50 protein-coding genes and 2 pseudogenes (1 of these 52 running past the window's edge) are annotated in these 57,671 nt (G+C 45.3%); 23 read left to right on the top strand and 29 right to left on the bottom strand.

All coding sequences use genetic code 11. The features are described 5' to 3' along the window. The 7 genes from RID09_RS04880 to RID09_RS04850 all read left to right on the top strand — a co-directional run. Positions 1-464: the final stretch of a glycosyl transferase gene (locus tag RID09_RS04880; protein ID WP_446334828.1), read on the top strand. The gene continues 643 nt to the left of window position 1, outside the view; the window shows 464 of its 1,107 coding nt (coding positions 644-1,107); its start codon lies beyond the left edge, outside the window; the stop codon is at positions 462-464. Next, positions 461-1,276, top strand: a complete 816-nt coding sequence (locus RID09_RS04875; protein WP_446334827.1) for a hypothetical protein — start codon at positions 461-463, stop codon at positions 1,274-1,276. Before RID09_RS04880 ends, RID09_RS04875 begins: the two co-directional genes overlap by 4 nt. Before the next feature lie 11 nt (positions 1,277-1,287). Beyond that, positions 1,288-1,872: a hypothetical protein gene (locus RID09_RS04870; RefSeq protein WP_446334826.1), complete on the top strand. Its 585-nt coding sequence runs from the start codon at positions 1,288-1,290 to the stop codon at positions 1,870-1,872. 46 nt (positions 1,873-1,918) lie between these two features. Next, positions 1,919-2,335: a secondary thiamine-phosphate synthase enzyme YjbQ gene (locus tag RID09_RS04865; protein ID WP_446334825.1), complete on the top strand. Its 417-nt coding sequence runs from the start codon at positions 1,919-1,921 to the stop codon at positions 2,333-2,335. 584 nt (positions 2,336-2,919) lie between these two features. After that, a complete protein-coding gene (locus RID09_RS04860) occupies positions 2,920-3,501 on the top strand; it encodes a hypothetical protein (protein ID WP_446334824.1) in 582 nt (193 codons plus the stop codon). A 206-nt stretch (positions 3,502-3,707) separates the two neighbouring features. Then, positions 3,708-5,573, top strand: coding sequence for a PhoX family protein (locus tag RID09_RS04855; protein WP_446334823.1), 1,866 nt, complete (start codon positions 3,708-3,710; stop codon positions 5,571-5,573). A gap of 226 nt (positions 5,574-5,799) precedes the next feature. Then, positions 5,800-7,077 carry a molybdopterin molybdotransferase MoeA gene (locus RID09_RS04850; protein ID WP_446334822.1) on the top strand — a complete coding sequence of 426 codons (1,278 nt, stop codon included), beginning with the start codon at positions 5,800-5,802 and terminating at the stop codon, positions 7,075-7,077. 193 nt (positions 7,078-7,270) lie between these two features. On the opposite strand, the gene RID09_RS04845 is transcribed toward RID09_RS04850, so the two are convergent. The 7 genes from RID09_RS04845 to RID09_RS04815 all read right to left on the bottom strand — a co-directional run bounded on the left by RID09_RS04845 (position 7,271) and on the right by RID09_RS04815 (position 13,288). After that, the gene (locus RID09_RS04845; RefSeq protein ID WP_446334821.1) at positions 7,271-7,891 is read right to left on the bottom strand and encodes an HPF/RaiA family ribosome-associated protein; all 621 of its coding nucleotides are present in this window, start codon (positions 7,889-7,891) and stop codon (positions 7,271-7,273) included. A gap of 430 nt (positions 7,892-8,321) precedes the next feature. Beyond that, positions 8,322-8,648, bottom strand: coding sequence for a hypothetical protein (locus RID09_RS04840; protein ID WP_446334820.1), 327 nt, complete (start codon positions 8,646-8,648; stop codon positions 8,322-8,324). Positions 8,649-9,071: 423 nt separating this feature from the next. Beyond that, on the bottom strand, positions 9,072-9,383 hold the full coding sequence (locus tag RID09_RS04835) for a DUF4926 domain-containing protein (RefSeq protein ID WP_446334819.1): 312 nt from the start codon (positions 9,381-9,383) through the stop codon (positions 9,072-9,074). Continuing rightward, the gene (locus RID09_RS04830; RefSeq protein WP_446334818.1) at positions 9,380-9,727 is read right to left on the bottom strand and encodes a DUF6883 domain-containing protein; all 348 of its coding nucleotides are present in this window, start codon (positions 9,725-9,727) and stop codon (positions 9,380-9,382) included. The genes RID09_RS04835 and RID09_RS04830 overlap by 4 nt, the downstream gene beginning before the upstream one ends. Continuing rightward, positions 9,724-10,758 carry a tRNA dihydrouridine(20/20a) synthase DusA gene (gene dusA / locus RID09_RS04825; RefSeq protein ID WP_446334817.1) on the bottom strand — a complete coding sequence of 345 codons (1,035 nt, stop codon included), beginning with the start codon at positions 10,756-10,758 and terminating at the stop codon, positions 9,724-9,726. Before dusA ends, RID09_RS04830 begins: the two co-directional genes overlap by 4 nt. A 275-nt stretch (positions 10,759-11,033) precedes the next feature. Then, positions 11,034-11,858, bottom strand: coding sequence for an SDR family oxidoreductase (locus tag RID09_RS04820; protein ID WP_446334816.1), 825 nt, complete (start codon positions 11,856-11,858; stop codon positions 11,034-11,036). Positions 11,859-12,271: 413 nt separating this feature from the next. Further along, a complete protein-coding gene (locus tag RID09_RS04815) occupies positions 12,272-13,288 on the bottom strand; it encodes a LysR substrate-binding domain-containing protein (protein ID WP_446334815.1) in 1,017 nt (338 codons plus the stop codon). Between the two features lie 238 nt (positions 13,289-13,526). On the opposite strand from RID09_RS04815, the gene RID09_RS04810 reads away from it, so the two are divergent. The 4 genes from RID09_RS04810 to RID09_RS04795 all read left to right on the top strand — a co-directional run bounded on the left by RID09_RS04810 (position 13,527) and on the right by RID09_RS04795 (position 18,850). After that, the gene (locus tag RID09_RS04810) at positions 13,527-14,204 is read left to right on the top strand and encodes an NnrU family protein (RefSeq protein ID WP_446334814.1); all 678 of its coding nucleotides are present in this window, start codon (positions 13,527-13,529) and stop codon (positions 14,202-14,204) included. Between the two features lie 88 nt (positions 14,205-14,292). Continuing rightward, the gene (gene trxA, locus RID09_RS04805) at positions 14,293-14,694 is read left to right on the top strand and encodes a thioredoxin (RefSeq protein ID WP_446334813.1); all 402 of its coding nucleotides are present in this window, start codon (positions 14,293-14,295) and stop codon (positions 14,692-14,694) included. A gap of 296 nt (positions 14,695-14,990) precedes the next feature. Next, entirely contained in the window at positions 14,991-17,045 is a 2,055-nt protein-coding gene (locus tag RID09_RS04800) for an NAD(P)H-quinone oxidoreductase subunit 5 (protein ID WP_446334812.1), read from the top strand. A 200-nt stretch (positions 17,046-17,245) separates the two neighbouring features. Further along, a complete protein-coding gene (locus tag RID09_RS04795; protein WP_446334923.1) occupies positions 17,246-18,850 on the top strand; it encodes an NAD(P)H-quinone oxidoreductase subunit 4 in 1,605 nt (534 codons plus the stop codon). Positions 18,851-19,026: 176 nt separating this feature from the next. Here the strand turns inward: RID09_RS04795 and RID09_RS04790 are convergent, their stop codons facing one another. Further along, the gene (locus RID09_RS04790) at positions 19,027-19,890 is read right to left on the bottom strand and encodes an Rpn family recombination-promoting nuclease/putative transposase (RefSeq protein WP_446334811.1); all 864 of its coding nucleotides are present in this window, start codon (positions 19,888-19,890) and stop codon (positions 19,027-19,029) included. A gap of 178 nt (positions 19,891-20,068) precedes the next feature. After that, positions 20,069-21,616 (bottom strand): alpha/beta hydrolase, encoded by a 1,548-nt coding sequence (locus tag RID09_RS04785; RefSeq protein WP_446334810.1) that lies wholly within the window; start codon positions 21,614-21,616, stop codon positions 20,069-20,071. A gap of 327 nt (positions 21,617-21,943) precedes the next feature. Between RID09_RS04785 and RID09_RS04780 the strand changes: the two genes are divergently transcribed. Then, positions 21,944-22,195, top strand: coding sequence for a hypothetical protein (locus RID09_RS04780; protein WP_446334809.1), 252 nt, complete (start codon positions 21,944-21,946; stop codon positions 22,193-22,195). Between the two features lie 158 nt (positions 22,196-22,353). On the opposite strand, the gene RID09_RS04775 is transcribed toward RID09_RS04780, so the two are convergent. The 6 genes from RID09_RS04775 to acnB all read right to left on the bottom strand — a co-directional run bounded on the left by RID09_RS04775 (position 22,354) and on the right by acnB (position 28,953). Continuing rightward, positions 22,354-23,550, bottom strand: coding sequence for a macro domain-containing protein (locus tag RID09_RS04775; protein ID WP_446334808.1), 1,197 nt, complete (start codon positions 23,548-23,550; stop codon positions 22,354-22,356). A gap of 9 nt (positions 23,551-23,559) precedes the next feature. Next, positions 23,560-24,198 (bottom strand): DUF4433 domain-containing protein, encoded by a 639-nt coding sequence (locus tag RID09_RS04770; protein WP_446334807.1) that lies wholly within the window; start codon positions 24,196-24,198, stop codon positions 23,560-23,562. A 389-nt stretch (positions 24,199-24,587) separates the two neighbouring features. Continuing rightward, positions 24,588-25,043, bottom strand: coding sequence for a nucleic acid-binding protein (locus RID09_RS04765; protein ID WP_446334806.1), 456 nt, complete (start codon positions 25,041-25,043; stop codon positions 24,588-24,590). An 8-nt stretch (positions 25,044-25,051) separates the two neighbouring features. Continuing rightward, a complete protein-coding gene (locus RID09_RS04760) occupies positions 25,052-25,435 on the bottom strand; it encodes a hypothetical protein (RefSeq protein WP_446334805.1) in 384 nt (127 codons plus the stop codon). Between the two features lie 50 nt (positions 25,436-25,485). Next, a complete protein-coding gene (locus RID09_RS04755; RefSeq protein WP_446334804.1) occupies positions 25,486-26,133 on the bottom strand; it encodes a Uma2 family endonuclease in 648 nt (215 codons plus the stop codon). A gap of 213 nt (positions 26,134-26,346) precedes the next feature. Continuing rightward, positions 26,347-28,953 carry a bifunctional aconitate hydratase 2/2-methylisocitrate dehydratase gene (gene acnB, locus RID09_RS04750; protein ID WP_446334803.1) on the bottom strand — a complete coding sequence of 869 codons (2,607 nt, stop codon included), beginning with the start codon at positions 28,951-28,953 and terminating at the stop codon, positions 26,347-26,349. A gap of 136 nt (positions 28,954-29,089) precedes the next feature. Between acnB and RID09_RS04745 the strand changes: the two genes are divergently transcribed. Further along, complete coding sequence (locus tag RID09_RS04745) at positions 29,090-29,230, top strand: hypothetical protein (RefSeq protein WP_446334802.1); 141 nt, start codon at positions 29,090-29,092, stop codon at positions 29,228-29,230. A gap of 412 nt (positions 29,231-29,642) precedes the next feature. Here the strand turns inward: RID09_RS04745 and RID09_RS04740 are convergent, their stop codons facing one another. Continuing rightward, complete coding sequence (locus tag RID09_RS04740) at positions 29,643-31,628, bottom strand: NACHT domain-containing protein (protein WP_446334801.1); 1,986 nt, start codon at positions 31,626-31,628, stop codon at positions 29,643-29,645. A gap of 105 nt (positions 31,629-31,733) precedes the next feature. Between RID09_RS04740 and RID09_RS04735 the strand changes: the two genes are divergently transcribed. Next, positions 31,734-31,913, top strand: coding sequence for a hypothetical protein (locus tag RID09_RS04735; RefSeq protein ID WP_446334800.1), 180 nt, complete (start codon positions 31,734-31,736; stop codon positions 31,911-31,913). Between the two features lie 442 nt (positions 31,914-32,355). On the opposite strand, the gene RID09_RS04730 is transcribed toward RID09_RS04735, so the two are convergent. Beyond that, positions 32,356-33,972: a helix-turn-helix domain-containing protein gene (locus tag RID09_RS04730; protein WP_446334799.1), complete on the bottom strand. Its 1,617-nt coding sequence runs from the start codon at positions 33,970-33,972 to the stop codon at positions 32,356-32,358. Positions 33,973-34,326: 354 nt separating this feature from the next. Between RID09_RS04730 and RID09_RS04725 the strand changes: the two genes are divergently transcribed. Then, positions 34,327-34,449, top strand: a complete 123-nt coding sequence (locus RID09_RS04725; protein ID WP_446334798.1) for a hypothetical protein — start codon at positions 34,327-34,329, stop codon at positions 34,447-34,449. A 485-nt stretch (positions 34,450-34,934) separates the two neighbouring features. Here the strand turns inward: RID09_RS04725 and RID09_RS04720 are convergent, their stop codons facing one another. After that, on the bottom strand, positions 34,935-35,060 hold the full coding sequence (locus RID09_RS04720; RefSeq protein WP_446334797.1) for a hypothetical protein: 126 nt from the start codon (positions 35,058-35,060) through the stop codon (positions 34,935-34,937). 366 nt (positions 35,061-35,426) lie between these two features. Here RID09_RS04720 and RID09_RS04715 point away from each other — a divergent pair, with 366 nt between their 5' ends. Next, positions 35,427-38,441: a PAS domain S-box protein gene (locus RID09_RS04715; RefSeq protein WP_446334796.1), complete on the top strand. Its 3,015-nt coding sequence runs from the start codon at positions 35,427-35,429 to the stop codon at positions 38,439-38,441. Between the two features lie 338 nt (positions 38,442-38,779). Beyond that, positions 38,780-40,012 (top strand): hypothetical protein, encoded by a 1,233-nt coding sequence (locus tag RID09_RS04710; RefSeq protein WP_446334795.1) that lies wholly within the window; start codon positions 38,780-38,782, stop codon positions 40,010-40,012. A gap of 139 nt (positions 40,013-40,151) precedes the next feature. Here the strand turns inward: RID09_RS04710 and lpxD are convergent, their stop codons facing one another. The 4 genes and pseudogenes from lpxD to RID09_RS04690 form a co-directional block, all read right to left on the bottom strand. After that, the gene (gene lpxD / locus RID09_RS04705; protein WP_446334794.1) at positions 40,152-41,192 is read right to left on the bottom strand and encodes a UDP-3-O-(3-hydroxymyristoyl)glucosamine N-acyltransferase; all 1,041 of its coding nucleotides are present in this window, start codon (positions 41,190-41,192) and stop codon (positions 40,152-40,154) included. A gap of 68 nt (positions 41,193-41,260) precedes the next feature. Further along, positions 41,261-41,647 (bottom strand): hypothetical protein, encoded by a 387-nt coding sequence (locus RID09_RS04700; RefSeq protein WP_446334793.1) that lies wholly within the window; start codon positions 41,645-41,647, stop codon positions 41,261-41,263. A 298-nt stretch (positions 41,648-41,945) separates the two neighbouring features. Further along, positions 41,946-43,169: an NAD(P)/FAD-dependent oxidoreductase gene (locus tag RID09_RS04695; RefSeq protein WP_446334792.1), complete on the bottom strand. Its 1,224-nt coding sequence runs from the start codon at positions 43,167-43,169 to the stop codon at positions 41,946-41,948. A gap of 26 nt (positions 43,170-43,195) precedes the next feature. Beyond that, positions 43,196-43,303, bottom strand: a pseudogene (locus RID09_RS04690) (rubredoxin); the annotation flags it as partial. 135 nt (positions 43,304-43,438) lie between these two features. On the opposite strand from RID09_RS04690, the gene RID09_RS04685 reads away from it, so the two are divergent. Further along, on the top strand, positions 43,439-43,702 hold the full coding sequence (locus tag RID09_RS04685) for a hypothetical protein (RefSeq protein WP_446334791.1): 264 nt from the start codon (positions 43,439-43,441) through the stop codon (positions 43,700-43,702). Between the two features lie 263 nt (positions 43,703-43,965). Here the strand turns inward: RID09_RS04685 and RID09_RS04680 are convergent, their stop codons facing one another. The 3 genes from RID09_RS04680 to RID09_RS04670 all read right to left on the bottom strand — a co-directional run bounded on the left by RID09_RS04680 (position 43,966) and on the right by RID09_RS04670 (position 46,674). Next, a complete protein-coding gene (locus RID09_RS04680) occupies positions 43,966-45,807 on the bottom strand; it encodes an ABC transporter ATP-binding protein (protein WP_446334790.1) in 1,842 nt (613 codons plus the stop codon). 277 nt (positions 45,808-46,084) lie between these two features. Next, positions 46,085-46,363 carry a response regulator gene (locus RID09_RS04675; RefSeq protein ID WP_446334789.1) on the bottom strand — a complete coding sequence of 93 codons (279 nt, stop codon included), beginning with the start codon at positions 46,361-46,363 and terminating at the stop codon, positions 46,085-46,087. Between the two features lie 35 nt (positions 46,364-46,398). Further along, entirely contained in the window at positions 46,399-46,674 is a 276-nt protein-coding gene (locus RID09_RS04670; RefSeq protein ID WP_446334788.1) for a DUF7219 family protein, read from the bottom strand. A gap of 228 nt (positions 46,675-46,902) precedes the next feature. Between RID09_RS04670 and RID09_RS04665 the strand changes: the two genes are divergently transcribed. Beyond that, on the top strand, positions 46,903-47,688 hold the full coding sequence (locus RID09_RS04665; RefSeq protein WP_446334787.1) for an endonuclease/exonuclease/phosphatase family protein: 786 nt from the start codon (positions 46,903-46,905) through the stop codon (positions 47,686-47,688). Positions 47,689-47,737: 49 nt separating this feature from the next. On the opposite strand, the gene RID09_RS04660 is transcribed toward RID09_RS04665, so the two are convergent. From RID09_RS04660 to RID09_RS04650, 3 genes are all read right to left on the bottom strand, one after another. Then, positions 47,738-49,318 carry a hypothetical protein gene (locus RID09_RS04660; RefSeq protein WP_446334786.1) on the bottom strand — a complete coding sequence of 527 codons (1,581 nt, stop codon included), beginning with the start codon at positions 49,316-49,318 and terminating at the stop codon, positions 47,738-47,740. 203 nt (positions 49,319-49,521) lie between these two features. Further along, a complete protein-coding gene (locus tag RID09_RS04655; RefSeq protein WP_446334785.1) occupies positions 49,522-49,923 on the bottom strand; it encodes a hypothetical protein in 402 nt (133 codons plus the stop codon). 109 nt (positions 49,924-50,032) lie between these two features. Then, positions 50,033-51,178: a hypothetical protein gene (locus tag RID09_RS04650; protein WP_446334784.1), complete on the bottom strand. Its 1,146-nt coding sequence runs from the start codon at positions 51,176-51,178 to the stop codon at positions 50,033-50,035. 186 nt (positions 51,179-51,364) lie between these two features. Here RID09_RS04650 and RID09_RS04645 point away from each other — a divergent pair, with 186 nt between their 5' ends. The 4 genes and pseudogenes from RID09_RS04645 (at position 51,365) to RID09_RS04630 (ending at position 54,906) form a co-directional block, all read left to right on the top strand. Further along, positions 51,365-51,880 (top strand): Mov34/MPN/PAD-1 family protein, encoded by a 516-nt coding sequence (locus RID09_RS04645; protein WP_446334783.1) that lies wholly within the window; start codon positions 51,365-51,367, stop codon positions 51,878-51,880. Between the two features lie 5 nt (positions 51,881-51,885). Further along, a pseudogene (locus tag RID09_RS04640) lies at positions 51,886-52,035 on the top strand (zinc ribbon domain-containing protein); the annotation flags it as partial. A 276-nt stretch (positions 52,036-52,311) separates the two neighbouring features. Beyond that, positions 52,312-53,484: a molybdopterin-synthase adenylyltransferase MoeB gene (moeB, locus tag RID09_RS04635; RefSeq protein ID WP_446334782.1), complete on the top strand. Its 1,173-nt coding sequence runs from the start codon at positions 52,312-52,314 to the stop codon at positions 53,482-53,484. Between the two features lie 474 nt (positions 53,485-53,958). Next, positions 53,959-54,906, top strand: a complete 948-nt coding sequence (locus tag RID09_RS04630) for a diguanylate cyclase (protein ID WP_446334781.1) — start codon at positions 53,959-53,961, stop codon at positions 54,904-54,906. A gap of 90 nt (positions 54,907-54,996) precedes the next feature. Here RID09_RS04630 and RID09_RS04625 read toward each other — a convergent pair whose 3' ends face one another. Next, the gene (locus RID09_RS04625; protein ID WP_446334780.1) at positions 54,997-57,330 is read right to left on the bottom strand and encodes an adenylate/guanylate cyclase domain-containing protein; all 2,334 of its coding nucleotides are present in this window, start codon (positions 57,328-57,330) and stop codon (positions 54,997-54,999) included. Positions 57,331-57,671 lie beyond the last annotated feature (341 nt).

Raw genomic sequence — 57,671 nt, 5'->3', positions numbered from 1 at the left:
TTGGCGGACTCGGTTTACAAGCAATTCCCTACAATACACTGTCCCAGTTTCCCGACTGGCAATTCATCACCTTTGACGCCAATGCCCCCGATTTACCCAATTTACTGAAACTTTTGGGTCGAGACTATCGCCCTGTGGATATTATGCCCTTGTGCGGACGAGTGGTGTCTAAGCCGGGATACAGCACCTTTGCGGAAGCGCTACGCCTAGACATTCCCATTGTCTCTCTCACCCGCGAAGATTTTGCCGAATCCTCCTTCCTACTGGAAGGTATTCAAAATTATGCGTACCATCAAATTGTGACCCCCAAAGAATTTTTCCCCGGTAGCTGGGACTTTTTGCACCAATCCCCAAATCCTCCCAAACAATCCCAGCCTATCGCCAAAGATGGGGCTGACGCGATCGCTCAAGCTGTTGTCCATTATTTGCAAACTCACTCATCAAAGTTCTCTAACCTGACATGATAGCTACTGTGAATTCTCTGCTAGACAAAACCGCACCTACCCCGAAAACCTCAGATACACCGGAAACGCCGAAAACAACCAATACTCCAGAACTGACTGAAACGTCAGAGAAGCCGAAAACGCCAGAGACTGCAGAGAAGGGGAAGACAGCTAAAACGTCCAAGACAACGGAAACCTCAAAGAACCCGAAAAGTTCAGAAACCACCGAAACTCTCAAACCGACTCAAACCCCCAAAACGACTGAAACGAATAAGGCAAAGACAACCAAGACGACGAAAGCCACCAAGACAACCAAACCCTCAGACCCCAACAAAGAGAGTTCCACATCGTCTACCCTGGAATTAGCGGCTCATGATGTACGCTTGGTCATTGATCAGCAACGGGAGCAAAGCCAAACCCTAACCACTAAGTTAAATATCCTATTTGTTACCAACGGCGCCCTGTTCACTAGCTTAACCATATCACGGTTGTTATTTTTTCCTAATGGGTTTAGCCTTGCCGAGCTTCTAGGATTTCTGATAAATTTCACTCTGCTGATCAACGCCTTCTTACCGCGCCAGTTAGCCGTTAGCCCCAATTTGGGCGATAAAAAATTTCTGGAACGTTATCTTGTCCTGTCACCGGAGGAATATCAACTGCGAATGATTGTTAACCTGGTAGAGACCTATAATGCAAACAAGCAGCGATTGGAGGATGTCTCATCATCCTTACAATATTCTGCCTATGTGACCTGGGGGTTAGCCTTGGTTGTTACCTTGCATGTTCTAGGGATTTACTTTGTGCCGTTGATTGACCTGAGTAGTTTTGGCTAGGTCTTGCGATTATGACTTCTCAACACGTTCACAACAACTCTTCTGGGAAACAGTTAAACTTACCAGAACCCGACCCAGACAACATCACGGTGTTGACGCGCAACCTGCCCAACAAGCCAATTCTACCGTGGAATCGTTATGATTCTCCTTGGCGTGATCCTGAGGTGGAACAGGCGGATGAGTCTGAGGTATTAGATACCGATGATGTATCGGATACCGATGACATCGCCGAACAGGTTATGGCTGACACTCTAGAGGAATTAGCAGATGACGTTGAAGATAAAGCGGGTGAGACACAATTTCTAGAAGTTGTTACCGAGTGCGTCGAAAAAACACAAACCAGGGAACTTAACGAAGAATGCGGTGAAACAGAAGCGTTAGAAAAGGTGGAATCCGTCGAGGTAAAACCTGAAGCACCCGACATTAACCCAGAAGCAGAATCTGATGAAGTGGAAAACGTAGATGAGGATGATCCTTTAGTCGCACACTTATCGGAGAAATTGGGAATTGGCGATCGCGAAGACGATGAGGAGGATACCGAAGAATTACCAGAAGATGAAGAACACGAAGAACACGAACTCAAGCAACTGGGTTAGCCTTCTAGCCAACAATTGAGAACCTCTGTCCTAATTCAATGAATCGATGACCCATTATCAACAGAAATTTACAATCAAGACAACGGGAAAATCCTTCACCAGAATCACCTCAAACGTCAAAGACATCGTTGAGGAGTCAGGCATTGGCACCGGACTTTGTACCGTATTTTTGCGCCACACTTCAGCCAGTCTGGTGATTCAAGAAAATGCTGACCCCGATGTTCTAACTGATTTATCGAATTTCTTTGCCAAATTAGTGCCAGAAGATGGCAGCTACATCCACGATACCGAAGGACCCGATGATATGCCCGCCCATATCCGGACAGCTTTAACCAAAACCTCAGAACAGATTCCTATTGGCAATGGTAGATTGATGTTAGGAACATGGCAAGGAATTTATATTTGGGAGCATCGCCAGCAGAGACACAATCGGGAGGTTGTGGTTCATATTTCTGGAGATTAATTCTGGAATGGTCTAAGTTTTTTCCCTTTTGCAACTAGCTGTTGCGACATCACAGTAAAGAACAGACCAAAATAAACCAAATCTCTGAATTCGTAATGGCGCAGCGTTATTTTGGGGTTTTAACTATTGATGACTATTACACTGTAAGACTTTGGCTTAATTTATAAGATTTTATTATCACCATAAGTACGGGAGAGCCCAGACAGCACAACCTCGGCAACATCAACAAAGGCTGATACACCGACTCCACCGCCTGGGGCAAGCCCGGAAAAATCGGGACAAGATGCAGCCCCCGAATCAGCCGTCCAACCTGATGCAGGTTCAGTTCAATCTCAAGGGACTCTTAAAATTCTTAACGATTAGATTACCTGGTTTTAAGTTAGGACAGATAAAGTCTCTATTTAGAGTAATCTGACATCTCCTGTAAGATGTCGGTTTGAACGGTAGGTGCATTTACTTATTCCGCTAGGGATGCATTTGCATCAAACTGAGTCAACTTCTTCTAAGGAAAAAGCAAGCTGTTCAGCCTTCAAATGACTGATTCAGATTCGCGGTCAAGTTCCAGGCGTAAAGCCTTTGTAACTATGTACATCAACTCGTTGAGACAATCACGGCAACCAGAAGTGGTAAGAGTCGCTTTGACAGAGTGGATTGGCAAAGGTTTGACCCGCCATTTTTTGATAGTGGTGGCGGCGGCGTTCCTTTGCTTTGTTGGTGATAGTTATCGACCGGTACAGGCAGAGGCGGAAAGCATCGTTGTTGATATGTCTGTCTATGGTCAAGTTGAGTATGAAGACTTTTTCGGGCGAGCAAAGGCGATGGCTAGCGACGAAATTAGTCGTCAATTTAGTCAAAACCCCACTCTTTCAGAGATTCAGGTAGTGGTTGTCGGCGATCGCGACGGCGAAATTGTTCCCATTCTCAGGATTACTGTTTCTCGTACTCAGTGGCAAGAAACTCCCCGTGTGAGTTTCTTTTCTGATTACTATAGTGCCTCCTACGCGCTACTCCAGCGTTATGAAAGGCAGCCGACAGAAATAGTGGCAAGAACTCCAGTTAGGGCGACTATAGGGACTCAACGTCCGAACTCACAAATTGATCAAGCCTTTGATGAAGGTCGTCTGCCTGGAACAGTGGCACAGGAGTATTTAGATGAATTGGATTAGGGATTGTGATGTTTGGCAAGTTAGGTGTGACCGTTCACTGACACAAAATATCTTAACCTTTCCCGACTGAGAAATATAGCATCCTGCCAGGGAAAAGCTTCCGGTTTAAAACGGGGTTGACTTGACGTGACTGAGTTCGAGTATAGAGCGGTTTTCAGTTCACAAGCGTTACCCACAACAGCGTCAATATTAACAGGAGAGTGCAATTGATTCACGACAACAGAAGCAGCAATAAGTCAGGCAATCGTCCGTTTCAAGACGTACTCCAAGCCAGAATGTCTCGGCGAAACGTACTCGCTCGTGGTGCAGCGCTGTCAGCCACTGGCTTCTTAGCCGCACTGGTAGGCGATCGCTTGTTAGATCGAGGTGCGGCGGCGACGGCTGAAGGGTCTACCGCGATCGCCAAAGCTCCAGGCAGCCGTTTGATCAACTTCAAACCTGTTCCTGCTGTTAAGGGTACAGGACCCATACCCACCATTTCAGCGGATTACCAGTTTGACGTGCTGATTCCCTGGGGAACCTCGATTCAGCCCGGTGATCCAGAATATAATGGTGACCCGAATACACGCCCGACGGCTGCCGAGCAGGCGCAACAAGTTGGAATTGGTCACGATGGCATGTGGCTCTTCCCGATTGGAGATAGTAATGACCGGGGGATGCTGGCGATTAACCACGAGTTTGGTAAAAACTTCCATGTCCTCGGCAAGGAAGCACCGGACAGTCTTGAAGATGTGCGCCTCTCTCAGCATGCTCACGGCGTATCCATAGTTGAGATTCAAAAGATTAACGGCAAGTGGCAAAGGGTTGGCAGCTCGAATGCTCGTCGCATCCATGTAAATACACCTGTAACGTTCAGTGGACCCGTTGCCGATCATTCACTGTTGCAAACACCAGCAGGCAATTCCCCAAAAGGTACAGTGAACAACTGCGCCAATGGTCACACTCCCTGGGGGACTTACCTGACTTGTGAGGAGAACTTTAACGGTTACTTCGGCGCTACCGATAGCTGGACACCTACGGAAGCACAAGAGCGCTATGGCTTCAGTGCCGCAGGCTTTGGCTATGATTGGCACAACTTTGACCCGCGCTTTAACCTCTCGAACGCCAGTTACACCAACGAAGAGAATCGCTTTGGCTGGGTGGTCGAGATTGATCCGATGGATGCTTCTGTGACACCCGTTAAGCGGACTGCATTAGGTCGGTTGAAGCACGAAAACGCCGAGCTTGTCGTCGGACAAGGCGGTCGTGCCGTGGTTTACATGGGCGATGACGAACGCTTTGACTATATTTACAAGTTTGTTTCACAAAGCAACTGGCGGTCGATGCGGGCACGGGGTATCAGCCCCTTAGACCGAGGGACGCTCTATGTCGCCAAGTTTAATGATGATGGCACAGGCGAGTGGCTGGAACTCACGATTAAAAATCCAGCCCTTGCGGCTCGGTTTACGGATCAAGCTGAGGTGTTAACCTTTGCCCGTCTCGCCGCTGACACCCTGGGTGCCACACCGATGGATCGTCCGGAGTGGATTGCTGCTGCTCCCAATGGGGATATCTATTGCACCCTCACGAACAACAGCCGCCGTCAAGTTCCTGATGCCCCTAACCCTCTGGCATCCAATCCCTTTGGTCACATCATCAAGTGGCGAGACAGCAACAACCATGTTGGCACCACCTTCACCTGGGACATCTTTGTTCTCGCTGTCGATACCCATGATACCGACAAAAGCGCCTTTGGTAGTCCGGATGGTCTCTGGTCTGATCCCGATGGCAGGCTGTTTATTGAGACTGATGGTACTCAACCTGAAATCAACGGCGTGAGACCGAATGACCAACTGCTGGTTGCTGACACAAACACGAGTGAGATTTGTCGCCTCTTCACTGGGGTAACAGGCTGTGAAGTGACGGGTTTGACCAGAACCCCTGATCGTCGAACGCTGTTTGTCAACCTTCAGCATCCGGGTAATGGCAATCCAGCTTTGACAAACTTTCCGGCACCCCAAGGTAGCGGCAAAATACCCCGTGATCTAACGGTTGTGATTACTCGCAAGGATGGCGGCATCGTTGGTTCCTAAGTTGGTGTAATGTTTGGGTTTTTGTCAACTCCTGCTTGGCTTAAAGCGATCGCAGACAGACGTTGTTCAATGTATTCTGTCGCCCACTGTTGAGGCGAAAATAAAGAAAAAAATCCCCTCCCAGCATAGTTCTGAGAGGGGTTTCATGGTTTTGAATACAAGGATAAAAGTAATCAGTTCACAGTAAAATCGAACATTAATCCCGCTTCTGATTTCCTTTAAACCCATGCTACCCGTTAACCAAGCCGAATCGATTATCTTAGATCTCGTTCAACCCTTAGACTCCCAGTTAGACAGCGAAATTATAGACCTATCCGCCGCCACAGGTCGCATTTTGGCTGCTCCTGTAACCAGTCAATTGGATTTTCCCCACTGGGATAATTCTGCCATGGATGGTTATGCGGTGCGCTATGCTGATGTGCACTCGGCTAGTGAACAGCAACCGATACGTTTAGAACTCGTCGAAGATATTCCCGCCGGATATCAACCGCAAAAAACTATTGCAGCCGGACAATCTGCGCGTATCTTCACCGGTGCATGTATGCCACAGGGCGCCGATACAGTGGTGATGCAGGAACATACATTGCGTGAGGATAACCATGTTTTAATCTTACAAGCACCGAAACCTCAAGGCTTCGTGCGTCATCAGGCATCATTTTACCGTGCTGGAGAACCCCTTTTAGCCACAGGAATTCAACTGGGTGCGCCAGAAATTGCTGTCCTAGCCGCCGCCCAATGTACGGAACTCACCGTCTATCGCCGTCCCAAAGTCGCGATTCTCTCCACGGGGAATGAACTGGTTACCCCGTACCAACCCTTGCAACCGGGTCAAATTGTCGATTCCAATCAATACGCCCTAGCCGCTTGGGTTACTCTTTGTGGCGGAATTCCTAAGGTACAGGGGATTGTCCGCGATAAACCAGACGCCCTGAAGCAAGCCATTGCTCAAGCGATTCCCGCCGCTGATATGGTTCTGTCTACAGGTGGCGTTTCTGTGGGGGATTATGACTATGTAGATGAAATTTTAGCCCAACTGGGTGCTGAGATTCACATCCGTTCGGTTGCGGTTAAACCTGGTAAACCCTTAACCGTGGCGATGTTCCCGCCTCATCAGGGGAATAAAAAAGGCTCATCGCATCCAGTATTATATTTTGGTCTACCCGGAAATCCAGTATCTGCCTTAGTCAGTTGTTGGCGATTTGTGCAACCTGCGATGAGAAAGCGTTCTGGTTTGCCAATGCAACGATGGAAGCCGAGGTTTATCAACGCCATCTCTCGTAATGAACTCAAATCTGATGGGCGTCGAGAATCCTATTTGTGGGGTCAGCTTCAATTAGTTGAGGGAAACTATGAATTCAATCTGGCGGGTGGGAGTCACAGTTCGGGTAATTTAATTAATTTAGCCCAAACCACAGGTCTGGCTATGATACCCGTTGGTCAAACTTTGATTCTAGAAGGAGAAACGGTGCAAGTTTTGTCGGTGGGCTTTGAATTCTCTCGTTGAGATTGATGAGGAAACATCCTTTAAGATGGGGCGGTTGTAGACGCGGAGCGGCTTCCCGTAGGGTAACCGCAGCTACACAAACAAAACCCGCCTTCGCGGGTTTACCGTTGCAAGTCTGGAACACATCGGTCAGGGCGGGTTTAGTCGCATCTGTTGTGATAATCGTGAAACCCGCCCCTACACAAGTGCTAATCTATTGGCTCCAACCGAGGGGCTGTTCAATTTCCAATTCATCAACTTTGGAAATACGCTCACCCGGCTTGTTCACAATCTGCACAGTACTGGCTTGCAGTCCCTGTTCGCCTTCCTCGGCAAAAAAGTGGACGCCTGTACCGATTCCTAAGCGGTCAAAGTCATCATGGAGGACACTATTACGGTGGAAATAGACTTCCTGACCCTCCAGGCTTTTAAGAAAGCCGTACCCTTCTTCTGGAAATAACTTAGTAACTATTGCCGTCATTTCCTGAGTAGGATGAGACTTGACTTTATTCTGTTGCCGTTCGGTGAGTTCGATAAGCTGGCGGCGTGCCGACTCAAAGGCGTTACGCACTACGGTTTCTACAGGCTGATACTGGTTTCCTTGTCCGGGATTTTCGACCACAGCAAGTTCGTGACCTGGTGGTACTGTCATATCAATTCGTACCCGATAGGGGGAACCGCTATTGGGGTTTTTGTGTGCCTGTTCAATCGCAATGCGGCAACTATTAAGGTGGTCGCAAACCTGCTCCAACTTACCGACTTTTTCCCGCACTAATGCCTCTAACGCTTCGGTTTTTGGCACATCCCGGTAGGAAATCTCTAATGGAATTTGCATAAACTATCAGTCCTCAATTCAGCTATTTATAATTACATTACGCACGGACTTATACTATCAATCGATCGCGAAAAGCGTGCAAGGTGACGCGCAATCCCTGGAAGGCTCTCTGTTTGTCCTCCCAACCTAGTTCTGCGGCTACATCATTGACCTAAGTATTTGTTTTTTGAACGGTGGTGTCAAATGCTGGTAATCCTGTCGCAGACATATAATATCCTCCTGTTATGTTATTTTCATCCGGTGCGAGAGGTCTCTATTGCTGTGAACCTCTGCAACACCACTGTAATCAGGTTAACAAGGCGATCGGGTTCAAGCTTTCTATCGAATTATATAGATTTGAGATAGAAGTCTCGAATTATTTTTGCTAAATAATTTCGGCTTCATTTGCCTCTCCCATAAGATTGATTTCAGTTTATAATCTAGACGGGGTTTAAATAGCAATCCACCGACTACCGCCAGGTCTGTCCTCTTTTGGTGGAGTAGGTTCGTATTCCACCCTGACCAAATCCTTCCTTGTCTGCACAACAGCCAAACTATCGCTCTTGTGGGTTCCTGCTGGCACCCGTTCATCAGGAGAACCTGGATTTAGCGGCGGTTCCTCTAACTGTTTTTTTTGTGTCAATAATGAATTTTGTCTTGCTTTATGGGAAAATATTGACATCAGGAAATGTTGATGACTTTGAATGTAGATTACAGGGTGACTCAATACGGTTGCCAAAATAATTAGGTTTAGTATTATATAAGCCTGAGTATTCATAGATAACGTCCCTGGCGCAACTCTAATCGCTTCTGTTAAGTTCAGAATAGTTTGCAGAACTTTCCTTAAGCAAACTGAGCGATGTAGAGGCTGGACGTTTTTGAGCATCCCGAATAACCTGTTAGGGGAAGGTGTCAGACTTGGGGGATTCCCCTAACTTTTTGAGTTCCCCCCTTTTGTCACGGCGATTAAAATCGCTGTTACACTGACCCTTGCGTCCGCTTGACAAGGAGTAGGTTATAAAGGGGATGGTTAACCCGGATTTGGTATGAGTGGAAATCCTTATTTTTGAGTAGCCAAGCCAATACAGTTTAACTTTTTGATTTTGCCAAGATTCAGTGCAATGAATCTGTTACTCGGTGGAATACTAAAACTTTAGGATAACATGAATATTTTGGAGAATTTACTCAATTTATCCCGTAACTACCGCTGACACAAAAAGTGAGCAAAATCTAACACTTCCTGTCGGCGTTCCTCAGACAGGCGATTTACGATCGCCGCCACTTGTTCTGCTACTGATAGCCAGGTTTTAGTCTTTGCTTTCCATACCACAATAAATTGCTCAGGTGACAGTGTACACAATGCGATGGATTCACCATCCGGATTGGTAAATTCTACCTCATAAGCCTTATCGGAGTAACATTCTACAATCGCCCCTTGCATACCAGAGGAAAGATTGTGTTCAGGCAAATTTACCAGTAACTTAATTCCATCAAATAACTCGGGTTCAATCATGGGCTTTTCCTCACGTAAAGCGTTACTAATCTCGCTGAATCACTATTAGGTTCTACAATCCAGCCTGTCCGAACAATCTCTTGCTGACCTTCTGTTCCAAGAATTAAAATATCTACACTATAGCGCTGACCATGTTGATCATTGCGACCCAGTATGACCTCGGCATCAAGTGCTTGATGGGAGATTTGCTCTAACAGTGAATTGTAGTTATCTTTACTAAATCCTAAACGATTTTGAAATACTATCGCTTTGTCTTTGCCTACGGGATTATCTGGATTCAGAGCGTACTCTGTTAGCTTACGCGGATCAATAGCCAGACGATTAACAATCTCTTTCAGTTTCATCTAACACTCAGGGACAAGTCAGGTACTTTTGCCAAGGCTTCCCGCACCACCTCAGAACCTGCACCCAGAATACAAGATTTTTCGGTTAAATGTCGCTTCCAAGCACGACTCCCAGGTTGTCCGGAAAATAATTGTAGGATATGGCGGGTAATTTTATTCAGCTTCAATCCTTTTGCCACCCAATGATCAATATAATCTAACATCCCTTCCGCAACCTGATGGCGATTGGGGGGTATACGTTCCTCCCCAAATATCTGACAATCGGCTTGAGCAAACAGATAAGGGTGATCGTAAGCGGCGCGTCCAATCATTACCGCATCGACAAATTTTAATTGTTCCTGTACCTGTTCTAAACTGGTAAATCCCCCGTTAATTTCAATAAATAACTGGGGAAATTCTTGCTTGAGGCGATGCACGTCACTATACCGTAAAGGGGGAACCGTGCGATTTTCCTTGGGACTTAATCCCTGTAACCAAGCTTTCCGCGCATGAACGCTAAAATGCTGACATCCGGCTGCTGAGACAATACTGACAAAGTTTGCCATATCCTCATAGCGATCGCACTCATCAATACCAATCCGATGCTTGACGGTAACAGGTATTTTAACCGCCTTAATCATCGCTTCCACCCCCCGCGCTACCCGTTCCGGTTGCGCCATCAGACAAGCACCAAAGTTACCATTTTGTACGCGATCGCTCGGACATCCTACGTTAAGATTAATCTGGTCATACCCCATCCCTTGGGCAATTCGGGCGCATTCGGCGAGTTCTAGGGGATTATCTCCCCCCACTTGCAACACCAAGGGTTTCTCTTGGGAGGAAAAACCCAACAGGTGTTCGCGATCGCCATGTATAATAGCTGCACTGGTAACCATCTCGGTATAGAGGAGAGTGCGGCGGGTAATCTGGCGCATAAAATACCGAAAATGGCGATCTGTTCGATCCATCATCGGCGCGACACTTAAGGGATAAGTTCCCTGGATGACGTGAGGTTGAGGTTGGGGTAAAACGACGGTATTGGGACTGACCATGAGGTTGTAGAATTTGTCTGGATGCGATCGCACTGGGTATCAGATCCAGATTAACAACTCACGGAGTTCTATAACATATAGCAGACAAGCCATTTGATTCACTCTCTGTGCTTTTCCTCTATCAGGATTACTCCAATCCACGCCATAATCATCTATCTTGAGCTTGAGAGCGATCGCACTTAATACCAAGTTGCGTTCTAACCTGTCATGGGAAAGTGTTGCGGTAGCGAAAGCGTTGCGTTAGCGTTAGCGGGAAACTCTTAAGAGCCAGGTAATTAGAACATAATCTCTGGATGAATGAACTGATACCCAGCCACTTTAATCTTTTGATTTGACACTCGCGCATTGTAGGGACGAATGCTGGATACAGATGTATCCCAGGATACCTTGGCTAGATTGTGCGTCTCAAACAATCGATCCAGTAATTCCCGTGACGGTAATCGTGCATCATCGACTAAGTTATAAATCCCTTGCAGATGATGGGAACGGGCAAATTCAATCGCTCCCACAATATCATCCAGATGAATCCAATTGGTGATATCCTCTCCCTTACCTGGACGAGTGGTTCCTGCAGATCGACCAAATATCTTCACTAATTCCCGATTCACTCCGTAAATTCCACCTAGGCGGAGAATACAAACTTGTAAATTTGAATAAGCGGCTGATAGCAATACCTGTTCAGTTTCGGCTAAAATATTACCATTTGGAGTGCTTGGCTGAACTGGAGACTCTTCTGTGATCCAATCTCCCCCTTGATCACCATAAACCGAATAGCTACTTGTATAAATTAATTGAGTGACTGTTGGAGTATCTTTGAGAACAGAAACTAGAGTTTTCGCCGTTTCTAGATAAGCGTCTTGATAAGCATTAGCACTAGATGCACCTACACTTAAAAGAATAGTATCCTGGTTTTGCACCACTGATTTTAACCCCTCTGCGTCATTGCCTTTAACCACAACAACGCGCTGGGCAATTTTTTCTAGGGTTGGCACTTTCTCAGGAGTGGTTGTGGTTGCGGTGACAGTTAAGCCCAAGTCTTGACGCCAGTGGTGTGCAACGGCTTTACCGACATAACCGCAACCGATAATTGCAACATTCATGCTACTGGGAGATATAGTACGATCTTAGACTATACGCGATCGCAAAACAAAATGGCGTATGGTTTCCCTCTGAATCGCGTTGTTCATAGCCTTGATTCACAAATTGACAATGGATAATGAAGAATGGATAATGACCTCTTCTTAAAAGAAGAGGATTGAAATTAAGGAAAATCTTTTTTGATTTCTTCGTAAACGAAGAGGTCTTAGACCCAATTAATCAATTGTCAATTATCAATTATTAATTATCCATTGATCAATCAGAACATACGCGGCGAATCTAGTCCTAGTAGGGGTACGACATGTCGTACCCCTACAGGTAGACATGTTGTACCCCTACAGGTAGCTCTTACTTCTGCACTCTCACACCTCTACACTCTGGCAATTTCAACCGCAAACGCTTCGCTCAACTGTCCTTAACCTGTTGGTTGAGACGATGCAGGTTGAGATGATGCCGAATTCAGTTTAGGAGCCGTTATTGGCGCTGAGGAGGGTGGATTTTCTTGCCATCCTGGAGGCGCAAACTGCGGCAAAATTTCCCGGCTGAATGCTTCGGCGGCTTTGGAACGGTAGCGATGGGGATTGACGATTAAAGACAACATTCGCTTCACCACAACGCCTTCTATCGTTGCTCGGTACAAGACACCCATTTGCAATTCTTTTTCGATGGCTGAAATAGACACAAAAGCCGCCCCTAATCCAGATTGCACCGCGTTTTTAATTGCCTCAATTGAGTTGAGTTCCATCTCAATCTTCAGGCGTCGGGTATCAATATCGCAGCGCGTGAGAACGTGGTCAATTACCTTACGAATCGTAGATTGGGAGTCGAGGGCAATAAATTGTAACTTATACAAGTCCTCCTTATGCACCGTTCCCACCTTTGCCAGGGGGTGAAAGACGGGTAGAATGAGCGCCAACTCGTCTTCCGAATAGGGCATAATATGTAGCGTTTCTTGAAGTTCCGTGGGTACTTCACCGCCAATGATGGCTAAATCGACCTGTCCATTGGAAACAGACCAAGAGGTACGGCGAGTCGAGTGGACTTGTAATTGTACTGAAACATCGGGATACTTCTGTCGAAACAAGCCAATCATCCGAGGTAAGAGATAGGTTCCCGTGGTTTGAGAGGCGCCCACAATCAGCGTTCCACCCTGGAGATTCTGTAAATCTTCAATCGCCCGACAGGTTTCCTGACAAAGAGTGAGGATTTTTTCACCGTAGCTTAGGAGTAAGTGTCCGGCTTCTGTCAATTGAGCGCGACGCCCGCCTCGGTCAAATAAGGGAACATCAAGCTGTCGTTCCAAGTTTTGCACTTGTAAACTCACAGCCGGTTGGGAAACGTACAAACTATCAGCAGCACGTTTGAAACTCCCCTCAGAAGCGATAGCTTTGAGAATGCGGAGTTGATCGAGAGTGAAAGGAAGGTCAGACATAGGAGCTAAACCATCAAAAAAGGAGCAATAACAGGCAATCCCAGGGGGGTTGAAGATGGGATTTAACGTCAACGATGAATTGGATTGCCAAAAACGAACATGTAAACCTCTGCCTGAAATCGACAGTAACACAACACGGGATCAACTCTTTGAGTATTCTTGCTAGGATGAATTGTGCAATGAATCAACATCAGGATTTATGGGGGTCTTGACTAACGTGACATCCAGTCATTGGGTAATGGCTGGACTACTTTTGGGGTTTGCGATCGCGCATAGTGGTCTAGCCGCACTGCGACCTTGGGCTGAACAACGCATTGGCGCGAGGTTCTATCGAATTTTATTTGCTCTGGTTAGCCTATCTCTTGCCGTTGTATTAATTATTTACTTTTTCAACCACCGCTATGATGGGATTCAATTGTGGCAGGTGCAGGGAATTCCGGGGATCAAGCCCCTAGTCTGGTGGCTTTCGGCGCTTTCTTTTTTGTTTCTGTACCCAGCGACATTCAACCTGTTAGAAATCGCCGCTATCCAGAAACCCCAAGTTCACCTCTACGAAACCGGGATTATTCGCATTACCCGACATCCGCAAATGGTGGGACAGGTGATCTGGTGTATTGCTCACACCCTCTGGATTGGCACCAGCTTCACCCTACTCACCTCGGTGGGATTAATTTTGCACCATTGCTTTGGGGTTTGGCATGGGGATCAACGGCTTTCCAAGCGCTATGGTGAAGCCTTTGAGTCCGTCAAAGAGCGTACCTCGGTTTTTCCTTTCCTTGCTCTGATTCAAGGACGCCAAACCCTGAAATGGGATGAATTTATCCGTCCCGCCTATCTAGGCGTAATCGGCTTTGTCGGCTTGTTATGGTGGGCGCATCCCCTACTCATGCGAGCAACTGCCCAAATAAATTGGTAAAATTAGTAGATTTATTGTTCAAATAATCCCAATTCGATGTAGCATGATCCCAAGGCTAGAGTAAAAATCCAATAGAATTCGAGGGATCATGGTGTTGTCGGTGAACGAGCAGACGTTTAAGCAATACGTTTTAGAAAACTCCAAGATGGTTCTGGTTGATTTTTGGGCACCTTGGTGTGGGCTGTGTCGCCTAATCCAGCCAATGTTGGAGGACGTACAGCAGGAATGGAGCGATCAGATTGAAGTCGTGCGGGTGAATGCGGATAATAGTCTTAGGCTTGCCAGTGCCTATCAACTCAAATCTTTACCCACCTTGCTCTTATTTGAGAACGGTCAGTTAGTGGAGCGACTAGAAGGCTTTCAAGGACGAGATGACTTGCGCTTAGCGATTCAAAACCTGATCGGGAACAGTCAATCACAGTTTTCAGCATCCATGGGGCAAAGTTTAACTCATACCGCCTTAGAGAGTGCAACTCAATCAGCCGCCTAGTAAAAGCAGAAGGCAGAAGGTTCCAGGGCAGAAGGCTCCAATGCTGTAAAGTTTATGGTATCTGCTTTTTGGCTTATGGTTAACGGGTGGTTATTTGAAGGTCGCTGCACTGAACTATTCGTGTTTTTGAGGTATCACTATCAGTAAAATTAATCAACCCAAGAGTTTCCTTATAGAATAAGTATTTCTACTTGAGGTTGGCTCACACCGAGCCAACTTTCTTTTTGTATAGGTATATGTCACAGTTGTTAACGGTTTGTCAAAATAGTAAAGAAATCTAAAGTAAGCTGTCTTCCATGGAATCGCTTTATCAATATGCCTGGTTGATCCCGGTCTTGCCCTTGGCAGGGGCAATGCTAGTCGGCTTAGGGCTTATCTCATTCAACAAAACCACAAATCAGCTACGGAAGTTATCCTCCGTGTTCGTCGTCTCCCTGCTGGGGGCGGCGATGGTGCTGTCGTTTGCCATATTCTGGAGTCAATTTCACGGACATGAACCGTTTACCCGTACCCTGGAATGGGCGGCGGCAGGGAATTTCCACCTAATGATGGGTTACACCATCGACAACCTAACGGCGTTGATGTTAGTCGTCGTTACTACCGTCGCATTTCTGGTCATGGTGTATACCGACGGCTACATGGCACACGACCCCGGTTATGTGCGCTTCTATGCCTATTTGAGCCTGTTTAGTTCCTCGATGTTGGGTCTGGTGATTAGTCCCAACCTAATACAGGTTTATATTTTCTGGGAACTGGTGGGCATGTGTTCGTACCTACTCATCGGATTCTGGTACGATCGCAAAGCCGCCGCCGATGCTTGTCAAAAAGCCTTTGTCGTTAACCGGGTGGGGGACTTTGGTCTCCTTTTGGGTATTCTGGGGCTGTACTGGGCAACCGGTAGCTTCGAGTTTGATGTCATGGGCGCCCACCTGGAAGCCTTTGTCGAATCCGGTTATATTAGCACCGGACTCGCCGCCCTGTTTGCCGTATTAGTCTTTTTAGGACCGGTTGCCAAATCTGCTCAATTTCCCTTGCATGTTTGGCTTCCTGACGCGATGGAAGGTCCTACCCCAATTTCCGCACTGATTCACGCCGCCACTATGGTTGCGGCTGGGGTATTTCTGATTGCCCGCATGTACCCCGTGTTTGAAAATATCCCTGTGGCGATGACAGTTATTGCCTGGACGGGAGGATTTACCGCCTTTTTAGGGGCAACCATCGCCCTGACCCAAAATGACATCAAAAAGGGTCTGGCTTATTCAACCATCTCCCAGTTGGGCTACATGGTCATGGCAATGGGGATTGGGGCATACAGTGCCGGGTTATTCCACCTGATGACCCACGCTTATTTTAAAGCCATGCTCTTCCTCTGTTCCGGTTCTGTGATTCATGGTATGGAAGCCGTGGTCGGTCATGATCCGGATTTAGCCCAAGATATGCGGCTGATGGGAGGATTGCGGAAGTATATGCCGATTACCTCCCTGACGTTTTTAATTGGCACTCTGGCAATTTCTGGGATTCCTCCCTTTGCTGGATTCTGGTCAAAGGATGAAATCTTAGGCAGTGCCTTTAACGCTTCTCCAGGACTGTGGGTTGTCGGTTGGCTGACGGCTGGACTTACTGCCTTCTATATGTTCCGCATGTATTTCATGACCTTTGAGGGCGATTTCCGAGGTAATATCACCAGTATTAAGGAGCAAATTAAAGGGGCAGTGGCTGAACCTGCACCCGCTTTTGGACCTGGTGCCATGGATAGGCGGGAATTAGAGGCTGAGGATCATGACCATGGGCATAGTGAGTCTCCCCATGAATCCCCTTTAACCATGACCTTACCCTTACTGTTACTCGCTGTCCCCTCAACGCTGATTGGTCTGGTGGGGATGCCCTTTGACAACTACTTTGAGGAATTTATCCACGCCCCTGGAGAAACCGTGGCGGAAGTGGTGAGTCATGAAGCGGCGTTTAACTGGAGTGAGTTTGTGGTTATGGCAGGTTCCTCAGTGGGGATTGCCCTAATTGGCATTACCGTAGCATCGCTGATGTACCGGATGCGTCAAATTGACCCCGCCGCGATCGCGAAAAACTTTACACCGCTTTACAAGTTTTCTCTCAACAAGTGGTATTTCGATGATCTTTATAATCGGCTGTTCGTACAGGGAAGTCGTCGCCTAGCCCGCCAGGTGATGGAAGTAGACTACCGTGTGGTCGATGGTGCGGTTAATTTAACCGGTTTAGTTGCCCTGATCAGTGGTGAAGGACTCAAATATCTCGAAAACGGTCGCGCTCAATTCTATGCGCTAATTGTCTTTGGGGCAGTTCTCGGTTTTGTGATTGTTTCTGGGTTGTCTTGATAATTTGGTAGGGGCGGGTTTGACTCCTATCGTTTCTTACCTCACAACAAATGTGAATCGCACCCGCCCTGACTTGACCCTTCACGACCTTTGAGGGCATGGTTTTGACCCTTCACGACCTTTGAGGGAACCGGGTTTTGAGTTCTAACCATACACTATGAACAATAAACCATAAACTATGAACCATGAACCATGAACTAATGACTGATTTTCCTTGGTTAACTGTAATTATTCTGTTTCCCATCGTCGCTTCTGTCGGCATTCCATTATTGCCGGAGAAGAATGGCGTCTGGGAACGCTGGTATGCCCTGATTATTGGGCTGATTGATTTTACGTTGATAGTTTGTGCCTTCGTCACAAAGTATGATTTTGCCAATCCGGGACTGCAACTGGTTGAGAAGTATGCTTGGGTGCCCACCCTAGACTTGAATTGGTCGGTAGGGGTGGATGGCTTATCGATGCCTTTGGTATTGTTAACGGGGTTTATGACGACGTTGGCAATCCTCGCGGCTTGGCCCGTAACCCTGAAGCCTAAGCTGTTTTACTTCCTGATGCTGGCAATGTACGGCGGTCAGATTGCCGTGTTTGCGGTTCAGGATATGCTGTTGTTTTTCCTAGCGTGGGAACTGGAGTTAATTCCGGTTTATTTGCTGCTTTCGATTTGGGGCGGCAAAAAGCGGCTGTATGCGGCAACGAAGTTTATTCTGTATACGGCAGGAGGATCGCTGTTTATTTTGATCGCGGCGTTGGCGATGGCATTCTATGGGGATACTGTCACCTTTGATATGCGATCGCTAGCTTTAAAGGATTATGCCCTAAATCTGGAACTGTTGCTGTATGCGGCGTTTCTGATTTCTTATGGGGTGAAGTTACCGATTTTCCCCTTACATACTTGGTTACCCGATGCCCATGGAGAAGCCACCGCCCCGGTTCACATGTTGCTAGCGGGGATTCTGTTGAAGATGGGCGGATATGCCCTAATTCGCATGAATGCCGGGATGTTACCCGATGCCCATGCCTATTTTGCCCCAGTGTTGGTAATTTTGGGGGTGGTGAATATCGTTTATGCGGCATTAACCTCTTTTGCCCAACGTAATCTCAAGCGCAAGATTGCCTATTCCTCGATTTCCCACATGGGCTTTGTCTTAATCGGGATTGGCTCATTTACCGACTTGGGTTTGAGTGGGGCGGTGTTGCAAATGGTGTCCCACGGTTTAATTGGTGCGAGTCTGTTCTTCTTAGTCGGGGCAACCTATGACCGAACCCATACCCTGATGTTGGATGAAATGGGGGGCGTGGGTCAACGGATGCGGAAGATTTTTGCCATGTGGACGACTTGTTCCATGGCGTCTCTGGCGTTACCGGGGATGAGTGGCTTTGTGGCAGAGTTAATGGTGTTTGTCGGATTTGCTACCTCGGATGCCTACAATTCCACATTTAAGGTAATCGTGGTCTTTTTGGCAGCCGTTGGAGTAATTCTCACGCCGATTTATCTGCTGTCAAATCTGCGGGAAATCTTCTACGGTTCGGAAAATAAGGAACTGGTGGAACACGAGGTTTTGCAGGATGCGGAACCGCGTGAGGTGTTTATTATCGCTTGTTTGCTGGTGCCGATTATTGGCATTGGCTTGTATCCCAAGCTAGTCACGCAGATGTATGACTCGACGACGCAGCAGTTAACCGCCCGGTTGCGCGGTTCGGTACCGACGTTGGCTGAAGGAAATCCGCCTACAGTATCGATGGTAGCGCCGAAAATTGGAGGACGCGATCGCGTGGGGTTAGAGGTTCCGCCTCCGGTGCGTTAGCGCTGCTGGGTTGAATTTGAGGTAGGGGTACGGTATTACCGTACCTCTATTTTTTTGACAGTTCTTGCTAGCCTAAGAGAAAAGGGTGACCATAGTAAATTATGTGGAGTAAAGTTGTTAATTAATGCAAACGGGTCGCCCCTCCAACTTACACTTTGTTTATACAAACTCAAGATTTACTGAATTTCCTCGCGCAACTCTCGCACAGTTTCTAGATTTAATCCTGTTGTTGCAGCTATTGCTTCATCATCCATTTGAGGGATTAATTTCTCCGCAATTGTACGTTTTTCTTCTTCTCGACCTTGTTGTATCCCTTGTTGCATCCCTTCTTCGCGACCGAGAGCAACCGCTCCTTGCTGATCATAAATAAACATTTCTCGACGCTCAAAATCTTCGAGTTCATCACGGCTGAGGTTAGCTTGGTTGGCGATTTCAAAGGCTCGGTGAAGTTCCGGAATGTTGTCCATATTGGTGGGAACCTGATCAAGAGAGCGTGCTGATTTGATAAAGTAAATCCATTTATCAGTAATGGTTTCCAGTTGTTCGATGTCTTTGGTAAACTTTGGCAATTCAATGAACACCAGTTCAATATCGTTTTCGGGATACACGTAACCATCGGATACTTCTCGATAAACGAAGCGAGAGGTAAACGAATGGCGATGGGGAAACATCTCAAAATCTGTTAGGGTTAGAGCGATAACGGGTTTAAGCATTCGGTAGCCTTCTCCCTTTTGCAGTTGAAAGGCATAGGTTTTGGCGGCGTTGAATAAGACTCTCTTGCCAAAGGATTGCACATTCAGGACTTGCATTTCGATGATCACCAAGGTGCCGTTGTTGAGTTTTGCTTTAACATCGAGATACGTGTCTTTTAATCCTTCAATTTTTGGCGGTAAATTGGGATTGATGATGTCTAGGTCTTCAATGGTAGGGTTACCGTCATAAATCAAGGCATTCAGAAAACTGATCAGAATGTCTTTACTTTCAGCAGAACCAAATATTTTCTTGAAGGCGTAGTCGGTTTTGGGATTGATAAAGTTCATACTTGGATTAAAACTATAAGTGATGAAATAGAATCAATAGACATAGGAATCGCCTAGGGTTAGAGGTAGAATTAGACGCGATCGCGTGGGGTTAGAGGTTCCGCCACCTGTGCGTTAGCGCTTCTGGTTTCAAGTAGGGGTACGGCAATGCCGTGCCTCTATTTTTTTGACCTACCCATTATTGCTCTGAATTGCCGACAAATCTCTGAATGGCATGAAAAAACTGGTTGTGTTCCAGAGAGATTCTGATATTGTGACCCGCATTTTCAATCAGCACCAGCTTTTTGTCTTGTGCCGCACAGTAGTAGTAGAGTTCTTGCCCTTCAGCAACGGGAATTACTGTATCTTTTCTTCCATGAATAATTAGAGTTGGGATAGTGATTTCTCCCATCTTCCGCAGATTGCCAAAAATATCGCCATTCACCCCTACTTCTCCCGCCGAGGTATTCAGATAAGACAATTGAGGAAACTGCTGGGCAAAACCACTTTCAATAATTAACCCCGCCAGTTGAGTTTCGGCTTGCCTTGACACTTCGATCGCGGCGGCACTTCCCAAACTTCGCCCTAGAACATAGAGTCGCTCTTGGGAAAGCCCTTTTGACTGCAAAATATCACCAACCTGATTAAAGATAGTTACCGCATCAGTTAACACATTATTCACTGTTGCTTGACCCTCGCTGGCACCATTACCCCGGTAATCAAAAACCAGCAGTGTGACTCCAATCCGCCGATATAACTTGGCAATAGAATTACAATCGGCGGCTAACTCATTAATATTAGGGAAATAGAGAATAACAGGTGCATCAGTTGCTGCTGGGTAGAGGATTCCTCGAACTTTGACCTGAGAGTCAACAGCGACAGCCACTGGGTAGAGTTCGAGGGGCGTAATCTGATTATTCAGGCGGGGACGTAATAGTAACTGCAATAGTGAGGCTTCGTCTAAAACTAATTTACCGAGGACAAATTTCTGGATCGCTTCAAAGTATTGCCACACCCCCATGCGGATCAAGGTGTTGTGACCGGCATTTTTAATCCGGATCAACTGCTTATTTGGGGCGGCACAAGAGTTGTATAGTTTTTCTCCTTGTTGGAGAGGAATTAAGGAATCTTTCTCACCATGAATAATCAACGTTGGTATAGAAATGCGGCTGATTTTTTCGGTATTACCAAATCCCAAACGCTCATCCTCATTACCTCTACCCCGCCAGCTAAGGCGTTTGAGCAGGGCGAAGGTATCGGCAAAGCCACTATCAATAATCAGTCCGGCTAATTTATCTTGAGCGCGATCGGCAACAGCAATGGCGGGGACACTACCCAGGCTGCGCCCCATCACGTAAAGTCGTTGGGGAAACAGTTGATGCGCCGTTAAGATTTTACCAAAAGCAGCGAATACCTTGAGGGAATCAGCCAGGAGATTAGAGGCGGTGGATGTCCCATCACTTTTACCATAGCCCCGATAGTCAATCACCATCATGGTAATGCCCAAGACAGTGAAAATTTTGGCGATGCTATCGTATTCAGCCGCAATCTCACCGTTGCCATGAAAAAATAGAATAGCCGGCGAATTGCTGGCGGCTGGGTACAATCGTCCTCTGAGAAAGAGTCTCGGTTCGACTTCAACGTCAATGAGATAGATATTTGGCGATCGCGGCTTACCCGTTGTATCCGGTTTGGGATGGAACAGGACTTGCAAAATATCGCGTTGGTCGAGAAGGGGATGCACCATATAGTAGCGGTTTGCTGCTTTGTAGATATTTTATCTTGCTTCTACCAGTAAGGTAGGGAACACTCCATCCTACGCGCCCTGTCTCAATCCTAGAGTTTGGGAGGGTAAGGTGCGATCGCACTTCCTAAACATCACGGCTGTGTTTCTTCTAGCATCGACTCTTTGACTGAATGTTCCCACTAAAGTAGCGTTAAAACTTAGCGTCAAGTATTGACAATTGACAAATGTTGTGTATTGCTCTTTAATCAGAAAAGAAAAAGCGTTAGTACATCCCCGCCAAGAGACTGACTAACGCCCTTTCCTTTGTTCCTTACGGATAATCTAATCATGCCATACAATTTCAATCAAATCACTTACCGAGAGCGACTAACTCCCTGGGCGATCGCTCAACTCCTACCCAATATGCAACGAACTATCGTGGGTCGGTTTCGCAGTCGGTCTGATGCGGACGGTCACTTGGGGTGTCTGCGTCAGCTTATACCCCATGGGTCGTTTGTCGTGGTATTTGACCCGCAACCGGATGAGGAAACGGTATCTGTGTCTCTAACAACGGCGCAAAAAGCGGTTATTGGAGGATGAGGGGAGGCGATCGCATGTTCTGGATGGGTGAGTGCGATCGCTAGTTAATTCTCTTGACACCATCGTAGGGGCGCATAGCGATGCGCCCTTAAAAATGGGGGGTGAAAGGCAAAGAGAGTGTCACCCTTTCTCATAGCCACCTATAGTTCAAATAATTTTCAGTAAACTAAATCAAGCTCTAGCTGTGTTTCTTTGGTTGGAGCTTTTGGCTGTTGAGAACTCTTCACATCAAGCTCTCCAGTATTATTAGCTGCATCACGCATAATTTTTTTAACATATGAAGTTGATAACTGACCCCCTGTACCCTTGCGAAAGACTAGATCATTTAATTCTGAATCTCCACGAATAGATTTAATTTCTTGCCATAATGACGCTGGAATTACTTTACCAAATAACGTCACTTGCTCTTTGTCTTCATGATTTTTGAATTCACACCATTTCAGCTTACATAAATCACTTTCTTCTAAGCCTAGACGCTCTTTAAGCAAGAACATTACGTGATTGCGTTGGTTAGTATCCACCGCTAGCTTAGTTTTGGCTTCCGGAGCCGAGATAGTACACTCTGTTTCGGTATTTTCGCCATTAACCTGATTGTGTATAACAGGCTCTTTTGCGGCAACTTGCACTACCTCAAATGTATCAGCGATTGATTGATTTTTTTCTAGTGCATCAGTATCCTGATACACTTCAGAATTATATTTTACAGCAATTGAATACAAAAATTTGAAGACTTCGTTATAAGTTTGCTTTCCCACACCCGCAATTCTTCTTAATTCTCGAAATCGTCTGATAGGCAGTGAATCTAATATTTTGGTCGCAATGTCCTCTCTAATTCCCAATGCAGAAATCCAGAAGCAATCCTGCTTATTATTCACCAAGTCGGTCATAATGCCTTCTATTCCACTGGCTTCTGATTCTTGATCAAGGCATATATACACATCTATGTTAATCTCTTGGAGAGTTGCTTCAATTACAGCTTTCACATCATTCCAATTAAGACCACCATTTTCACACCCTAGTTTAGGAAATGCAATTGATGTAATTCCACCCCGATCATAGTTTTGCCTAAAATAATATAATCCTTGTTGTATCCATTCAATTTTTGACGGATATTTCCAATGGTTTTTGGTAGGAAAATTCATAATCCATGGTGTTCCATATCCCCGATAAAGATAGGGTCTACCAACTTTGACAGCTTTTCGCTTACAGCGTTCTACATAATCCTGATACATTTCTGGAAAGCGTAACTGACACTCCAGCGCCAGTCCTGCTCCCATAACACCTACACAATTAACTGTGTTGACAATTGTTTGTACTCCTACATTAAAAACGGTAGTGTCAGTGTACTTAATCATTGGAAATCCTCAGAAAAATAGTTCTGGTTTTACCTGTACTGAAATAGTAAGAGAACGGGGTATTGCCCGGAAATATTTTATAGTTTCATGGATAGTCGAAAGTTGATTGCCTGAGTAACATAATATACTAACAATATTTTTAACATCTAGTTTAGGGTATACTAGCACCTCAGCACACTTGATACGTCTTCCATCTGGAAAATCCGACCAGTTTAAGGCATTAATAATGTTCCAACGAAGATTATCAAGCATGGCTACATCATTATAAAAAATTGTGCCTTTCGATGCTGCATTGCCATCTGAGAAAACAGTATTAGCTTTAAAAATTACATCAGGCTTAATCCCGAGAATCACGATATTTTCCTGTATCTCTCTTCTTCGGTACAGCATTGGATTTCTTGGAGAAAAGTATAGAGGCACATAATTATGTAAAAACCTATTATAAATAGTATCTTTTTTATCATCTCTGCGTCTTTGAACTTCTGGATCAGAAATATCCATCATGACTAATCCAAGGCGGTGAGCTTCCTTGTGTGACAGCAATCCATGTTCTAATATGGAGCGAAGATTACTGATAGCTGTCATGTGGTAAAGATATTTAATATTGTGCTTGCGAACGTATTCTACTTCATCCATCCCTTCTTCCATTCTTGGATGACTGGTTACGAGTGTATCTACTGCCCTGTAGTCAGCTACTTCTTTATTTGTCGCCTGATTTACCGCTTTATGGAAAGACGATAAAGGCGTGAAGCTCGCCTGTCACAGACTTCATCAGTATAACTCTCTTTGGTCACTTTTGGAACATTAAAGGAGATCTAAAAGGGGAATAAGGGGAGGTGATGTTGTTATGTTTCTCCACAAACTTGAGAAATACGCCCTAAGACACTATGGATATTCTGTCTCACGTCTTCATTTTTAATTCGCAGCAATCGCAGTTCCCGTGCAGACAGAACGCGATCGCGTTAAGCTTTTACTCTCGAATCCGAATTCGATAAACTTCTACTTAAATGCCATATTTCACTACCTTTACAAAAACATTACTGAATTAGTCGCCATTCACGGGCATCAACGAACTGAGACAGATGCCTCACATTAGTTGTAGCAACTATCACATCATTCCCCTCCTCTTCCACCAATATAGCCTGAGCCGCCAAAATCACATCCCCATCGAGTGCTTTGGAATCTGCCGTTGGTTTTCCTCTCCTTCGTGCTTCTGCCCAAAGTTCAGCCGCTTTGAGCATTACTGCTGTAGTAATGGGATGGTAGGTAAGTACAGCTTTGAGTTGATCTAGTCGCCTGATACCTGCCACCTTACCTGCGCGAAGCAATTCACGCCGAACTTCGTAGTCTGCGATTTCTGGCAATATTACTGTGTAGCCCTTTGGTTCCAAAGAATCAAAGCAACGTTTACATTCTTGATATATAGGAGATTTAGCTTTAGGAGTTGTCACCATTCCTAAAAGACCAGAATCTAGCAATACTATTCTGCTCATAGAATGGTTTAGATAAATACCGGATCTTCTTCTAGTGCCTTACGGAGAATTTCAGCAGTTTCTGTTTGCTCCTGTTCATCTCCCTCTTCTTCCCATTGCCTAAGCAATTCACTCAGCGCAATCTGTCGTACTGATTTCTTTACAGGATCAGGATTTTTTATTTCATCTATCGCCTTAACTGAAGCCTGCGATCGCACTGGTTTCATGGTGATGCTTTCACGGAATAGGCGCACGATTTGCAGTAAGTTCGGTAAATACTCTTCTGGCGTTTGCTGAATTTCAAGAATGAGCTTGGCTAAAACGTGATTGTCGCTTACAGCAGAGTTGTCTTCTTGGGAACTGCTTTCGGTACTTGGTGTGTTGGCTACATTACTTAAGTCTTGCTCAGGCATGGTTTTCTCCTTGACTTCATCTTTCCCTACCTTAACAACCCACTGAAATGTTATGCTCCTGTAATTTGTTCCCGTACCCAAGCTCGAAAAGCTCTCATCGTCTTATTCCTACCCTCAGTCTTTACCTGGCTCAAATATTGGGGAATTACCTCAACAAGTGGTAGGTTAGGAAAAATCGGACTAAACCCTGACTCGATATACTGCCCATCCTGTAATACATTAATCTGTAACTTGCCCTTCTCAAATCGCCAAAGCTCAGGCACTCCTAAAGCTTCATAAATACTCGGATGAGTGCGAGACGTTACATCTATCTCTAAAGCTAAGTCTGGAGGGGGATCAACGGATAAGTCTAATCGTTCTTTTCCTCTTACTGCGGCTTCATTTTGAATATAAAAGCAGTTATCGGGTTCTATGCCTTTGAGCATATCCCCATTTTTAAAGGTAGTAGAACCAAGCGGATAAAAATCAATATCTAGTTCTTCCAGGAGAATTTCAATAAAGTTACTGATAAAGAGCTTCCTGGTTTCATGCTCTGGTAAGGGCGTCATAATTTCTAATAGTCCGTTCTCATAGGCGACTCTTGACGCCCGATGTTCTCCTAACTCTTCTAAAATAGTTTCAAATTCTTGCCAGCTTACATCCTCTAGAAAGACTTTATGACCGGGTGGTATATTAAATCGCTTTAATTCCAATAGCATACTTTATAAAAATTAAACAACAATTTAGGTGGGCATTGCCCACCCTACTACACTGGCAAGGTTAAAACGTTGGTCAAGTATTTTCGCCAAACCCTTATGAGAGTAGCTATCCAGAAAAAATTTACCCACAATTTTAACATTGCCGATGTACTACTTTATCGCTTGTTCCCCCTTCCCTTGAAGGGAAGGGGGTTAGGGGGTTAGGTTTTTTACCTATCGCGCCGCTGTCGGCATCCCCAAAATATCCTCAATCTTGGGCATTTCTTCCAACGGAATCACTCGTCCTTCATCCTCAAACCCAGCAATTTGATCGAAATTCAAATACCGATACAAATCACCAGAAAAGGGATTCAATTTCTCCGTCACAATCGCCGTATATTCCTCAACTGTGGGAATCCGTCCCAACAGCGCACAAACGGCGGCTAATTCCGCAGAACCTAAATACACTCGCGCACCTTTGCCCATGCGATTATTGAAATTTCGAGTCGAGGTTGAAAATACCGTCGCCTCATCTTCAACTCGCGCCTGATTTCCCATACATAGAGAACATCCTGGCATTTCTGTCCGTGCATCCGCAGCGGCAAAGGTATCATAAATCCCTTCTTCCCGCAGTTGCTTTTCATCCATTCGGGTAGGCGGACAAATCCAGAGGCGCACTTTTACCTTTCCTGCACCTTCTAAGACTTTGGCAGCCGCGCGATAATGTCCGATATTGGTCATGCAAGACCCAATAAACACCTCATCAATTTTGTCTCCGGCACATTCGGACATTAATTTGACATTATCTGGGTCATTGGGTGCGGCGACAATGGGTTCTGTGATTTCGTTCAAATTGACTTCGATAATATCGGCATACTCAGCATCGGCATCCGCAGACATTAACTCCGGATTTGCCAACCATTGCTCCATTTTAGCCACACGGCGCATAATGGTACGAGCATCTTGATAGCCTCGCGCTGCCATATTTTTCAATAGAGCAATATTGGAACGCAGATACTCGGAAATCGTTTCTTTACCCAGCTTAATGGTTGAGCCAGCACAAGACCGTTCTGCTGTGGCATCAGTGAGTTCAAAGGCTTGTTCAACTTTTAAATCGGGTAAGCCTTCCATCTCCATAATCCGTCCAGAGAAGACGTTTTTCTTATTCTCTTTAGCAACGGTTAATTTGCTTTGTTGAATCGCTACATAAGGAATCGCATTGACAATATCCCGCAGGGTGACTCCCGGTTGCAATTCACCCGTAAACCGGACTAATACGGATTCGGGCATATCTAATGGCATAGCCCCCAAAGCCGCTGCAAATGCGACTAACCCAGAACCGGCGGGGAAGGATATGCCTAGGGGGAATCGGGTGTGGGAGTCGCCACCGGTGCCTACGGTATCGGGTAATAACATCCGGTTTAACCAGGAGTGAATAATCCCATCCCCTGGACGCAAGGCGACACCACCGCGAGTGGAGAAGAAGTTGGGGAGTTCTTTGTGGGTGGTGATATCCACGGGTTTGGGATAGGCGGCGGTATGGCAGAAACTCTGCATGACTAAATCGGCGCTGAATCCCAGACAGGCGAGTTCTTTGAGTTCGTCCCGTGTCATTGGACCGGTGGTATCTTGGGAACCAACGGTGGTCATTAAGGGTTCGCAGGAGGTTCCGGGGCGCACTCCGGGTAATCCGCAGGCTTTGCCCACCATTTTCTGTGCCAAGGTAAAGCCTTTATCACTATCCTCTGGCATTGTGGGACGAGTGAAGAGGGTGCTGGGGGCTAATCCCAAAGCCTCACGGGTTTTATCGGTGAGACTCCGCCCGATTAACAGGGGAATACGCCCACCGGCGCGGACTTCATCGAGGATGGTTTCGGGTTTGAGTTTAAAGGTGGAAATGACCTCTCCGGCTTCGTTGGTGATTTCGCCTTTGTAGGGGTGGATGGTAATTACCATTCCGGTTTCCATCTGGGTGACATCGCACTCGATGGGTAATGCCCCGGAGTCTTCGGCAGTGTTGAAGAAGATGGGCGCGATCGCACTTCCTAAAATATACCCGCCTGCGCGTTTATTGGGAACGTAGGGAATATCTTCCCCAATATGCCAAAGTACGGAGTTAATCGCTGATTTACGGGAGGAACCTGTACCGACAACATCCCCAACGTAAGCCACAGGATAGCCTTTTTCTTTCAGCTTGGCAATGGTTTCTAACCCATCCGGCATCCGGGATTCTAGCATCGCCAAGGCGTGTAGGGGGATATCCGGGCGGGTGGTGGCGTGGGTGGCGGGGGAGAGATCATCGGTGTTGGTTTCTCCCGGTACTTTGAATACGGTGACGGTGATGGCTTTGGGGAGTTTAGCACGGCGGATAAACCAATCGGCTTCTGCCCAAGCATCAATGACCTGTTTGGCGTAGGGATTGACATCTGAGAGGGCGAGGACATCGTTGAAGGTATCATACACCAAGGTGATTTTACTCAGTTCGACGGCGGCTTCTGATGCTAAGGGGTTGTCAGGGGATTTGAGTAAATCGACTAGGGATTGGACGTTGTAACCGCCTACCATTGTCCCCAAAAGGTCTACGGCGCCTTGGTGACTGATTAGGGGACTGGTGATTTCGCCTTTGGCAATGGCGGTGAGGAAGCCTGCTTTGATATAGGCGGCTTCGTCAACACCCGGAGGAACGCGATCGCGAATTAGGTGCATTAGGGTTTCTTTTTCCCCCGGTGGCGGGTTTTTCAGCAGTTCACACAGTTCAGTGGTTTGCTTGGCGTCTAGGGGTAGGGGGGGAATGCCGAGTTCGGCGCGTTCTGCAACGTGTTGGCGATAGGCTTCTAGCATTCTAGTTGTCTCCTCTCTAAGCGTTTGCTGGCATTTTGGCAGTTAAGGTTAGAATTTTTCAAGTGCGGTTGTTCTGTTCTGTCTGCCTGTTGCATAGATAAAGGGTACTGTCTTCTCGTCCTCTTTATTGTTGGCAGTGAACGCTTACCATAAAATTTCTCTCGGTGCTGTATCTGATTTGACGTATCGTTGGCGTTTTCGCTTACGGCTAAATCATAGTGGTTATGAGTACGGATTGACAACTGGGGAGCAGGTGGATGTGCGATTGGTTGATTGATTGGGGTTACTTGCGGGTAGTAAGGGAAACGCAGAGGGGCGCAGAGGGAAAGCGCAGAGGTTCGCAGAGGGGTTTGGGGGTAAGTCTCATCAACCGCCTTGGGTTTAAACCCAAGGCTCAAAGCGAAAGTCAGCTAAAGCTGACTGGACTAAGAATAATGGCACTAACTTAAGCCTTTTGGAATCGCCGGAACTCTTGCTATGTCATAGGATAGACACTATCTATTAGAGTTAAGTTAGTACCATTCGGATTAAGAGTTTTAGTCCACTTTAGTGGACTTGAGCTTTTAGCCCGGAGTTTGAACTCCGGGCGGGTGTCGGGGCGTACTTTCAATCAGTGCTATTCAAATGAAATTAGAGAGTTCTGCGAGTAGGATTGAGTTTTGATTAGGGAATGGGTGATGGGGTTGAGTTCAGTTGGCGTGGGATTTTCGCTTCTCAATTTCAGGGATGGGTAATAGTAAGTTTTTTTCAATCTCTTGGCGCACTTCTGGAGATACTGCACAACTACTATTCAAACAATCCATTAGTAGTTTATTCGCTTGGTAGTACCGTCGCAGCACATTTATCTGCGGAGTGTTGAAGCATTTATTTTTATTAAAACTTAATAGCCACGTCCAAGTCTCGTAATATTCTCTAACCACTAAAGAATTGTATTGAACGTCACCTTTTAAGGTTTTATTAGGGGCGCATCTTAGAAGATACTGGTACAACTGTTCATCATCCAATATAATTGCATCAATTTGCTGTTTCATTAAAATCAACAAATCATTAGCATTTAGCGACATCTCAACGGCTATAATAAATACTTCCCGCCAGCGTACCTCTGTCAGATGCTCGACTAAACCTTGCCAATCAGCATGGTACACAAACCATTTTGCCGTAAAATACTCGTGAAACGTCAGATGAGAAAACGAATAAATACCCCTGGCTCGTTCGACTAATAATCCATGTTGGGCTTCAATCGACTTTAAAACTGCCTCACTATCTAATAACAACGCATCTGGATCAGTTTTAGCATCGGGTAAATTGCGAATGTAATCAGCAATATACTGCTCAATATCTCTTTGCTTAAATAAATATTCTCCCTGCTCAAAGGTAGCAAAAGCAACTTCACTCAATAAATCCTCTTTACGCTGGACTGACAATTTCTTGTAAACCTGCTCTCGTACAATCCGCCGTTTAGCATCCCATTTCCGCAAAAGTGTATGAATAGCTCGACTGTACAATTCAGCACGGTTAGCTGGAAATTCTCCAGAATCTTCAAATTCTATACACAGTAACGTCAACAACAGTGGATTGCTTGCCAGTTCTTTAATAGGTTCGTTATCTTCTAATTGTTCTATAAAATAGTCAGCTAAATCTGATTGTTTAGCCTGAAACCATTTGGTAGCAAATGTGCGAATCTGCTTATCGTCAAAATCATCAACCTCAACGTCTGTGAACTTTTCAAAGGTATACTCTCGTGCAGCAATCCGACAAGTAATGATAAAGGTGTTAGTATCATAGTCTTCGGTAAAGGCTTGAATCTGAGTTAAGACGCGATCAGCATCTTCTTCCCTAACTTCATCTAAGCCATCCAGCAGAATTAACCCTCTTCCGTGTTGAAGAATTGCAGAGACTTGGTTTTCTGTAACATTGCCGTTATCGAATATTTGATTAATATAGGTTGTCAGACTTGGCTGGTTTTGAGTTTCGGCAAATTGCTTAAGCGTAATAAAAATAGGAACTTTATCCGTCAAAACCTTAGATTTAGTACATTGAATCGCTAAATAGTTGAGAAACGTTGTTTTTCCCGCACCCGGTTTACCTAACACCATCAACTTGTCATATTTTTGGACGGCTTCTAGTCCCGGTATTCGTTCCTCTTTTACTTTTCCAAATCCTAGGCGGTCAAAGCTTTCGACGTCTAGATTACAACCTTGCATCAATTCATTAATCCCTAACCGCCTACGCCCAATGACTTTTTCTAGAATATTGACTTTGGTATAAATATCCTTCAACCCAATAAGTTGAGTCATGTCCAGCACTTTCATTGTGCCACAATCCTTTTGAATGCTGGGTTTGATTTTCTGGCGTATTTCTTGCACCAGGGTATCAATCTCTAACTCATGAGTAGGAGTCTGAGGAGTTGAAGTGGGATTCGAGGCTTGATACTTCTGGATGAGAAAATGATTCAGTTTCGGAACCTTATTTGGACTCTTACCACCAATGCTGAACCTTTTATAGACACCACTCATGCGAGTGCGAAAGGCACCCGGAGAGATATGAAGAGATTCCGCGATCGCGTCTACATCCCCCTGACGACTGAAACGTGCCACAAATGCCTCTTCCTGTTCCGGGGAAAGCTCATGGAGGCGAGCGAGTTTGGTCAAAAAGTCCTGGGGTAGCGGTTGCATGAGACGAATGTTAGGCTATGTTAGCCATGTTAGCCTAAGTTTCAGCGTAATCTCTTAATTGCAACGGCGATAGTAAGAAGCAGTTGAGTTAAAAGGTTAATTCAGATGACTAAACAAACAAACTTGAGTGCTGCTAAAATCATTTTTGCCTTGCATATTCTGCTGACACCTGTGGTTCTGGGAACTGTCAGTTACTGGGTGATTAAGTCTGAATTTCAGGGAGTGATTCAATTGAAACTAAATCGCGATGGGGGTGAAGTCCTGATTGATCGGCGTTCTGAGTAAAAGAACCTGGCGTCTGTGTAGGGGCGGGTTTCACTATTATCTTTTTGGTTACACCCAAATGTGACTAAACCCGCCCTGACTTGACCTTTGATTTCGCTAGCTGGTCAGTTATAGCAATGGTGCGTTACGCTCCGCTAACGCACGATGGCGGCGTGACCCAACTAAAATAGGGCTTTATTTGTAGTAAGCACTTTAGTGCTTTAACGCATAGCTGGAGAGGGCTAAAGCCCTGACTACGAACCTAATTAAATACAATGAGAGGGATAGGATAATGATACAAGAAATCGGGGAACAATTGGATGCGATCGCGTGGCTTCAATTCCTACTTGATAATTAAGCTTATATGTAGGGTGGGCAATGCCCACCTACCACTATAAATAAGAACCCATCATGATAGAGACGTTGCATGCAACGTCTCTACAACTGTGCTATCCCTGAACTATTATCCAGAACTCAACTCAGCCAAACCCAGCACTTTCTGCAACAGTCGTTGGTCTTCTAATTTAATCTGAAAACGTCCCTTTTCAATATCCCGAATCCAGCTTTGGCTTTTACCCGTCAATTGCGCCAAGTCTCGTTGACTGAGTTGGTTATGTTTTCTCGCCGCAATAATATCTGCGCCCGAAAGTACAGGCGATGAATGGGATTTAGTTTTGCGTTTTGTCAATCGTACCTTGTTCGGCTCAACGGTAGTCAGCGCATGTTCCCATTCTGCCTTCAGTTCAAACCATAAAATCCGGGCTTTCATTAACAGATTCCATTTCCCACGGGGCGCTGCATCGGTTAACCGCCTCTTACTATTTCCATCTTGAATCCAAAACTCTAACGCCGCATCAGCATCGTCGGGGAGATCCCCTAATTTCGCCCACATAGGTTGAATCTCTGGTAAATACGTCACCGGATCAAACACAGGTTTAAGTCCATAATGACTGAGAACCTCTAAATCAGTTTCAAATGTCCGCACCAGACGTTTCCGTTCATCTCGTTGGGAAGACGCCCGCAGGAGTTTGTCCTCACCATAAGCTACTCGCATTAATGTGGGTACAGTAATCCGCTGTCGCTTGCCGATTCTGGTTTTAAACAGCAGCCACAACATCATCCGCGTCGCCCCTTCATGATGTTGCCAGTTACTCATCACGGCGCTGAGTAAGGATTGAGGCAGATTGCCATACTGATAGAAAGCGGTTCGGTTTTGACAGCCTTGCCGATTTAAGAAATACTTTGCCCAAATCCCAGCCCTAACCCGAAAGGTTAAACCAACTAAATGTTTGTATCCTTGTTCGTCTTCCTGAAAATGATGTTCAATTGGCTGTAGATGCCACAAACGGCTTTGGGGAATACTAAATTCTGGAACTTTACCTTGCTTTGACCAATGAGCGCCGATGCTAATTTTGCAGGGCTGCTGGGCAAGATGTTTGATCAAACTTAATTTAGCCGCTTTACTCAAATCTGTGCGTTTCTCTAATCCCAAATAGTTCTCAATTTGCACATCGTTGAGGGTAAACTCTTCTTGCCAAGGTTTTTCCAATGCTGTCGCGTATGCAGCATAAATGAGATGGAGACAGGTGGCTTTGATATCCATCGCCTCAAGAGTCGCCTGTGCTTCGTCAGCGGATAAAGCTTCAGTTGAGTCTGTATCGAATGTATCGGTTAGGCAGAAGTCTACTTTACATTTACCTTGACTAACCTGTCGCTGATAACAGAGTTTTCCGGAAGCATCAGTGTGCCAAAGAAGGGAAAGTCCCTGTGCCAATAGGTTGCACGCTTCCCAGATGACGATGGAAGAGGCAAATGGATTGGTTTTGTCATTGGCAAATAAGTCGGGACTGGTGGGAGTCCTTTCATTGAGCTTGTATCGTCCCTTTTTTCCTTGAGAGGGAACTGGAGAACTGATGGGACAGTGAATCACGCATTGAGGTTCGGGATAATACCCTTCACAGTTGTTACACAGATTTGGATCAATCCACGTCTGGTTATCCTTGATTTTGATTGCACCCGTTGGACATTGGGAGCGACAGGTATCACACCCAGTACAGCTTTGTGAAAGTTTATAAGCCATAACATTATCAGACTACTGCAAAATTTAATCTTTAATAGGTAAAATGCTGGGTTCTAGGGGAACATTTAGATGGCTTATTAATTTGATAGGGATTGAGTGACGGCAAATTCTAAAATAGACGACTGCCACCGATGACTAGCTATAGACTGTTGCCTCAAATCACTGATCGATTCATGGCATTTTGTTTATGCTTATCAACAATCTTTATGATCAAATCGTTACAGGTTCCCTTCAGGATATTTGTTCAACCTGAGCAATTATTAATTTCTTAATATTTGTTTTATTAGGTAACACTTTTTACTACTTTTTTATACTAAAGTATTACTGTAGAGAAGGTGAGATGGCTAGACGTAAATGAAACGAACCACGATTACGATCAAAGTTACTATCGAGCAAAAGCAGCAGCTTAAACAGGAAGCAGACAAAGATAAGCGAACGCTGTCTAACTACATCAAGGTCAAACTCGGCTTGCTGTAATTGATCCAGATTTATGTCAATCCTGGGTCAAAATGGTTGTTTTTGCTAAGAAATGCCCAATTTTGATGTCTAAGAGGAGGATTTAACCCTTTCTATCTCGACTGATTGGTTTTGGCGACGGAACGCCAACTGAAGCTATTTGCGATTTGCATCAGTGTTATGCAAAGCTTACTCAGACGTTACTAAACAGTGACAAAATAGCGATCCCATTACCTGGGCAGCTTGCCACTCCTTAACTATCTAAGCACAGAGGATTTCGGAGTTTGTAGAGCGCTATTGGTTTCGTTAAATATTTGGCTTATCCATCAATCAAACAGTCCGAGTGTGGCAAGTTGTCTTTCTCTATATAAGAGAGTATTCTTTTGCGAAAATTGTTATTTTGTAGCGTAGTTAACTGAAAAATATAACTTGATACTATACCAGATTCAATCTGAATTTTTACTCAATTCTTTTTGGTATCAATTTTAACAAATTCCCGGCATAATTTAGGCTAATTCTTGGGATAGGTTTAGTAATATCAGGGCGAGAAAAATAAGGATAATAGTAAAACCCGCCCCTAGGGAAAAACTCAAAACTGTAATCCAAGCTACCAATGCTCCCAGAGGTGCCATTTAAGTCTCTACCTTCCACGGAATAGTTTTATTGAGAGAAAAATTAGCACATCTGTTTCGAGCCCATCACTTGCCTTATCATAGAGACTTAGTTCCTTGCCAACGGTCAACTGCTCCTCGGATCAGCATCTCAGAATTGACCGCTCCTACTACTGACAGGCTTGGGTACGCTGGGTGACAGGCAAGTAATTTGAGCCAAGGGCTTTACAATTAGTTACATGACCAGGGATAATCTCATACTGGGAAATTTATTAGTCTTATTTATGGTCAAGACGATAAAATTTAATAAAATTTTAAGCATTCAACCGTCCACTCCCTCAAAACCCCCGCAATAGTTGAGCCACGCATCTGAGTGTGGAGAAAATCATGGCTATTCTACCCAATTCCCTTGAATCCACCCCAAACTCCACCAAAGACCAACAGACACCCGAATCGCTGCAACAGAGCGAAGCCCGATTTCAGACGTTAGTTGCCAATATTCCGGGCGCTGTTTACCGTTGTACCTGGGACTCGGTTGGGACGATGACGTTTCTAAGTTCAGCGATTCAGCCTATTTCTGGCTATGAAGCGTCTGAGTTTATTCACAATCGAGTACGCTCTTTTCACAGTATTATCCATCCTCAAGATCGCCGCCGCGTTGAGGAGATTGTGTGGCAAAGTATTGACAGCCAACACCCCTATACGATTGAGTACCGGATTGTCCGTGCTGATGGCAAAATCACTTGGGTCTATGATCAGGGTCAAGGGATTCTGGATGAGAACGGTGTTGTCCAATGGCTCGATGGTGTGATCCTGGATATTACTGAGCGCAAACAAACTGAAATCCAATTGCGGGAGACACAAGCCTTCCTCAACTCCGTGGTGGAGAATCTCCCTGTCGGTGTCTTTATCAAAGATGCCAAAGATTTGCAGGTGATGTGCTGGAACAAAACCAGCGAAGAACTGTTGGGTTACTCGAAAGCCCAAGTCTTGGGTAAGAATGACTATGATTTTTTACCTTACGAACAAGCCCGACTCTTACGGGCGAAAGACCGACAAATTCTCACCGATGGTAAATTAGTTGATATTCCCGAAGCTCCCCTAAACACGCCCCATCGGGGAGAACGCATCGTCAATACCAAAAAAGTCCCCTTGCTGGACGAAAAAGGTACGCCACAGTATCTATTGGGGATTGTTGAAGATATCACTGAACGCAAGCAAGCCGAAGCCGCACTGCAAGAATCGGAACGTCATTATCGCTGTATCGTGGAAACCGCATCCGAGGGGGTTTGGGTGTTTGATGCGAATAACCAAATCACCTTTGCTAATACTCGCATGGCGCAAATGCTGGGTTATCCCATTGAAGAAATGCTGGGGCTATCGCTGTTTGATTTTATTGACACCGAATCCCAGGCGCTGATCCAAACCTACTTAGAACGTCGCCGTCAAGGAATACAGGAACGCTACGATTTTAAGTTTCGCCGCCAAGATGGATCAGATCTGTGGGCGATTATTTCCGCGACGCCACTGTTTAATGATCAGGGTAGCTTTGTCGGGGTGCTGAGAATGATTACCGACATTAGCGATCGCAAACAAGCCGAGGAAGCCTTACAAGAAAGAGAACAATTTTTAAGCAGTATCCTCAATGGTGTAGAAAACTCAATTAGTGTCGTCGATGTTCATCAACGCCAGAGTGAACCCAATCCATCTTGGGAATTCCGTTATCTGGATGTGAATCCGGCTTACGAACACTTAATCGGTATCCCCGCCGAACAACTACGCGATCAACCCTTGGATGCTATCTTACCACCAGACCTGGCAGTAACGATAAGCGAACGCTACAACACCTGTGTTCAGACGGGAACATCAATCTCTTATGAAGAATGTTTTGGCGTACAGGGACAAGAAAGTTGGTGGATTACCACACTAACCCCCCTGCGCGATCGACTTGGACATATTTATCGGGTGGTGAGTACCAGTACCAACATCACCCAGCGTAAGCAAGCGGAACAAAAAACGGCGCGATTGACCGCGATCCTAGAAAGTACCACCGATTTTGTCAGTATGTGTGAACCTGATGGGACTTTCCTCTATATTAATCAGGCGGGTCGGCAAATGGTGGGACTTGATCCAGAACAGGAGATCAGCCATTTGCAGATTTGGGATTTTCATCCCCAGTCGGTGAAGCAGCATTTGTTAGAGGAAGGATTACCCAAAGCGATCCAAGACAAAGTATGGCAGGGTGAAACCTCACTCCTGCATCAACAGGGTTGGGAAATTCCCGTGTCTCAGGTGGTGATGGCGCACCAAGGCGCAACCGGAGAGGTGGAGGTGTTTTCCACGATTATCCGGGATATTAGCGATCGCAAACAAGCTGAGGAAGCCTTGCGGAAATCTGAACATCAGTTACGAGTCAAAAACCACGATCTCCAGCAAACCTTACATCAACTCAAGCAGACTCAAACCCAACTCATTCAACAGGAAAAAATGGTCAGTTTGGGTCAAATGGTTGCGGGAATTTCCCATGAAATCAATAACCCGATTAGTTTTATTGCTGGGAATATTACCTATACTCGTCAATATGGGACTGAGTTGTTGCATTTATTACAACTCTATGCTAAGAATTATCCCGAACCAGTTGCCGAGATTCAAGCAGAGATTGAGGCGATTGATTTAGACTTTGTGAGGGCAGATTTTCCCAAACTCTTGAACTCCATGCAAGAGGGTGCCAATCGCATCCGCCAAATTGTGCTATCCCTGCGGAATTTCTCCCGTTTGGATGAGGCGGAGATTAAGCCGGTGGATATCCATGACGGCATTGAAAGCACATTACTCATTTTACAGCATCGACTCAAATCAACACTTGATCGTCCAGAAATTCAAGTTCATAAACACTATGGTCACTTACCATCAGTGGAATGCTACGCCAGTCAGCTTAATCAGGTGTTTTTGAATATTCTGGGAAATGCTATTGATGCGTTACACTCCCAACCTGAACCCGGAAGAATTACGATTTGCACCCAAGTGAGTTCTCAGTTTCCTGTTGTACCGTTAGAGGAGTCACCGGAAAACAAATCCCAGCAACCTCAATCGAGCGAACGGGTGATTATCCGGATTGAGGATAATGGCCCGGGTATCCCCGAAGCGATTCAAAATCAAATATTTAATCCCTTCTTTACCACCAAACCCATTGGTACAGGGACGGGTTTAGGGTTATCGATTTCCCATTCAATTGTAGTGGATAAACATGGGGGTAAATTAACCTGTATTTCCCAACCGGGTCAAGGGACAGAGTTTATAATTGAGTTACCCGTGAAGCAAAAATCGCTCTCGTCTGGGCTGATGTTTTCCTTTGGGGAATCTTTAAGATCATCGCCTAGCTTTGTTCAGTCGTCAGCGTGAGTTAGCACAGACGTTCCGCCGGAACGTCTCTACAAATCTACTACCTAAGAGATAAAGGGAGGTCACTTCATTGGATTTGGTATAATGTACACCCTAGCGACTACCCCTCATGGCAATACCATCCGCGCTAATCGCCACGTTAAGTCAGGCAGTTTTTTCATCCGTCACCTATTTAACCGGAATGAAAAAAAACACACAGAAATATTTAAATAGGCTTTACACCACTTTTTTACTATGAAGTTATGATGTGGATATAAAAAATAATCAGCAAATGCGGCGAAGTTGACATGAGGACAGCTTGCCCACAACCATTGCTCTGATAACCCGACTCCTGAATTATGCTGAAAACTACTCAACTGGTCAAAAAAAGTTCAGTCGAACCCCTCGTCAAGCTATGGGCGGAACGTTACGTGCCAGACTTGTCAACTCTATCTTCAATAGAAGGGGGGTTGACTCCCACTGATTTGATAGCAGCATCTTCTAGAGAAGGGCGAATTCAAACCGTTGCCGAAATGCGGCGCTTAGTCCAAATCCACTGTGAACGCGCTGGGATGAAAACCAATGCTCTTTTCTCTTATGTCCCTAATGTTGTGAATTTAGCTGAAGCTCGGCGATTGGCTCAGTTTGGAGCAAAGGCTTATTCCAAGGCAATGGATGTTTACTTGCAGCAATCGCCATCTACCTCATCCCTAGCTGCAATGCGATTGACACTGACTCAAAATAACTCCGAAAAAGTAATTGATTTCTCAAGCAAAGTCTTTGCAAATTGGGCGAAACAAGCCCTAGAACTACCTGCCATTGAACAGCTCTACACGGAGATTGAACCCTCATTATTGGAACTTCAAGAGCAACATCTCGTCTCAAAAGACCCGCGCACAATTGGCTTTATCAATACCCAGTTTCACTTCAGTGCCGCATTAATCCTCAAAAAACTCACCCTTGCCGAGCAAGTGTTGATCAGCCCCTATCTGAAGTTTATCGAAGAGCAAGCTTGTATTCCCTGGAGACGGGTATGTTCAGCTGCTGCCCAGCATGAGCCGAGTTCACCTATCTTAGCCATTGTCGAACAGATGCTACCGCTCAGTCACGAAATTGCCAACAAAGTTTACAGTCAATGCATCGAATTATTCCCTCATCATCAAAGCCGTCGAGGTGGACTAATTGACCCAGGTGTAACAGCCTCTACAACCAGAGATCTAAATATGTTCCAAAGCTATTTATGGTTGTGTGTGCTAGAGGAAAGTATGGCAGCAGTGGAACAAGAACTCGTGCCTTTATGTGTTATGGTTTTTCCTAGTGTAGATGTAGCTTGGGATCTGGTAGCGGATATGACCCAATTACTCATAGATGAAGTGCTCGACCGTATTCCAGCAAACTCAAAACATCTAGTACAACCCTATGCTCACACCATGAATGAAATCTTCTCCAATCTTGAGCAGAAAGCCGATGAACTTAGTCAAGGATTGTATAAATTCGTTGCCGATTCAATGCGACTGACAATGAGACACTCTGCTAAATCTGACACTGGGGATTGGTCATTGGAAACGGATCAAAGCCATAGCCCAGCCTAGTCAATATAACGTATAAATAAATTTTCGGGAAAGAATTTTATAGAAATTCAAAACTCGGTCAGGGCGGGTTTTGTACAAAGGTTACTATCAATAGCGACAAGAAAGTTCCATTACCCGCCCCTACAGGCTCAACACTCTCTCATCCCTTGTGTTTCTGTAATTGCTTCAACATCTGATACATTTCTGGTAACCGATTATAAATCGCGGATACTTTTAAATATAATTTATGGGGAACAGCGGGAGTACCAGAGACAATCGCCCCGGCTGCTACATTATTATGAACCCCTGTTTTCGCCGTTACGATCGCGCCGTCACCAATTTTGGCTTGATTAGCAATCCCCACTTGACCGGCGAGGATCACCTGATTCCCGACGTTAACACCTCCAGCTAAACCGACTTGCGCCGCGATCGCACAAGCACCCCCGACTTGACACCCATGACCAATCTGGACTAAGTTATCAATTTTAGTATGATGACCAATCCGAGTTTCTCCCACCGCCGGACGGTCAATCGCCGTATTACATCCCACTTCCACTCCATCTTCTAAAACGGTGTATCCTGATTGTTCCATTTTGAACCACCCCTCTTTCGTGGGGACAAAACCAAACCCTTCGTCACCAATTACCGCACCGCTATGGATTACACAATCCGCCCCAATTTGGCTACGTTCATGAATAGTACAGTTAGCATGTAAGATGGTGCGATCGCCGATTTGCACATCGGGATAAATCACCACATTCGGATGAATACAAACCCGATCACCAATCTTCACCCCCGCCTGAATCACCACATGCGCCCCAATATAAACCCCATCCCCTACCTGCGCCTCTGGGTGAATCACAGCACTGGCGTGAATTTCCGGTGCAGGTTTCCAGGGTTGATAGAAAAGCGCGATCGCACGGGCAAATAATAGTCTGGGTTCAGATACCCCCATCCAAGCGATACCGCGTTCTGTGGCTTGTCGTTGTAACTCTTCATCTGGGGGTAAAATTAAAGCACTCGCCTTGATGGTTTTCACCCTTGCGGCAAACTTCGCTCCCTCAATATAGCTGATCGCACCCTTGGTGACTTGATCAATGGGGGCGATACCTTGAATCTCTGGATTACAATTGGGATTAACCGATAGACTCGTGCGATCGGTGTCTATATTAAGTTTTTGTACCAGTTCACTAAATTTCATTTTAGTCAGGATTCATGGTTAATCGTTCATGGTTCATTCTTAAGCCATGGATAGTTCTGGGAACGGGTTCAATTTCCAATCGGTCTATTATAGTTAACGGTTACCGTTCCATTGTTTTGATTAACAGTTACGCTAGTTTCTACAGTGTACCTTGTCGCACTAGGAAGACGGCCTTTAAAGGTAAACGTTACTGTACCATTGTTATTTTCTATATAAGGTGCATCTTGTACCGGACCATGCATCGCCGCTTCAGCCCGATATCGCCCCAATCCACCATTAATACGTTCAGCCGCTTGTCGGGCTAGATTTTTCGCCCGATTCAGGTCAATATAATATCCGGGATCTACGTCTGGAGAAGATGCAGGCGATCGCGGCGATGTCTGGGCTATGCCATTGACAGCATTTCCGGCAAATGTCACCAAAGTTAGGGCAGAAACTATTAGGATTTTATACATACTTCTATCCTCACAAGTTTGAAGACATAGATTATATATTATAGCATTTTTCTACAAAAAAAATCGGGAATTACTATTATTTTATTTTCTTATAAACCCGATAAAATTGTCCCTCAAATCATTTACCCCCTCTGCGTCCCTCTGCGTAACCCTCTGCGCTCCTCTGCGTTGAAAAAATACAATTCCGATGCTGACAGATGTGATCGACATAATGAATCATTTTGCCCCTAGATAGAACCGGGCGGGTTTCGTTGTTCAGTTATCAATAACCAACGAATTTTAGTCCCTAAACCCGCCCCTACATTTTCCCCATTGCTTGACCCGCTAACCAAGCCGTTGTCCAGGCATTCTGAAAGTTAAATCCGCCCGTAATCCCATCAATATCCAGAATTTCGCCAGCCAAGTAAAGCCCTGGACAGCAGCGACTTTCCATAGTTTTAAAATTTACCTCTTTTTGAGATATTCCCCCGCAGGTAACAAATTCTTCCTTAAAAACACCCTTTCCTTGAATCACATAACGTCCTTGATTTAGTTCTTGTATCAGTTGATTCAGTGCTTTTTTAGAGACTTCTGCCCAGGGTTGGTTTTGATCAATACCAACGTAACTAATTAAACTCTGCCATAGCCGTTTCGGAATCGGAATCGGACAACTCGTCCCGATATGACGTTGAGGAAGTTGAGATTTAACGGCTAGTAAAACCTGGCGGAGATAGTCTTGGTTGTATTGGGGAAGCCAATTGATTATTAAGGGAGTTTTGTAGTGACAATCATGGAGAAATCTAGCCGCCCAAGCCGACATTTTCAGGACGGCTGGACCACTTAATCCCCAATGGGTAATCAGTAAGGCTCCCGTTTGTTCCTTGACATTTTTCTCGGCTTCTGGTAGTTTTAAACGAACATCATTGACACTAATTCCGGCTAAATCCTGTAAGCGTGGGTCTGATATTGTAAACGTAAATAAAGAGGGGACAGGGGGTTGAATAGTATGACCCAAATCCTGAGCAACGCGATAGCCAAGGGGGTTACTCCCGGTTGCTAAAAGCACGCGATCGCACTCGATTATTTCCCCTGTCTTTAACTGGATTTGAAACCCAGAGGTGAAGCGAATGGATTTAACTGGAGTGGCGGTGCGAATTTGAACGCCTGCGCTTGTAGCAGCATGGAATAGACAATCAACAATGGTTTGGGATGTATCTGTAACCGGGAACATCCGCCCATCCGCTTCTGTTTTCAGGTGTACCCCCTGGGCTTCAAACCACGCGATCGTATCTTTGGGTTGAAACCGAGTAAACGCCCCGCGCAAGGCTTTACTCCCTCTCGGATAGGCTTGTACCAAAAGGGCGGGGTCAAAACAAGCATGGGTGACATTACAGCGCCCACCGCCAGAAATCCGCACCTTAGTTAAAGGCGTTTTCGAGGCTTCCAGCAGTATGACTTGGGTGTGAGGATGGGTGGATGCAGATGCGATCGCGCCGAAAAAACCAGCCGCACCACCACCGATAACAACAATTTTAAGAGACAAAGTGCTTGCAGTAGTCAGGGTTATGATTATTCTAAGGGTTCAAAATCTGATTTAGCCGCCCCACAGACGGGACATACCCAGTCATCAGGGATATCCTCAAAGGCGGTTCCGGGTTCGATACCGCCATGCTTATCTACTGAATATCCGGTTGATGGCTCAATTTTGGCTCACTTTCAACAGTAGCAGCAAGAATGAGCCGAAAGTGCAGCTTTTAGAGATGGGTAGCTAAGGAATCATAAAGATGTTGAACGCAAAGGAAAGACATATTCATGTCCAAGGAACAAGCTACGATTTCCACCAGCCAAACTAACCCAACGACTCCACCTATCGATCCGACGCCGTTATTGCAGTATGGGGATAATCCGACGGCGATTATTCTGAGTATCGCTATTCTACTGTGGGTCTTGCGTCCGGTGATGTTACGCCAACAATCAAATTCTGGGGAAACGCCGGGATCAACTCAGGGTAAGTTGACACCTTGGGGTAAAGGCGCGATCGCAGCCTTTGTGCGTACCTTTAATTCCCACCATTAACGGTTTCCGGAGTGCGGGTATCTTAAACGCCTATAGTTAGTAGTGCCAAGAATGGCTGGGTTATGGTGGATCTCTAATTAAGATGGCGGCGTAGCACACCTAAGCAAGATGAATTAGAATTCCGCCCGGAAACTGTAGGGGCGCAAAGCTTTGCGCCCGATTCAATGGTAAAATCTATTCCACAATTTTAGCTGTGTCAAGCCAATAGGCTTGCATCCTTGACTACGAACCAAAGGACGAATGACAAAGGACAAATGACAAACTTATTGATATCCCGCCGCCTGTAGCGCAAATAACCGCGCATAACGTCCGCCAAGTTCCACTAATTCCTCATGGGTTCCCTGTTCAATGATTTCTCCCTCCGCCATCACCACAATCTTATCCGCCATCCGTACTGTAGAGAAGCGATGGGAAATTAATACTACCATTTGATTCTGGGTAATCGTGCGGAAATGGTTAAAGACTCGCACCTCCGCTTCTGCATCCATGGCGGCTGTGGGTTCATCTAAGACTAAAATATCTGCACCGGTTCGCATAAAAGCACGAGACAGGGCTATTTTCTGCCACTGACCCCCAGACAGTTCCTGTCCCCCTTTAAACCATCGCCCCAACTGGGTGCTAAATCCTTCTGGCATTAATTCAATAAAGGGTTTCGCCATGCCTTTCTCCGCCGCATTTTCCCAGCGGGTTTTGTCTTGCAAATAGTCTACATCCCCAACGCCAACATTCTCCCCGACGGTAAATTGATAGCGGACAAAGTTCTGGAAAATCACCCCAATGCGGCGACGCAGGGTATCAATATTCCATTCCTTTAAATCTAACCCATCTAAGAGAATGCGCCCAGAATCTGGCGTATAGAGACGAGTTAATAATTTAATTAACGTTGTCTTTCCTGACCCATTTTCGCCGACAAGGGCTAACTTATCTCCCGGTTTCAGGTGTAAGTCAATCCCTTTAAGTGCAGGATTTTGACTTCCAGGATAGGTAAAAAACACCTTCTCAAACTGAATCCCATCCCCTAGTTTTATCCCCTGAGTGGCTGTCCCCTGGTATTGGGGAACCTCTTGTTCTAGAAATTCGTAGAGGTTGGAAATATAGAGATTATCTTCATACATACCGCCAATGGAGGTGAGTATGGCGGAAAATGTAGATTGTCCTTGGCGAAATACGGTTAAATACATGGTCATGTCGCCCAAGGAAATCCGACCAAAGATGGTTTCTATGACAATCCAAGCATAGGCTCCATAAAATGTCAGCGTACTCAGTAATCCTAACAAATAACCCCAAAAACCGCGACGAATGGTCAAATCTCGGTCTTCTCGGTAAAGGCGCCCGAATGTATCGTTGTAGCGCTGTAGCATGGTAGCGCCAAGCTGGTATAGCTGAATTTCCTTGGCGTAATCTTCTCTAGCAATTAATGTTTCCAAATAATGCTGCTGGCGGGTTTCTGGGGAACGCCAACGGAATAAGCGAAAGGCTACCCCAGCAAAGCGAGTTTCGGCGATAAAGGGAGGAATTGCGGCTATGACTAATATCGCCACCGCCCAGGTTGAGAATTGCAGCAGTAGTCCGCCAAAGGTGATTAGCGACAGACTATCCCGAACCAGTCCAAATGTCCGCGTCACTAGCGCCAGAGGGCGACTGGAGGCTTCCCGCCGCGCCTGGGTCATTTTGTCGTAAAATTCGGAGTCCTCGAAGTGGGGTAAGTCTAGGGTTAAGGCTTTTTCTAGAATTAACACATTCACCCGTTGCCCTAACAATACCCGCAATAGCGACTGGCAAACGGTTTGACCTCGCTGACTTCCTGCTAGTATCATAACTGCGATCGCTTCTAATCCGACATAGCCTAGCGCTAGCCAACGATGGGCGGCTAACCCCGACTCAGACGCCAATACCACGGTATCCACAATCAACTTACCCAAGTATGCGATCGCGGCGGGTAATAATCCAGCTATGATGGTTAAAATAGCTAGCACCAAGGTTAATCTGTGATTGGTTGTCCAAACTAACTTCAAGGCGCGTCCACTATAGCGGAATACTGAAAGCGATTGACGAAGATTCCGAACAACAAATCTCAGCGAGTAGCGTTTTTTACGTCGATTCATGGCTTGCAGGTAGACATTTTGCCAGCACTACTACGCAGTGTAGATCCTTATTTATTGTCGGGACGGGTTTAGAAACTAAAATCAGCTATTGGTGAAATAACTGAACAACCAAACCCGCCCTACTTATAATTGGTATTATCAAAAATAAATATAGACACAGAAAAAATTTATCGTTTACTGATAAAAGTTGATCTGATTGGCGATTACCGTTAATAGTTCATCGGTTGTAAAAGGTTTCGCCAGATAACCATTCGCACCAAATTGTTGCCCTATATGCCTAACGCTTTGGTTTTTTTTCTGCCGAAATAAAAATCAAGGGAATCGTCCTAGTCTTGGCATCTTGGCGTAAAGCTTTGAGAACTTCATACCCATCTAATTTTGGCATCCGAATATCGCACAAAATCAAATCAGGGACAAACTCTTTGGCTAAGAGTAAGCCCCTGCGAGAATCGCCCGTGCCAATTGCCTGATACCCTTTTTCCTGTAAGACATTAAGAATAATGTCCCGCAAAATTTCTTCATCTTCAATGACTAAAATTGCAGCATCCTGTTTCACAGTTTATCTCAAACTACCATTTTATACAAAAGCTATCAGGTATTGGGGGGTTTAGCTTGACCAATGCCTAAGGATTCCTTAGTATGTTTCAACTGCTTCCAGAGTGAGCGCACTTGCTGATAGGCTTGTTCAGAGGAAATCTTGCCGCCAGTTTCTAGGGCAGAAACATAGGACACTTTCTGGGCAAACTCTTGCAAGTTGGCATTAAAGGCTAGATACTCTGGCGTAAACTTGCCGTAATAGCGGCCTCGAGGGTAAAGGAAGTTTTGCTTGCTGATCTGTGGGGAATCAGATGATGGGGACTGTGCCATATTTTACCTCTTGTCTTAAATTTCTGTTTTCCATTATATTAACACACCTTTAACCTTGCCTTAACTATAAGTTAACTAAATGTTATATAGCGATTCCGTGGGAACTATGACCTAGAGAATAGGCAATAAGGAATAGAGAACAGGGAACTGCTTAACAGGGAACAAAGGAGGTAGCAAGCTTGCTCGAAGAGCGAGGATGACGAATGACAAATCACAAATCACAAACAAATGAACATTAAAATCATAACGTTCAATATCCGCTATGATAAACCTGACCCAGATAACCAAGATTGGAGGATTCGGCGTGATGCGATCGCGGCGCTGATCCAGGAGTATCGTCCAGATATTATTGGCACACAGGAAGGGAAAGCTCACCAGATCCTTGACTTACATCGCCGTTTACCGAATTATCAAAGTATTGGGGGCGATCGCACGGGAACAGGGACAGGGGAATATTGTGCGATTTTCTATAACAAAGACCGTCTCATAAGCCTAGACAGTGGCGATTTTTTCTTAAGTGATACGCCTGATATTGCTGGGAGTATCACTCCTGAATGGGGGAATCCTGTACCGCGAATGGCAAGCTGGGCAGTCTTTGGTGTAGCGCAGGATACTAAAACGATCACCTGTTTTAATACCCATCTGGACTATAATAGTGCCTTGGCACGGGAACTGGGGGCAACGCTAATCCGCGATCGCATGATTCACCACAATCGTGATCATACCTATCTCTTCCTTACGGGTGATTTTAATGCTGAACCCGATAGCTTACCACGGGAAATCTTATCTGAGTCATCAGCGAATTATATTACTCTACAGGATGCCTTGGCAGGTGTTGAATTAGAAAAACAGCGAAGTATTCATAGGTTTACAGGTGAGGCGTTTGCGGCTGTTGATACGATTTATTACGATAGTCGCCTCAGACGAGACACGGTGACGGTTGATGATCGGAAATGGCAAGGAGTTCTTCCCTCTGATCATTTTCCGATTATCGCTAATTTTGTTGATGATTAGATATAGGGGTTTGGTTACCAAACCCCTACTGCTCGGTGGGGTGACATCTCTACAATCCTGCCATTTCATCTAAGGGATTAGGACGAGGATTGAAAGGACGATTTTGGGGGACAACGGTGAAATAAGGATCGAGTAACTCTTCCTCCACCCAACCTGAATAATAATTCAGCTTAGTTGTAGTTTTTGTTAACTCCGATACTTTCAGATCACCCCGCAAGGCATTCAGATTCGCAGGTTTTTCCCCTGTCCATTGATCTGAATCGGATACAATTCCCAAAGGTCCACCGCCAAAGAAATTCAGGGCGACTTGATCAAAACCGCGCACAAAGCGATCGCCATTCCAATACCATTCGTGTCCAGCCCAGTGTAGAGGCGGTTGCCCAGGGAGAGGTTGCCATGATGATCCATAAATTTCAGACCAAGAACTCGCCCCCTCCTCTAAGGTGACGGTAAAGCCATCTTCATACCTGACCTCATACCGTCCCTTTTGGGTTTGGTAGTCCACTGGTGACCACCATAGCACTTCTACCGTGTCTCCCACCCGATCCGCCTCAAGGGTAACGGCTGGGGTTTTCTCTAATAAACGGCTGTAAAGGGGTAATTCCTGACTCGGCAGTTTCGCCATTGCCGCAAATCGCCAACACGACCAATTTCCGGGATTATTTACCCCTTGCCAACGGACTTGGCAAACCCCGTTTCCGGTTCCTACCCAGAGGAGATCGCCTTCTAAATGCAGTTTGTCAGGAATTGCCCCGATAATGGGACTATTGCGGACGGTGTAGGAGGTAATCGTTCCGGATTCGAGATTAGGGGGAGAAGGACGATAGGCGACTAATCCCTTTCCGGGTAGGTAGGGATTCCCTTCACCACTAATATGAGTTCCTAGCCAAAAGACTGGATTGTTTCGATCACCAGCGATGACAAAATCGGTAATTTGTTGCCCTTGAATTTCTTGAGGTTGAATCACCGCCACCTCATTTATATCGGGATTGTAACCAACAATCGTGGCAATACCACTGAACCCTTCCCCTTGTTCTGATGCGACTGACCAAAATAGGCGATCGGCATAATTGAGGGCGGAGGTAATTCGAGGCACTCCCAAGGCAATTCCAACTTCAGCTTCCCTCACCTGTTCTAATGTATAGAGGGGGTGGCGTTGGGGTTTTTCGCTATTGGGAGTAATCAGTTCAAAGACAACGGTTTTTGGTTCCTCATTACCAAAGGGCTTCGGTTCAAGAATGACGCGATATTGATAGGATTTTCCGTTAAGTTCAATGGTTTGATAAGGGGGATTCTGGAGGTTTTCTTGGAATTGTTCGGGATTATCAGACCTTTGTCTCTCACTGGCTAACGTTCCCGGTTCTACTGTCCAGGTGCGATCAGATCGGCAGAAGACGATATTATACTGCTGAGTTTGAAAGGTGATCGTATCGGCATCTGTAATAATATCGCGAATGTGATAGTCAAATTGCTGATACAGTCCCTCATCCTTAGCAGAGGCGATCGGTATGGGTTCAGTTTGGCGAGGGCAATTAGCGGGATTTCCAATGACTTGAGGGGAAAAAGTCACGGGGGCGGTGCAACTCTGGAGTAATCCGATAATCGTCAGAATAGGTAGGATAGGTTTCATGGAAAAAGTACCAGAACTATTATTTATAAAGACGAATTTCAGGGCTTAGCGTTCCATTACGTCATTCGTCATTAGACAGGGAACTCTTAACAGGAAAAAGGTAACAAAGATTAATACAGCGATTGTGCAATAGTCGGGGTCGGGCGCGAGTTTCATCTGTGTGGGGTCAGAAATGATAATGGTGAAACCCACCCCGACAAAATTTATTGATAATTCTGGAGAAACTTTCCCCACTCCGCAGCCATAGGAAGTTCGGTAAACGGCACCTGGATCGTGGATTCTGGCAGGAGAAACTCTAGTGCGATCGCGCGTCCTTTTTTGGGGGGAGTTTCTAAGGCGACAATCTGCCCATCCACTAACAGTCGAATTGCCTGGACATCATTTAGAGAAAAAGTTTCTATATCCACTAGACCCGAACGAGTCGGTTTTCCCCACGTCAGGCTTTTTCCCTTTTGTCCGAGTACGGCATAAATATCATATTTTGCCCGTTCAAATTGTTCTGCCCATAAGCGATATGCCTCAACTTTTTGATATTCATTCCAACCTGACCACGCTAGCCAAATAAATACAGCTAGTAAGGGTAACCAGAGTAAACCACGTTCCATTTTATCTTTATCTACAATTGCAAAACGTTGTAATTTAATCGGGGCGGGTTTAGTCGCATTCGGGTGCAGTCATAAATGATAACTGTGAAACCCGCCCCTACATGATCGACTACTGTACTAATTCTAATTCCTTTAATGCTTTTTCCAAAGCGGCTGTTTCAAAATTGAGCGTCATCGCCCCGTGAAAATTGGGTTTTACGGTAATGTCGTCTATCGTGTAAACATTGACAAAGCCAAATAGTGTGGCTTTCACATCGGTTTTTCGCGGCATGATTTCTACATATTTTTTGAGATAACCTTTACTCAGATTAACCGCCACATCAATCCGATGATAGTTACCGACATTGACAAAGCCAAACATCTTGATATCGACTTGAGATTGTTCTTCATTCAGCTTCTGTTGTAAGGTAAATGCCCCCGTTTCAATTAGTTCCTCCATCTGATCTATATCTGCCAAATTTTTCTTATAGACTGCCAATAACTTCGCGATTGCGGCATTGTCTTGGTTCTGAAGCACTAGATCGAGATTTATGCCCAGTTTTTCTTCTTTGACTGTTGCCTTGAGGAACGCGATCGCGTTATGCTTAAATCCTGTTTTGTCTTGATGATCCCCTTGAATCAATTGATGTTCTCGATTCCCGTGATCAAGTAAGTTAAATTTGACAAAAAGCTGGTCAATTCCCAAAATTTGCTTTTGAATCGCCAGTACAAGCAGGGATCGCAGACTGGAACGTAATTCTCCAATCGGATCAACTAACCACCAAACTTTGCGAATGGGCGAAGATTTTGGTAAATGTTTGCCGCGATGCCAGCGATATTTTAATTTCTGATAAGGCAGGTAGCGATCCCAAACTGCCATCTGCCAATAGGGGATTTGAATTAAGAGTTTGCCCGATTCAAAACTCAAACTATAGCGCAGATTGGATTCAACTTGAATCTCAACTTCATAAAGATGAAAGATACTCGTTCGCTGACCCAGTACCCCAATGTGAAAATCTCGGAGAAAATAGACAACGGCATCAATTTGTTGTAAGATTTGTTTTTTAATTGGCTGAAGTGGCAAGTCCTTACCCAGTTTTAAGGAAACTTGGTAAGCTTGATCAAGGGGGCGTACCTGGCTCTTAGGAATTTGCCTCCGGTTTAAGGAATCACTAACGGTCTGGTTTTGATTTTGTAAAGCTTCGGTTGCGTAAGCTTGAAAGTAATCAAGGAAAGTTGTATTATTTTGGTTATTGGGTTCGAGGGTTGTTGTCATAATTTAAAGGAGAACAAAAGCGATTTTTCAGTTGGGATTATTTAAGTTTGATTGAGCTTAGATCATAGTTAGTTTAGCCGAACTCGAAATCCGACAGAATCCTTATTCATTCTATCCAGCGTCCCTGAAGATCAACAATGACATGTTCTAGTTCAAAGTCAATTAAGCCGTGTTTATTGGAAATATATGGCAAACCCCGACCATTTCCCGCACTATTTACTCAAACTTGACGCTGATTATGTTCAGGTGATGGAAACTCACGCCGAAAGTACTTACCCAGAGGAATGCTGTGGCTTGTTATTAGGTCACATTAAGGGGGAGGTGAAAACCGTCGTTGAAGTTATACCAACAGAAAACGCTTGGGATAATCAGGCGGCACAAGCCTTTGCAGGAGTAAACGGTTCACGGGGTCACTCAGGGACAAAACGTAACCAGTTTACCATTGCCCCAGAGGTCATGTTGCAGGTTCAGAAGCTCTCACGCGATCGCAAATTGGATATCATTGGGATCTATCACTCCCATCCTGACCATGCAGCCGTGCCCTCAGAATTTGATCGCGCGATCGCATGGCAGCGCTATTCGTATATTATAATTTCCGTTCAGCAGGGTATGGCTTCTGACCTCAGAAGCTGGACTCTTGATCCCCATCACCAGTTTCAGCCTGAAGAAATTCTCACGACAAAGGAGGCGGGGAAGCCATAATGTTCCAGACGTGTCATAGCAAGTCTTTTGAGATGAGGGTTGACGATAAAGACTCAATGCCATTATCTGAGAGGGTTTTTCGGTGTGACAATTGTGGTCTAGAAATTGACCGAGACTTGAACGCATCGCTCAATTTGGAGCAAGCCGCCAGTTAGGTGGTGTTAGCCTGTGGACTGGTTGAGTGCCCCCGCCGCCAGAATGAAGCAGGAAGTAAACGGCAGATTTTACTGGGCATTGGTAGATTTGTGTAAGTTTTATGTAACGGAAATGAGGACGTTAACTCAAAACTTGCTCGGGGCGGGCGCGAGTCGCATCTGGGAGAAAAAGAAACGATAATAGTCAAACCCGCCCCTACACGAAACTCACGCGCCATGCTCTCGAAAATCGTGAAGGGTCAAAACTTTCCCAATCGCTAATCTTACGAAATTGCCATGTTAAACCCCAATCTGGAAGAAATCCAACTAACCAAAGAAGAATACGAACGATATTCTCGACACCTAATTTTGCCAGAAGTTGGACTAGAGGGACAAAAACGCCTCAAAGCCGCTAGTGTTCTATGTATTGGTACGGGAGGACTGGGTTCACCCCTGTTGCTTTACTTAGCCGCAGCGGGTATTGGACGTATCGGTATCGTGGATTTTGATATCGTCGATAGTTCCAACCTGCAACGTCAGGTGATTCACGCAACCTCTTGGGTGGGGAAACCGAAAATTCAATCGGCAAAAACCCGGATTCTAGAAATTAACCCCTATTGTCAAGTAGACCTCTACGAAACCCGCCTGACATCCGAGAATGCCTTGGATATCATAAAACCTTACGATATTGTTGTCGATGGGACGGATAACTTCCCCACCCGTTACCTGGTGAATGACGCCTGTGTGATTCTGGGTAAACCCAACGTCTACGGTTCTATCTTGCGCTTTGAAGGACAAGCCAGCGTATTTAACTACGAAGATGGACCCAATTACCGCGACTTGTTCCCCGAACCCCCACCACCGGGAATGGTTCCTTCTTGTGCCGAAGGTGGTGTTTTGGGTATTTTACCCGGAATTATTGGTCTCATCCAAGCCACGGAAACCGTTAAAATTATCCTGGGTAAGGGGACAACTCTCAGCGGACGATTGTTACTCTACAACGCCCTGGATATGACATTCCGGGAACTGAAGCTGCGACCTAACCCAGTACGTCCTGTTATCGAAAAATTAGTAGACTACGAACAATTCTGTGGCATTACCCAAGCGAAAGAACAGGAGGCGAAACGGTTAATGGAAATTCAAGAGATGACTGTTCAAGAACTCAAGCAATTGTTGGATAGTGGGACAAAAGATTTTGTTCTCGTTGATGTTCGCAATCCCAATGAATACGAGATTGCCAAAATTCCGGGTGCCGTTTTGGTGCCATTACCGGATATTGAACAGGGTTCTGGCGTCGAAACGGTTAAGCAACTGCTGAATGGTCACCGCTTAATTGCCCATTGTAAGATGGGTGGACGTTCGGCTAAAGCCTTAGGTATTCTCAAAGAATCCGGAATTGAAGGGATTAATGTCAAAGGAGGAATTACCGCTTGGAGTCGGGAAATTGACCCGTCGGTGCCTGAATATTAAAGGGCGATATAAATCTAATACAATTCCCCACACCCCACACCCAAGATGCCGTGAAAAGTCAGGTCAATTGAGACGCTCAAACAAAGTTGCTCTGATTTAACTCAAGAGGCTTCTAAATCTCAAAAAGAGTAAGGGGATTGGTTCGCGGATAACATTCGCAAACCAATCCCCTTTTTCCACATCCCGTGAAAAGTTAGGGGAAGCAGGGGGAGCAGGGGAAGCAGGGGAAGCAGGGGAAGCAGGGGGAGCAGGGGGAGCAGGGGGAGAGAAGACAGGCTTATCCGAGCAGTATTGCACCCACCCCTATTTGCCTCAAAACCATACCAGAGGAGAACATCACTCCAGTAATCGAAATCGATGCTAGAATTCCTGAAAAATGGTAACCTAAGAGACCCCATAACCCCTTTTTTTACCCTTCACTTCGCTCAATAGTATGATTTTTACCATTACCAATCCCCAATTAATACATGAAAAATGAAATCATTTTTTCCTGAAAAGTTCCTAATTTTGATTGTCGATGATAATATCAATAACTTACAAATTCTTCGTGTTATTTTAGAAGCCGAAGGTTATAGAACAACTGTTGCCAACAATGGACAGGACGCAATTAATCGTGTACGAGTTAAAAAGCCGGACTTAATTATTATCGCTTTAATTATGTCCACAATGAGTGGGTTAGAATTGTGCGACCATCTTAAGTTTCCCCTCCCCCTAACCACCAGCCCAATTATCCTGATTCGGACGATTCATGAACAAGAGCATTTAATCGAAGCCTTTGAAAAAGGTGTCGCTGATACAATTATATATCCCTTTAATCCGGCGGAAATTCTTGCCCGTGTACGAACCCATTTAGAATTGAAGCAGACTCGATATCAATTGAAACAATTGGTTAAAGAGCATGAAAAGTTAATGAATATGTTGAGAAAGTTAGCGAGTACTGATCCCCTGACAGGACTCTGGAATCGCCGCCATGTTTTAAGTGTTGGCTATCAGGAATTTCACCGAGCCTGTCGGTACAAACGTTCCTTGTCTGTCCTGATGATTGATATTGACAACTTTAAGCAAATTAATGATGCCTATGGACATACGATGGGAGATGAAATACTTAAAGGTGTAGCAAAAAGCATCGTTGGTTCATTGCGTGAGGCGGATTATTGTGGACGATTTGGCGGTGAAGAATTTGTCACATTGCTCCCAGAAACTGATAGTGCTGGGGCGGTGCGTGTGGCTGAACGTCTGAGAAGACGGCTGGAACAAATTACTATTGGGATTGGTAATCAACATGTGCAAATGACTGTAACGGTTGGTGTCGCTAGTTATCAATCCGATGATTCCAATATTGAGGTAATTATTCAACGAGCAAATCAGGCACTTTATCAAGCCAAGAGTCAGGGATACAATCGGGTTGGTTTAATCGGTTAATATCTGCTATTGTTATCTAAACTGTAGTGGCGATCCGCTGGAAAAATTAACACAACCAACCCATCAATTTTATCAGATTGAGAGATTTTTTCACATCCTTCTATCCAGAAGCCAATAGGTAATCATATCGCCTTTCCCCTTAACTGCGATCTCACCTCGCTGTTCAAAGATAAACTTATGTTTTAATTGTTTGTACGTAGTAGCGGTAACTTGAATTTTACCAGGTTCTCCTGAGGATTCCATGCGAGAGGCGACATTAACTGCATCTCCCCATAAATCATAGATAAATTTTTTCCTCCCAATCACACCCGCCACGACTGATCCGGTGTTAATACCAATGCGAATTTGGAACGACTCACCCTGTTGCTTTTGGAAGTCATAAATCGCTTGTTGCATATCCAACGCCATTTGCGCGATCGCTGTGGCATGATCGTCTCTAGGACTGGGTAAACCGCCGACAACCATATAAGCATCACCAATGGTTTTAATCTTCTCCAATCCATACTGATCTGCAAGTTGGTCAAATGTGGAAAAGATTTGATTAAGCATATTCACCAGTTCAATCGGTTGCAGACGTGCCGATAACGGCGTAAACCCGACAATATCGGCAAAAAGAATCGTCACCTGATCAAAATGTTCAGCAATCGCCCGTTGATCCTGTTTAAGACGATTGGCAATCAGTTCGGGTAAGATATTCAGTAATAACCGCTCTGACTTGTCTTGCTCTAACTGTAACGCCGCTTCTGCCTGTTTGCGATCAGTAATATCACGCGCTACCCAAATAACCGATTGTTCAGACATCGCCGAAATACTGGCGGCAAACCACACTGTATTTTCTTCACTTTGTAGACTGTAATCAAAATAGATCGTTTGCTGAGTCGTTAACGCCTGTTGAATTTTATCCAGCCAATTTTGAGCTATTTCTTCTTGAAAAAGAGATTCGATGGTTTGGCTAATTGGGTCAATATAAAAGTCATAGAATCGCGTAGGATTGGTTGGCGCAATTTCGATATTCTCTATTGTACTATCTTGAACATCAATAATTAGCACAACAGCATTCATCGCCTCAAAAAATAGGCGCATTTTGCTTTCTGAGGTTCGCAGTTTATGTTCGAGTAATTTACTTTCACTGATATCCCGTGCCGCCCAAATCACGCTATCATTAGAAAGTGGTGATAAATTAGACGCAAACCAACTATTTCGTCCGGCAACAGTCAACTGATACTCAATACTCACGGTTTGCTGAGTTAAGAGAGCTTCTTGGATAGCTTGGAGAATAAAATCGGCTTGCTCGGCTGGGAACTGGTCGTGTAAGGTTTTACCCACGATTTCGGCTGACGGCTTGTAGGCACTCAGGGGATTAGTGGGGGCAATTTTTAGGCATCGTCCCGAGGCATCAATCACCAGCACCACATCTGTCATCGCGGCAAATAGGGCTTGAATCTCCGTGGCATTTTTCTTCTGCTGCATCACGCTACCAAGTTGATTAGAAATAACCGTGACTAGCTCGAAAAAGCGATGATTGGATGGGTATTTTTTTACCATAAAAAACACCAGCACAGCTAATACATAAATGGGTTCTTGGTTTGATCTTGGTGTAACAATAGGTACGGCAAAGGCTGAGTTAAATCCACATTGAACAGCGAGTTCTAATCTCAGGAAAAGGTCATCTGAAAACGTCGCTAAATCATCAACCCACTCCGGCTGAACTCGATGCCACACTCGTCCCGGTAATTCCTCATTAGGTAAGAAGGTTAATGCTTCACTGTATTCTCGGAATTGGTTGAATTTTGCCGCATCTGGGGAATCAATATCCGAGCATTTTCGATACCAACTATGGCTACATTCTAATGCCATCCCATCCGTCGCCGGAATCCACGCTTCACCATAACTCCAGCCGGTAATTTCGCAGACTTGATGCAAGGCGATGTCCAACGCTGTCTGAAAATCCGCCGCACTACTAATGGCTTGGCTCATTTTAGCTAGACGTGCCACCTGTTCCTCAGCCTGTTTGCGTTCAGTTATATCGTTAATGACAGCAAGTAAGCAGTCTTGTCCACTGAAGTTAATAATATTTGCCGATAGCAGTCCCGTTTTTAGCTGTCCTGATTTGAGACGGAAATTGAATTCATAATTGTGAATGATTCCCTGATTTTGCAATAGCTGAATAAATTGCGTCCGCTCCTCTGGATGCAGCCAAAAGTTTAATTCAACTGTGGTTTTACCAATGATTTCGTCTCGTTGATATTCCGTCAGATTCAACAACTGCTCATTGACTGCCAACAAGCGTCCATCCGTTAGGGTGCTGATTGCCATGGCGTTGGGAGACAAACGGAAGGCGAGGGCAAATTGATCTTCGCCTAAGCATCCTGTGGTGCTTGTGGGTAGGATGGGCTGGTTTAATTCCTCGTTCCTAGACTCCAAAATAGTCAAAGAAGAATGCAACGACAGGGCAAGGGGTTTTGGTAAGACTTCTATGTTACCGCTTCTAAAAACCTAGACAAACCTACCCATAAGTAATTCTGCCTTGGTATAAGTCCACGGTGTAACTTTTGGTCGATAACCGTTAACGCTTACACTTGGCTGATACCCGGCATTGTTGCTCGATATCAGCCTTAACCAACGGCTCCCAGTTAGAGACACTATAGTAATCGTGTCTACGATTGACTACAGGGCATCGACCCATAAAATTATTAAATTGATATAGAGCGCTCCATACGTGCTTTCTCGGATTCACTCCGAGATAGGCGGACACAGAGCGCGGC

The sequence above is a fragment of the Coleofasciculus sp. G1-WW12-02 genome (assembly GCF_040219735.1).
In the GTDB taxonomy this organism is placed as follows: Bacteria; Cyanobacteriota; Cyanobacteriia; order Cyanobacteriales; family Coleofasciculaceae; genus Coleofasciculus.
The sequence above is the reverse complement of the archived record's forward strand: the minus strand, read 5'-3'. Positions and strand labels throughout refer to the sequence as shown.

Coding starts and splice junctions, on each gene's coding strand:
- RID09_RS04765 (WP_446334806.1), bottom strand. CDS start 25,043: ATGAGCAGAATAGTATTGCTAGATTCTGGTCTTTTAGGAATGGTGACA.
- RID09_RS04735 (WP_446334800.1), top strand. CDS start 31,734: ATGACTAAACAAACAAACTTGAGTGCTGCTAAAATCATTTTTGCCTTG.
- RID09_RS04870 (WP_446334826.1), top strand. CDS start 1,288: ATGACTTCTCAACACGTTCACAACAACTCTTCTGGGAAACAGTTAAAC.
- RID09_RS04845 (WP_446334821.1), bottom strand. CDS start 7,891: ATGCAAATTCCATTAGAGATTTCCTACCGGGATGTGCCAAAAACCGAA.
- RID09_RS04665 (WP_446334787.1), top strand. CDS start 46,903: ATGAACATTAAAATCATAACGTTCAATATCCGCTATGATAAACCTGAC.
- RID09_RS04810 (WP_446334814.1), top strand. CDS start 13,527: ATGGCTGGACTACTTTTGGGGTTTGCGATCGCGCATAGTGGTCTAGCC.
- RID09_RS04835 (WP_446334819.1), bottom strand. CDS start 9,383: ATGATTGAACCCGAGTTATTTGATGGAATTAAGTTACTGGTAAATTTG.
- RID09_RS04710 (WP_446334795.1), top strand. CDS start 38,780: ATGCTGAAAACTACTCAACTGGTCAAAAAAAGTTCAGTCGAACCCCTC.
- RID09_RS04670 (WP_446334788.1), bottom strand. CDS start 46,674: ATGGCACAGTCCCCATCATCTGATTCCCCACAGATCAGCAAGCAAAAC.
- RID09_RS04685 (WP_446334791.1), top strand. CDS start 43,439: ATGTCCAAGGAACAAGCTACGATTTCCACCAGCCAAACTAACCCAACG.
- RID09_RS04820 (WP_446334816.1), bottom strand. CDS start 11,858: ATGAATGTTGCAATTATCGGTTGCGGTTATGTCGGTAAAGCCGTTGCA.
- RID09_RS04680 (WP_446334790.1), bottom strand. CDS start 45,807: ATGAATCGACGTAAAAAACGCTACTCGCTGAGATTTGTTGTTCGGAAT.
- RID09_RS04650 (WP_446334784.1), bottom strand. CDS start 51,178: ATGACAACAACCCTCGAACCCAATAACCAAAATAATACAACTTTCCTT.
- RID09_RS04790 (WP_446334811.1), bottom strand. CDS start 19,890: ATGAACTTTATCAATCCCAAAACCGACTACGCCTTCAAGAAAATATTT.
- RID09_RS04740 (WP_446334801.1), bottom strand. CDS start 31,628: ATGCAACCGCTACCCCAGGACTTTTTGACCAAACTCGCTCGCCTCCAT.
- RID09_RS04700 (WP_446334793.1), bottom strand. CDS start 41,647: ATGTATAAAATCCTAATAGTTTCTGCCCTAACTTTGGTGACATTTGCC.
- RID09_RS04760 (WP_446334805.1), bottom strand. CDS start 25,435: ATGCCTGAGCAAGACTTAAGTAATGTAGCCAACACACCAAGTACCGAA.
- RID09_RS04630 (WP_446334781.1), top strand. CDS start 53,959: ATGAAATCATTTTTTCCTGAAAAGTTCCTAATTTTGATTGTCGATGAT.
- dusA (WP_446334817.1), bottom strand. CDS start 10,758: ATGGTCAGTCCCAATACCGTCGTTTTACCCCAACCTCAACCTCACGTC.
- acnB (WP_446334803.1), bottom strand. CDS start 28,953: ATGCTAGAAGCCTATCGCCAACACGTTGCAGAACGCGCCGAACTCGGC.
- RID09_RS04815 (WP_446334815.1), bottom strand. CDS start 13,288: ATGTCTGACCTTCCTTTCACTCTCGATCAACTCCGCATTCTCAAAGCT.
- RID09_RS04830 (WP_446334818.1), bottom strand. CDS start 9,727: ATGAAACTGAAAGAGATTGTTAATCGTCTGGCTATTGATCCGCGTAAG.
- RID09_RS04800 (WP_446334812.1), top strand. CDS start 14,991: ATGGAATCGCTTTATCAATATGCCTGGTTGATCCCGGTCTTGCCCTTG.
- RID09_RS04865 (WP_446334825.1), top strand. CDS start 1,919: ATGACCCATTATCAACAGAAATTTACAATCAAGACAACGGGAAAATCC.
- RID09_RS04850 (WP_446334822.1), top strand. CDS start 5,800: ATGCTACCCGTTAACCAAGCCGAATCGATTATCTTAGATCTCGTTCAA.
- moeB (WP_446334782.1), top strand. CDS start 52,312: ATGTTAAACCCCAATCTGGAAGAAATCCAACTAACCAAAGAAGAATAC.
- RID09_RS04780 (WP_446334809.1), top strand. CDS start 21,944: ATGCCATACAATTTCAATCAAATCACTTACCGAGAGCGACTAACTCCC.
- RID09_RS04730 (WP_446334799.1), bottom strand. CDS start 33,972: ATGGCTTATAAACTTTCACAAAGCTGTACTGGGTGTGATACCTGTCGC.
- lpxD (WP_446334794.1), bottom strand. CDS start 41,192: ATGAAATTTAGTGAACTGGTACAAAAACTTAATATAGACACCGATCGC.
- RID09_RS04715 (WP_446334796.1), top strand. CDS start 35,427: ATGGCTATTCTACCCAATTCCCTTGAATCCACCCCAAACTCCACCAAA.
- RID09_RS04655 (WP_446334785.1), bottom strand. CDS start 49,923: ATGGAACGTGGTTTACTCTGGTTACCCTTACTAGCTGTATTTATTTGG.
- RID09_RS04720 (WP_446334797.1), bottom strand. CDS start 35,060: ATGGCACCTCTGGGAGCATTGGTAGCTTGGATTACAGTTTTGAGTTTT.
- RID09_RS04775 (WP_446334808.1), bottom strand. CDS start 23,550: ATGATTAAGTACACTGACACTACCGTTTTTAATGTAGGAGTACAAACA.
- trxA (WP_446334813.1), top strand. CDS start 14,293: ATGGTGTTGTCGGTGAACGAGCAGACGTTTAAGCAATACGTTTTAGAA.
- RID09_RS04860 (WP_446334824.1), top strand. CDS start 2,920: ATGTACATCAACTCGTTGAGACAATCACGGCAACCAGAAGTGGTAAGA.
- RID09_RS04795 (WP_446334923.1), top strand. CDS start 17,246: ATGACTGATTTTCCTTGGTTAACTGTAATTATTCTGTTTCCCATCGTC.
- RID09_RS04660 (WP_446334786.1), bottom strand. CDS start 49,318: ATGAAACCTATCCTACCTATTCTGACGATTATCGGATTACTCCAGAGT.
- RID09_RS04785 (WP_446334810.1), bottom strand. CDS start 21,616: ATGGTGCATCCCCTTCTCGACCAACGCGATATTTTGCAAGTCCTGTTC.
- RID09_RS04770 (WP_446334807.1), bottom strand. CDS start 24,198: ATGGAAGAAGGGATGGATGAAGTAGAATACGTTCGCAAGCACAATATT.
- RID09_RS04725 (WP_446334798.1), top strand. CDS start 34,327: ATGAAACGAACCACGATTACGATCAAAGTTACTATCGAGCAAAAGCAG.
- RID09_RS04840 (WP_446334820.1), bottom strand. CDS start 8,648: ATGAATACTCAGGCTTATATAATACTAAACCTAATTATTTTGGCAACC.
- RID09_RS04755 (WP_446334804.1), bottom strand. CDS start 26,133: ATGCTATTGGAATTAAAGCGATTTAATATACCACCCGGTCATAAAGTC.
- RID09_RS04645 (WP_446334783.1), top strand. CDS start 51,365: ATGGCAAACCCCGACCATTTCCCGCACTATTTACTCAAACTTGACGCT.
- RID09_RS04875 (WP_446334827.1), top strand. CDS start 461: ATGATAGCTACTGTGAATTCTCTGCTAGACAAAACCGCACCTACCCCG.